The sequence below is a fragment of the Spirillospora sp. NPDC052269 genome, assembly GCF_040679435.1.
Classification (GTDB): Bacteria; Actinomycetota; Actinomycetes; order Streptosporangiales; family Streptosporangiaceae; genus Spirillospora.
This window is the reverse complement of sequence record NZ_JBFAUU010000008.1, coordinates 115,343-172,426: the sequence shown is the minus strand read 5'-3', so window position 1 is coordinate 172,426 and position 57,084 is coordinate 115,343. Positions and strand designations below refer to the sequence as shown.

The 57,084-nt window shown below is 72.7% G+C and carries 52 protein-coding genes (2 of these 52 only partly in view); 27 read left to right on the top strand and 25 right to left on the bottom strand.

Going from position 1 to position 57,084, the window contains the following annotated elements; genetic code table 11:
• Positions 1-531: the 5' portion of a hypothetical protein gene (locus AB0L06_RS19025; RefSeq protein WP_500232336.1), read on the bottom strand. It extends 414 nt beyond the left edge of the window; 531 of the gene's 945 nt are visible here — the first part of the coding sequence; its start codon is at positions 529-531; its stop codon lies off the left edge, out of view.
• A 268-nt stretch (positions 532-799) separates the two neighbouring features.
• Complete coding sequence (locus AB0L06_RS19020) at positions 800-1,834, bottom strand: LacI family DNA-binding transcriptional regulator (protein ID WP_500232335.1); 1,035 nt, start codon at positions 1,832-1,834, stop codon at positions 800-802.
• A 167-nt stretch (positions 1,835-2,001) separates the two neighbouring features.
• Here AB0L06_RS19020 and AB0L06_RS19015 point away from each other — a divergent pair, with 167 nt between their 5' ends.
• Both AB0L06_RS19015 and AB0L06_RS19010 read left to right on the top strand, forming a co-directional pair.
• Positions 2,002-3,252 (top strand): ABC transporter ATP-binding protein, encoded by a 1,251-nt coding sequence (locus AB0L06_RS19015; RefSeq protein WP_500232334.1) that lies wholly within the window; start codon positions 2,002-2,004, stop codon positions 3,250-3,252.
• 181 nt (positions 3,253-3,433) lie between these two features.
• A complete protein-coding gene (locus tag AB0L06_RS19010; RefSeq protein WP_500232333.1) occupies positions 3,434-4,267 on the top strand; it encodes a metallophosphoesterase family protein in 834 nt (277 codons plus the stop codon).
• 61 nt (positions 4,268-4,328) lie between these two features.
• Here the strand turns inward: AB0L06_RS19010 and AB0L06_RS19005 are convergent, their stop codons facing one another.
• Together AB0L06_RS19005 and AB0L06_RS19000 are read right to left on the bottom strand one after the other, a co-directional pair.
• Entirely contained in the window at positions 4,329-5,771 is a 1,443-nt protein-coding gene (locus AB0L06_RS19005) for an FAD-dependent oxidoreductase (RefSeq protein WP_500232332.1), read from the bottom strand.
• 59 nt (positions 5,772-5,830) lie between these two features.
• Complete coding sequence (locus tag AB0L06_RS19000; protein ID WP_500232331.1) at positions 5,831-6,838, bottom strand: AurF N-oxygenase family protein; 1,008 nt, start codon at positions 6,836-6,838, stop codon at positions 5,831-5,833.
• Between the two features lie 248 nt (positions 6,839-7,086).
• On the opposite strand from AB0L06_RS19000, the gene AB0L06_RS18995 reads away from it, so the two are divergent.
• The 3 genes from AB0L06_RS18995 to katG all read left to right on the top strand — a co-directional run bounded on the left by AB0L06_RS18995 (position 7,087) and on the right by katG (position 10,401).
• Positions 7,087-7,650 carry a TetR/AcrR family transcriptional regulator gene (locus AB0L06_RS18995; protein WP_500232330.1) on the top strand — a complete coding sequence of 188 codons (564 nt, stop codon included), beginning with the start codon at positions 7,087-7,089 and terminating at the stop codon, positions 7,648-7,650.
• Positions 7,651-7,733: 83 nt separating this feature from the next.
• Entirely contained in the window at positions 7,734-8,207 is a 474-nt protein-coding gene (locus AB0L06_RS18990; protein ID WP_500232329.1) for a Fur family transcriptional regulator, read from the top strand.
• Positions 8,200-10,401, top strand: a complete 2,202-nt coding sequence (gene katG / locus AB0L06_RS18985) for a catalase/peroxidase HPI (protein WP_500232328.1) — start codon at positions 8,200-8,202, stop codon at positions 10,399-10,401. Before AB0L06_RS18990 ends, katG begins: the two co-directional genes overlap by 8 nt.
• Positions 10,402-10,471: 70 nt before the next feature.
• Here the strand turns inward: katG and AB0L06_RS18980 are convergent, their stop codons facing one another.
• The 7 genes from AB0L06_RS18980 to AB0L06_RS18950 all read right to left on the bottom strand — a co-directional run bounded on the left by AB0L06_RS18980 (position 10,472) and on the right by AB0L06_RS18950 (position 20,142).
• Complete coding sequence (locus tag AB0L06_RS18980) at positions 10,472-10,885, bottom strand: hypothetical protein (protein WP_500232327.1); 414 nt, start codon at positions 10,883-10,885, stop codon at positions 10,472-10,474.
• Between the two features lie 90 nt (positions 10,886-10,975).
• Positions 10,976-13,363, bottom strand: coding sequence for a hypothetical protein (locus AB0L06_RS18975; RefSeq protein WP_500232326.1), 2,388 nt, complete (start codon positions 13,361-13,363; stop codon positions 10,976-10,978).
• A 465-nt stretch (positions 13,364-13,828) separates the two neighbouring features.
• On the bottom strand, positions 13,829-14,761 hold the full coding sequence (locus AB0L06_RS18970) for a carbohydrate ABC transporter permease (RefSeq protein WP_500232325.1): 933 nt from the start codon (positions 14,759-14,761) through the stop codon (positions 13,829-13,831).
• Entirely contained in the window at positions 14,758-16,242 is a 1,485-nt protein-coding gene (locus AB0L06_RS18965; protein WP_500232324.1) for a carbohydrate ABC transporter permease, read from the bottom strand. The genes AB0L06_RS18970 and AB0L06_RS18965 overlap by 4 nt, the downstream gene beginning before the upstream one ends.
• A gap of 12 nt (positions 16,243-16,254) precedes the next feature.
• Positions 16,255-17,580, bottom strand: a complete 1,326-nt coding sequence (locus AB0L06_RS18960) for an ABC transporter substrate-binding protein (protein WP_500232323.1) — start codon at positions 17,578-17,580, stop codon at positions 16,255-16,257.
• Positions 17,577-18,815, bottom strand: a complete 1,239-nt coding sequence (locus tag AB0L06_RS18955; protein ID WP_500232322.1) for an ABC transporter ATP-binding protein — start codon at positions 18,813-18,815, stop codon at positions 17,577-17,579. The genes AB0L06_RS18960 and AB0L06_RS18955 overlap by 4 nt, the downstream gene beginning before the upstream one ends.
• Positions 18,816-19,032: 217 nt before the next feature.
• Positions 19,033-20,142, bottom strand: a complete 1,110-nt coding sequence (locus AB0L06_RS18950) for a M24 family metallopeptidase (RefSeq protein WP_500232321.1) — start codon at positions 20,140-20,142, stop codon at positions 19,033-19,035.
• A gap of 226 nt (positions 20,143-20,368) precedes the next feature.
• Here AB0L06_RS18950 and AB0L06_RS18945 point away from each other — a divergent pair, with 226 nt between their 5' ends.
• From AB0L06_RS18945 to AB0L06_RS18920, 6 genes are all read left to right on the top strand, one after another.
• A complete protein-coding gene (locus AB0L06_RS18945) occupies positions 20,369-22,945 on the top strand; it encodes a SpoIIE family protein phosphatase (protein WP_500232320.1) in 2,577 nt (858 codons plus the stop codon).
• Positions 22,946-22,976: 31 nt separating this feature from the next.
• Positions 22,977-23,909 (top strand): 5'-3' exonuclease, encoded by a 933-nt coding sequence (locus AB0L06_RS18940; RefSeq protein WP_500232319.1) that lies wholly within the window; start codon positions 22,977-22,979, stop codon positions 23,907-23,909.
• Positions 23,910-24,217: 308 nt separating this feature from the next.
• Positions 24,218-24,739 (top strand): helix-turn-helix domain-containing protein, encoded by a 522-nt coding sequence (locus tag AB0L06_RS18935; RefSeq protein WP_500232318.1) that lies wholly within the window; start codon positions 24,218-24,220, stop codon positions 24,737-24,739.
• 117 nt (positions 24,740-24,856) lie between these two features.
• Positions 24,857-25,630: an ABC transporter ATP-binding protein gene (locus AB0L06_RS18930; protein ID WP_500232317.1), complete on the top strand. Its 774-nt coding sequence runs from the start codon at positions 24,857-24,859 to the stop codon at positions 25,628-25,630.
• A gap of 118 nt (positions 25,631-25,748) precedes the next feature.
• Complete coding sequence (locus tag AB0L06_RS18925) at positions 25,749-26,525, top strand: ABC transporter permease (protein ID WP_500232316.1); 777 nt, start codon at positions 25,749-25,751, stop codon at positions 26,523-26,525.
• 36 nt (positions 26,526-26,561) lie between these two features.
• Positions 26,562-27,767, top strand: a complete 1,206-nt coding sequence (locus AB0L06_RS18920) for a nitrate ABC transporter substrate-binding protein (RefSeq protein ID WP_500232315.1) — start codon at positions 26,562-26,564, stop codon at positions 27,765-27,767.
• 156 nt (positions 27,768-27,923) lie between these two features.
• Here AB0L06_RS18920 and AB0L06_RS18915 read toward each other — a convergent pair whose 3' ends face one another.
• A complete protein-coding gene (locus AB0L06_RS18915) occupies positions 27,924-28,745 on the bottom strand; it encodes an SAM-dependent methyltransferase (protein ID WP_500232314.1) in 822 nt (273 codons plus the stop codon).
• Between the two features lie 231 nt (positions 28,746-28,976).
• Here AB0L06_RS18915 and AB0L06_RS18910 point away from each other — a divergent pair, with 231 nt between their 5' ends.
• Positions 28,977-29,609, top strand: a complete 633-nt coding sequence (locus AB0L06_RS18910; RefSeq protein WP_500232313.1) for an RNA polymerase sigma factor — start codon at positions 28,977-28,979, stop codon at positions 29,607-29,609.
• 19 nt (positions 29,610-29,628) lie between these two features.
• Here AB0L06_RS18910 and AB0L06_RS18905 read toward each other — a convergent pair whose 3' ends face one another.
• On the bottom strand, positions 29,629-30,852 hold the full coding sequence (locus tag AB0L06_RS18905; protein WP_500232312.1) for an MFS transporter: 1,224 nt from the start codon (positions 30,850-30,852) through the stop codon (positions 29,629-29,631).
• Positions 30,849-31,493 (bottom strand): HAD family hydrolase, encoded by a 645-nt coding sequence (locus AB0L06_RS18900; protein WP_500232311.1) that lies wholly within the window; start codon positions 31,491-31,493, stop codon positions 30,849-30,851. The genes AB0L06_RS18905 and AB0L06_RS18900 overlap by 4 nt, the downstream gene beginning before the upstream one ends.
• A gap of 70 nt (positions 31,494-31,563) precedes the next feature.
• Between AB0L06_RS18900 and AB0L06_RS18895 the strand changes: the two genes are divergently transcribed.
• Positions 31,564-32,322, top strand: coding sequence for a DeoR/GlpR family DNA-binding transcription regulator (locus AB0L06_RS18895; RefSeq protein WP_500232310.1), 759 nt, complete (start codon positions 31,564-31,566; stop codon positions 32,320-32,322).
• Positions 32,323-32,423: 101 nt separating this feature from the next.
• Here the strand turns inward: AB0L06_RS18895 and AB0L06_RS18890 are convergent, their stop codons facing one another.
• Positions 32,424-33,077 carry a DUF6518 family protein gene (locus tag AB0L06_RS18890; protein ID WP_500232309.1) on the bottom strand — a complete coding sequence of 218 codons (654 nt, stop codon included), beginning with the start codon at positions 33,075-33,077 and terminating at the stop codon, positions 32,424-32,426.
• A gap of 5 nt (positions 33,078-33,082) precedes the next feature.
• Positions 33,083-34,423: an MFS transporter gene (locus tag AB0L06_RS18885; RefSeq protein ID WP_500232308.1), complete on the bottom strand. Its 1,341-nt coding sequence runs from the start codon at positions 34,421-34,423 to the stop codon at positions 33,083-33,085.
• A gap of 129 nt (positions 34,424-34,552) precedes the next feature.
• Here AB0L06_RS18885 and AB0L06_RS18880 point away from each other — a divergent pair, with 129 nt between their 5' ends.
• The 4 genes from AB0L06_RS18880 (at position 34,553) to AB0L06_RS18865 (ending at position 37,177) form a co-directional block, all read left to right on the top strand.
• The gene (locus AB0L06_RS18880; RefSeq protein WP_500232307.1) at positions 34,553-35,224 is read left to right on the top strand and encodes an ArsR/SmtB family transcription factor; all 672 of its coding nucleotides are present in this window, start codon (positions 34,553-34,555) and stop codon (positions 35,222-35,224) included.
• Positions 35,221-36,402 (top strand): cysteine desulfurase family protein, encoded by a 1,182-nt coding sequence (locus AB0L06_RS18875; RefSeq protein WP_500232306.1) that lies wholly within the window; start codon positions 35,221-35,223, stop codon positions 36,400-36,402. Before AB0L06_RS18880 ends, AB0L06_RS18875 begins: the two co-directional genes overlap by 4 nt.
• Positions 36,403-36,458: 56 nt before the next feature.
• Positions 36,459-36,758 (top strand): sulfurtransferase TusA family protein, encoded by a 300-nt coding sequence (locus AB0L06_RS18870; protein ID WP_500232305.1) that lies wholly within the window; start codon positions 36,459-36,461, stop codon positions 36,756-36,758.
• A gap of 74 nt (positions 36,759-36,832) precedes the next feature.
• Positions 36,833-37,177: a PASTA domain-containing protein gene (locus tag AB0L06_RS18865; protein ID WP_500232304.1), complete on the top strand. Its 345-nt coding sequence runs from the start codon at positions 36,833-36,835 to the stop codon at positions 37,175-37,177.
• A 104-nt stretch (positions 37,178-37,281) separates the two neighbouring features.
• On the opposite strand, the gene tatA is transcribed toward AB0L06_RS18865, so the two are convergent.
• Positions 37,282-37,530 (bottom strand): Sec-independent protein translocase subunit TatA, encoded by a 249-nt coding sequence (gene tatA, locus AB0L06_RS18860; protein WP_500232303.1) that lies wholly within the window; start codon positions 37,528-37,530, stop codon positions 37,282-37,284.
• A gap of 225 nt (positions 37,531-37,755) precedes the next feature.
• On the opposite strand from tatA, the gene AB0L06_RS18855 reads away from it, so the two are divergent.
• From AB0L06_RS18855 to AB0L06_RS18840, 4 genes are all read left to right on the top strand, one after another.
• A complete protein-coding gene (locus AB0L06_RS18855; RefSeq protein ID WP_500232302.1) occupies positions 37,756-39,552 on the top strand; it encodes a DUF1003 domain-containing protein in 1,797 nt (598 codons plus the stop codon).
• A gap of 298 nt (positions 39,553-39,850) precedes the next feature.
• On the top strand, positions 39,851-40,456 hold the full coding sequence (locus tag AB0L06_RS18850; protein WP_500232301.1) for a cadmium resistance transporter: 606 nt from the start codon (positions 39,851-39,853) through the stop codon (positions 40,454-40,456).
• Between the two features lie 132 nt (positions 40,457-40,588).
• A complete protein-coding gene (locus tag AB0L06_RS18845; RefSeq protein WP_500232300.1) occupies positions 40,589-41,992 on the top strand; it encodes a hemolysin family protein in 1,404 nt (467 codons plus the stop codon).
• Positions 41,989-43,002, top strand: coding sequence for a hemolysin family protein (locus AB0L06_RS18840; RefSeq protein WP_500232299.1), 1,014 nt, complete (start codon positions 41,989-41,991; stop codon positions 43,000-43,002). Before AB0L06_RS18845 ends, AB0L06_RS18840 begins: the two co-directional genes overlap by 4 nt.
• Positions 43,003-43,174: 172 nt before the next feature.
• Here AB0L06_RS18840 and narI read toward each other — a convergent pair whose 3' ends face one another.
• From narI to AB0L06_RS18815, 5 genes are all read right to left on the bottom strand, one after another.
• Positions 43,175-43,879, bottom strand: coding sequence for a respiratory nitrate reductase subunit gamma (gene narI, locus AB0L06_RS18835; RefSeq protein ID WP_500232298.1), 705 nt, complete (start codon positions 43,877-43,879; stop codon positions 43,175-43,177).
• Positions 43,876-44,493 (bottom strand): nitrate reductase molybdenum cofactor assembly chaperone, encoded by a 618-nt coding sequence (gene narJ / locus AB0L06_RS18830; RefSeq protein WP_500232297.1) that lies wholly within the window; start codon positions 44,491-44,493, stop codon positions 43,876-43,878. Before narJ ends, narI begins: the two co-directional genes overlap by 4 nt.
• Positions 44,490-46,145 (bottom strand): nitrate reductase subunit beta, encoded by a 1,656-nt coding sequence (narH, locus tag AB0L06_RS18825; RefSeq protein ID WP_500232296.1) that lies wholly within the window; start codon positions 46,143-46,145, stop codon positions 44,490-44,492. The genes narJ and narH overlap by 4 nt, the downstream gene beginning before the upstream one ends.
• Positions 46,145-49,855: a nitrate reductase subunit alpha gene (locus AB0L06_RS18820; protein WP_500232295.1), complete on the bottom strand. Its 3,711-nt coding sequence runs from the start codon at positions 49,853-49,855 to the stop codon at positions 46,145-46,147. Before AB0L06_RS18820 ends, narH begins: the two co-directional genes overlap by 1 nt.
• A 197-nt stretch (positions 49,856-50,052) precedes the next feature.
• Complete coding sequence (locus AB0L06_RS18815; RefSeq protein WP_500232294.1) at positions 50,053-50,784, bottom strand: SDR family oxidoreductase; 732 nt, start codon at positions 50,782-50,784, stop codon at positions 50,053-50,055.
• Between the two features lie 98 nt (positions 50,785-50,882).
• Here AB0L06_RS18815 and AB0L06_RS18810 point away from each other — a divergent pair, with 98 nt between their 5' ends.
• The 3 genes from AB0L06_RS18810 to AB0L06_RS18800 all read left to right on the top strand — a co-directional run bounded on the left by AB0L06_RS18810 (position 50,883) and on the right by AB0L06_RS18800 (position 53,300).
• Positions 50,883-51,752, top strand: a complete 870-nt coding sequence (locus AB0L06_RS18810; protein ID WP_500232293.1) for a LysR family transcriptional regulator — start codon at positions 50,883-50,885, stop codon at positions 51,750-51,752.
• Between the two features lie 71 nt (positions 51,753-51,823).
• Complete coding sequence (locus AB0L06_RS18805) at positions 51,824-52,426, top strand: TetR/AcrR family transcriptional regulator (protein WP_500232292.1); 603 nt, start codon at positions 51,824-51,826, stop codon at positions 52,424-52,426.
• Between the two features lie 76 nt (positions 52,427-52,502).
• Complete coding sequence (locus tag AB0L06_RS18800) at positions 52,503-53,300, top strand: endonuclease/exonuclease/phosphatase family protein (protein ID WP_500232291.1); 798 nt, start codon at positions 52,503-52,505, stop codon at positions 53,298-53,300.
• A gap of 19 nt (positions 53,301-53,319) precedes the next feature.
• Here AB0L06_RS18800 and AB0L06_RS18795 read toward each other — a convergent pair whose 3' ends face one another.
• From AB0L06_RS18795 to AB0L06_RS18785, 3 genes are all read right to left on the bottom strand, one after another.
• Complete coding sequence (locus AB0L06_RS18795; RefSeq protein WP_500232290.1) at positions 53,320-53,808, bottom strand: hypothetical protein; 489 nt, start codon at positions 53,806-53,808, stop codon at positions 53,320-53,322.
• 151 nt (positions 53,809-53,959) lie between these two features.
• A complete protein-coding gene (locus tag AB0L06_RS18790; RefSeq protein WP_500232289.1) occupies positions 53,960-55,132 on the bottom strand; it encodes a hypothetical protein in 1,173 nt (390 codons plus the stop codon).
• A 38-nt stretch (positions 55,133-55,170) separates the two neighbouring features.
• A complete protein-coding gene (locus tag AB0L06_RS18785; protein ID WP_500232288.1) occupies positions 55,171-55,506 on the bottom strand; it encodes a MazG nucleotide pyrophosphohydrolase domain-containing protein in 336 nt (111 codons plus the stop codon).
• 121 nt (positions 55,507-55,627) lie between these two features.
• Between AB0L06_RS18785 and AB0L06_RS18780 the strand changes: the two genes are divergently transcribed.
• The 3 genes in view from AB0L06_RS18780 to hemC are tightly spaced (at most 51 nt apart) and all read left to right on the top strand, a layout consistent with a single transcriptional unit that may run on beyond the window.
• Positions 55,628-55,837 (top strand): hypothetical protein, encoded by a 210-nt coding sequence (locus AB0L06_RS18780; protein WP_500232287.1) that lies wholly within the window; start codon positions 55,628-55,630, stop codon positions 55,835-55,837.
• 51 nt (positions 55,838-55,888) lie between these two features.
• On the top strand, positions 55,889-56,392 hold the full coding sequence (locus AB0L06_RS18775; protein ID WP_500232286.1) for an NUDIX domain-containing protein: 504 nt from the start codon (positions 55,889-55,891) through the stop codon (positions 56,390-56,392).
• Positions 56,393-56,408: 16 nt separating this feature from the next.
• On the top strand, positions 56,409-57,084 hold the 5' portion of the coding sequence (gene hemC, locus AB0L06_RS18770; protein ID WP_500232285.1) for a hydroxymethylbilane synthase. The gene runs 233 nt beyond the window's last position; only the first 676 of its 909 coding nucleotides appear in the window; the start codon lies at positions 56,409-56,411; its stop codon lies off the right edge, out of view.

The following is a 57,084-nucleotide window of genomic DNA, read 5'->3' as shown; positions in this document are numbered from 1 at the left end:
GTGGCGTTGCTTAAGCAGCCGCCGACTGCCCCGCACCACCGAGACCCGGCCCGTGTCATGCTCCTCGCGCAAACGCTCATACCGGCCCTGGAGGATGGCCAGGCGACGCGTCTTCTGGAACCACTCCTCCTTGGAACGGTACCCACCAGGCCTGCCCCGGCTCCCTTTCTCCCCGATGGGCAGCGACAGCCGATCCCGGATCACACCGATACCCGCCCCCAACGACATCAGGTGCAGAATTTGAGCACGGCGCGACAGGCCCCACTGGTCGTGAGAGTTGGTCGTGACCGAACCGGCCCAGCGGGACGAGGACAACGCAGTCAAGTCCCGTTTCCGATCCGCCCATGTGTCGGGCGAATGCTCCAGGCCATCACCGACACGTCGGGCAAGATCAACCGACGCGAGGCGGCCCATATGCGCACCCACCATCCGCAGGACGCATTCGTCCTCAATGGTGAGACCCTTTAGCCGGTCCCGGACGCTAACACCGGTGGGACCGTCGACGACGAACGGCCGGGCGATCTCCCGCAAAGGCCTCACGGTCGACTGAGCCACGCCCTGCTGAGCAAGCACCGACAACGCCCCTCCAAAACCACATGCACGTGGTCTGAGGATGATGCACTGTGTGCGAGCCCACCCGGTCAAGCTCACCTGATGGTCCTATCACCTCAACGACCCGCCTCTCACGGAATCAGCTTCGAAAACGAGCAGTTGAGGTCCCCTCCAGAACGGTCCATCCGGAAATGTCCGGTTCATCGGGCCTCAGCGGGGTTCGGCGGCAGGGGTTCGGTGGCGGGGTTCAGTGGCGGGCGCGGTCGCGGCGGGACGGGGCCGGGCCGCAGGAGCCGCGGACGATCAGCTCGGTCGGCAGCAGCACCGGCCCGGACGGGCCGCGCCGAGTGGCGCCCCGCGCGGCGAGCTCGCAGGCGCGGTAGCCGATGTCGCGGGCGGGGCGGTTCACCGCGGTCAGCGGCGGGTCGGCCAGCTCGGCCCAGGCGATGTCGTCCACCATCGCGATCGACAGGTCGGCCGGGACGCGCAGGTCCAGCTCGCGGGCGACGAGCACGGCCGCCTCCCCCGGAAGGTGCCCGGACGCCAGGACGGCGGTCAGGTCGGAACGGCGCTGCAGCAGCCCGGCCGCGGCCGCGTAGGCGCTGTCCCGGGTCGGGCGCGCGCGGGCGACGAGGTCGTCGTCGACCGGGACGCCGAGGGCCGTGAGCGCCGCGCGGAACGCGTCCTCGCGGACGTCCGGCGGGGTGCCGGGCGCGGGCGCGCCGAGGAACCCGACGCGCCGGTGCCCGAGCCCGACCAGGTACTCCACGGCCGAGCGGATCCCGTCCGCGTCGTCGGCGAGCACGGCGGGGACCGTCCCGCCGCCGTCCCGGCAGGACGGCACGCGTCCGACGTACACCAGCGGCACGCCCGTGCGGACGAACGAGGACCACGGGTCGCCGATCCCGGACGGCAGCGCGATCACGCCGTCCACGCGCTGCTCGGCGAACCGGTCGGCGACCTCGGCCTCGCGGGCGGGGTCGCCTAGCGTCGCGTCCAGCAGGACGTGCTGGCCGAGGGTGCGGGCGCAGTCGAGGACGCCCGCGACCACGTCGGCGCAGAAGGGGTCGGTCACGTCCGGGACGGCGAGGCCGAGGCCGCCGGTGCGGCGGGTCTTGAGGCTGCGGCCGACGGCGCTCGGCCGGTAGTCGAGGTCGCGCGCGGCGGCGAGCACGCGCTCGCGGGTCGCGGGGCTGACCGCGCCGGCGCCGGAGAACACGCGCGAGACGGTCGCGATGCCGACCCCGGCCGACGCCGCCACGTCCTTGATCGTCGCCGCCACCGCGTTCCCCTCCCCCGCCGGAGCGGTCCCGTCCGCCCGGCTCGCCCCATGCTGCCACGAACGACCCTTTTCTGGAAACGTTTCCATGATGTTGAATCCGGTTCCAGCCCTGAAAGCCCAGGTGGCGAGGGGTCGGTGGAAACGTTTCCAATTCAAAGGGGGCCGAGATGGCCAGGATCGCACTCGAGGGCGTCGACAAGGTGTACGCCGGCGGCGTCAAGGCCGTCGACGGACTGGACCTGGAGATCGCCGACGGCGAGTTCATGGTGCTGGTCGGGCCGTCCGGATGCGGCAAGTCCACCGCGCTGCGCATGATCGCGGGCCTGGAGGAGATCAGCGGCGGCACCGTGTCGATCGGCGAACGCGTGGTCAACGACCTCGCGCCCAAGGACCGCGACATCGCGATGGTCTTCCAGAACTACGCCCTCTACCCGCACATGACGGTCGAGCAGAACCTCGCCTTCGGCCTGAAGCTGCGCGGCGTCTCCAAGGAGGAGCGGCGCAAGAAGGTGCTCGAGGCCGCCAAGATGCTCGGCCTCGAGCAGTTCCTCGACCGCAAGCCCGCCGCCCTGTCCGGCGGCCAGCGCCAGCGCGTCGCGATGGGCCGCGCGATCGTCCGGCAGCCGCAGGCGTTCCTCATGGACGAGCCGCTGTCGAACCTGGACGCCAAGCTGCGCGTTTCCATGCGCGCCTCGCTGAGCCAGCTGCACGCGAGCCTCGGCGTGACCACCGTGTACGTCACCCACGACCAGGTCGAGGCGATGACCCTCGGCACCCGCGTCTGCGTCCTGCGCGAGGGCAAGCTGCAGCAGGTCGACACCCCGCAGCGGCTGTTCGACCACCCCGTGAACCTGTTCGTGGCCGGGTTCATCGGCTCCCCCGCGATGAACTTCGTGGAGGCCGAGCTCGTCCGCGGCGACGGCGGCGCGCAGGTGAGGTTCGCCGGGGTCACCCTGCCGGTGCCCGCCGAGCTGCTCTCCGCGCGCGAGGGCCTGGACGCCTACTTCGGCAAGAAGGTCATCCTCGGCATCCGCCCGTCCGACTTCGAGGACTCCGGGCACGCCAGCGACGAGTGGGCCCCGATGACCGTCACCAGCACCGTCACCGAGGAGCTGGGCAGCGAGATCAACGTCATCTTCACCATCGACGCCCCGCCGGTCGAGCACAAGGACACCGCCGACCTGGCCGAGGACGCCGCCGAGGGCGAGGGCGACGCGATCCCGCTGACCGACAACAAGGCCCTCTGGACGGCCCGGGTGAACTCCCGCTCGCACGTCCGGCCCGGCCAGACCGTCAAGCTCGCGATCGACACGACCCGCCTGCACTTCTTCGACCCGGCGAGCGGCCTGGCCATCGGCCACGAGTCCGCGAAGCACGTCGCCGCGGCCACCGAGGTCGAGGACGACGTCCCCGCCTGACGCCTCCCGAGGCTCTGAACGGCCGTCCGCCTCCCTTCCTTTCGGGGGGCGGACGGCCGTTCGCCGTTTGCTCCAAGGTGCCGTGACCACGCGGTCCGCAGCACGCCCCCTTGCGCGGGCCGCCGCGACGACCAAGGATGGAGGGGTTTGATCACCCCGAGCCCGGACAGGAAGGCGGCCCGTGCCCGGCACCCTGCTCGCCATCAGTGACCTGCACGTCGGACACGCGACCAATCGCGAGCACCTGGAGTCGCTCGCCCCGGACGACCCGGACGACTGGCTGATCGTCGCGGGCGACGTCGCCGAGCGCGCGGGCGACGTCGCGTGGGCCCTCGCCACGCTGGCCGAGCGGTACGCGACCGTGGTGTGGACGCCCGGCAACCACGAGCTGTGGACGCCCCGCAACGACCCCGACCAGCGCCGCGGCGAGGAGCGCTACCTGCACCTGGTGGACGTCTGCCGCGGGCTCGGCGTCCACACGCCCGAGGACCCGTTCCCGATATGGAACGGGGCGGGCGGGCCGGTGCAGCTGGCGCCGCTGTTCCTGCTGTACGACTACAGCTTCCGGCCGGACGGCGCGTCCACGAAGGACGAGGCGCTCGAGATCGCCTACCAGTCCGGGATCATCTGCACCGACGAGTACCTGCTGCACCCCGACCCGTACCCGACGCGGGACGATTGGTGCCGGGCCCGGCTCGCCTACTCCGAGGACCGCCTCGCCCACCGCGGAAGCGACCTGCCGACCGTCCTGATCAACCACTGGCCGCTCGTCCGGGAGCCCACCCGGGTGCTGCGCTACCCCGAGTTCGCCCAGTGGTGCGGGACCGACCGGACGGCCGACTGGCACCTGAAGTACGAGGCGGCCGCCGTCGTGTACGGCCACCTGCACATCCCCCGGACGACCGTGTACGACGGCGTCCGGTTCGAGGAGGTGTCGGTGGGCTACCCCCGCGAGTGGAAGAGCCGCGGCGGTCCCGCCCGTCCGCGCCCGGTCTTCCCCGCCGCACACTCCTGACCGGCGCGAGCACGACCGACGCGAGCCTGACCGGCGCGAGCCGTGCGCCGGTCGCGCTCGCTCAGGCGGGGCTCGCCATGGCCGCGGCCGCGGGGAGGCGCCCGGCGTTGTGGTCGGCCACGAGCTGCCGGACGGTCTCCCGGGCGCAGGTCTTGTTGGTGCCGATGAAGCCGGTCGGGCCGCGCTTGATCCAGCCCGTCACGTACGTGCCGGGGACCGGTGCGCCGGTGCCGGGGTCGATGACCCGGCCCTTGTCGTTCGGGACGATCGCGCGCCGCTCGTCGAACGGCAGGCCGGGCAGGGGCCGGGCCCGGTAACCGATCGAGGAGAGCACCAGTCCCGCCTCCAGATGCTCGGTCTCGCCGGCCGGGACGGTCTCGTCGCCGCGCGGGGTGTTGCGGGTGAACGTGACGCCCGTGCCGGTGATCTCGGCCGGGGCGAGCAGGTAGCGGAGGACGACGCGCTTCCCGGCCGCCCGCTCGTGGCCGAGCGCGCGGATCGTCCGGTGCTTCAGCGACGCGTCGTCCAGGCCGACGAGATCGCCGGGCGGGACGGCCACGTCCACGGCCGAGGTGAGCCCGACCAGTTCGGCCAGGGTGAAGGCCGAGTGGGCGGGGCCCCGGCGGCCCACGACCACGACCTCCTCGACCGCGCTGCCCCGCAGGACGTCCAGGGCGGCGCGGGAGATGGTCGTCCCGGCCAGGGCTTCGGGCGGCGTGGTGAGGATCCGGGCCACGTCCAGCGCCACGTTGCCGTTGCCGATGACGACGGCCCGGCGGTGCGAGAGGTCGAAGCGGTGGTGGGCGTGGTCGGGGTGGCCGTTGTACCAGGCCACGAACTCGGTGGCCGTCGCGACGCGGGACGCGCCGGGGACGTCCAGGCGCCGGTCGGACGACGCGCCCGTCGCGTAGACGACCGCGTGGTGGTCCCGGAGCAGGTCGGCGTGGGTGACCCGGTCGCCGACCGCCACGCCCAGGTGGAGGTGGAAGCCGTCCTCGCGGGAGATCCGGTCGAAGACCTCGGTGACCTGGCGGGTCTTGGCGTGGTCCGGGGCGACGCCCATGCGGGCGAGGCCGTACGGGGTGGTCAGCCGTTCGTAGACGTCCACGCGCGCGCCCGGAATCGTGAGGATCTCGTCGGCGGCGTACATCGCGGACGGCCCCGACCCCACGATCGCGACGCGCAGCGGCTCGCGGGCGGTCACGCGCAGGGGCTCCTCGTGCGGGGCGAGGATGCTCCGCCGCCGCCGTCCGTCCTTGTAGAAGTCGGCGTTGATCTCCAGGAACGGCAGCTGCGCCTCGTCCAACCCGGTGTGCGGCTTGATCGCCTCGACCGGGCACGCGCTCACGCAGGCCCCGCAGTCCACGCAGGCCACGGGGTCGACGTAGAGCATCTCCGCGGTGTGGAAGTCGGGCTCGTCCGGGGTGGGGTGGATGCAGTTCACCGGGCAGGCGTGGACGCACGAGGCGTCGTTGCAGCAGGACTGCGTGACCACGTGGGGCATGGGGGCGTTCTTTCCGGTCGGACGGCGGAGGTCGGGCGGCAGGGTTCAGGCGGCAGAGGTCAGGCGGCGGAGGTGGTGCGGGCGGGACGGTGCGGTTCGCCGCGGTGCCGGGACGGCCGTCCGTCGATCTTCAGGGCCTTCCACACCCGGGTGGCGACCGGGTTCATCAGCCCGAGATCGGCGGCGAGCATCCGGACGTCGCCGAAGTAACTCCGCATGATCTCGCGCGACGCCGGGCTGTCCCAGAACGCCTCCTTCATGACCGAGCGCGGGATGCCGAACCGCTTCTCCAGGTCGCGCGGCGGCGACATGATCGCCCCGGCCAGCCAGCGCATGATCACCGGGTAGAGCAGGGACGTCGCGCCCTTCCCGATCCGGCCCTGCCGCCGCACCTTGTCGTGCAGGAAGCGGTGCGCGAACGAGATGTGCCGCGCCTCCTCGGCGATGTGGATCTCCATCGTGCGGAGCAGCGCCGGAGGCAGGTTCTCCTCGCCGCGCCGGACGGCCTCCTTCTGGAAGTGGTCGATCGGCTCCTCGCCCGCCAGGATCGCGATGAAGAACAGGACCGGCAGGTAGGCGGCCAGGTGCCAGAAGTGCGAGGTCCTGCGGTAGTCGGCGCGCATCCCGGGCACCTGGAGGCCGGTCCGGTTGACCAGCTCCTGGAACATCTGGATGTGGTTGCACTCCTCGGTCATCTCGTGGAGGCAGTAGCGGAACTCCGGCGTCCCGTTCGGCAGCCGCATCGCGTACTGCATCATCCCGCGGATCAGGACGCTCTCGAACTGCAGCCCGACCTTCTGGATGTTGGCGACCCGCCACATCCCGATCTCGATCCGCCGCTCCTCCGGCAGCGCCTTGTACCAGGGGTGCGCGCCGAGCGGGTCGCAGTCGGGGAGGATCCAGCGCGGGTCGTCCGGGTCGATCCGGAACTCCGGCGAGTCCCAGTCGATGTCGAGGTAGGGGTCGAAGCGGCGCGCGACCGAGCCCTCCGACAGGACGCGCAGCGTGTCCCGGTAGTCCGGGTCGATGTGCTGCTGGTCGACGTGGTCCTGATCGATCGCCGTCACGACCGCCTCCGCCCTCGAGCTCGTTTACAGTTCGCGGGTCGACTGTAAGTACCCGGTCACTTGCAGGTCAAGGTCGAAGATCGTCGGCGGGCGGTGATGTGGGACACTCGGACCGGGCGGACGGAGCGAGGGGAGACGGGGTGCGCGGGCCGCACGGCGGGACGTCCGGGGGGACGGGACAGGCGCCGGCGAAGGCGCGGCGGGCACCGGAACACGGGCCCGCCGGGACGCGGCGGACGGCCGGGGAGATGCGGCAGCTGATCCTCGACGCGGCCGCCGACTGCCTGATCGAGGGCGGGTTCGCGTCCGGGCGCATCCTGTCGGCGATCGCCCGCAAGGCGGGCGTCTCGCGGCCGACGCTCTACAAGTACGGCGGGACGGTCGAGGACATCCGGCACGCCCTGGTGCAGCGCGAGCTGACCCGGTTCCTCGACGCGCTGGCGCCCCGGCTGGAGGCCATGACCTGGTCCGCCGACTACGCCACCGACCTGCTGGCCTTCGTGGTCGGCTACGCCCGCGGGCACACCCTGCTGAACGCCGCCCTGCGCGACGTCCCCGAGGTCGTCCTGCCCGAGTTCACCCTGAACGCGGCCGGCCCGATCCGGAGCATCGCCGAACTGGCCGAGCCGATCGTCGCCAGGCACGTGGAGGCGGGGCGCATCCCGCCCGTGGACGTCACGCTGCTCACCGACGCCCTGTTCCGGATCACCCTGTCGATCGTCCTGATCCAGGGCCCCTACGACTTCGACGACCCGGAGGTCCTGCGCGCCTACCTGCGCAACGCCCTCGGCATGATCGCCGAACTCCACTGAGCGCCCAAAAGAGGGCAAAGCCTGCGTCCTTGTACAACTCGTTCCCTTGAGCTGTTCAGGTTTGTGCGCGTAGGTTGGCCACTATGAGCGCACCGCAGCCTCGGAACACCGCCGAAGAACTGCGCGGTGCCGGCCTCCGGGTGACGGCCGCACGCGTCGCGCTGCTCGAGACCGTCCGCACCGGCGACCACCTCGGAGTGGAGGCCCTCGCCTCCGGCGTCCGGGACCGGGTCGGGCACATCTCCCTCCAAGCCGTCTACGAAGCGCTGCACGCGCTCACCGCCGCCGGGCTCGTCCGGCGGATCGAGCCCGCCGGGCACCCGGCGCGGTTCGAGGGGCGCGTCGGCGACAACCACCACCATGTCGTGTGCCGCTCCTGCGGCGTGGTCGCGGACGTCGACTGCACCGTCGGCCCGGCGCCGTGCCTCACCCCCTCCGACGGCCACGGCTTCGCCATCGACGAGGCCGAGGTCACCTTCTGGGGCGTCTGCCCCACCTGCTCCCCCGCTCAGAGTTCCTCATCGGTCCAGATCCCGAAGGGCGGCCATCATGGCTGAGAACCAGAACACCAGCGGAGAATGCCCCGTCGCGCACACCCGCGCGGCGCACCCCACCCAGGGCGGCGGCAACCGCCAGTGGTGGCCGGAGCGGCTCAACCTGAAGATCCTGGCCAAGGACCCGGCCGTCGCCAACCCGCTCGGCGCGGACTTCGACTACGCCGAGGCGTTCGGGACGCTCGACCTGGCCGAGGTCAAGCGCGACATCGCGGACGTGCTGACCACCTCCCAGGACTGGTGGCCCGCCGACTTCGGCAACTACGGCCCGTTCATGATCCGGATGGCCTGGCACAGCGCCGGCACCTACCGGATCCACGACGGACGCGGCGGCGCCGGCACCGGTCAGCAGCGCTTCGCGCCGATCAACAGCTGGCCCGACAACGCCAGCCTGGACAAGGCCCGGCGGCTGCTGTGGCCGGTGAAGAAGAAGTACGGCCGCTCCCTGTCCTGGGCCGACCTGCTGATCCTCACCGGCAACGTCGCCCTCGAGACGATGGGCTTCAAGACCTTCGGCTTCGGCGGCGGACGCGTCGACGCGTGGGAGGCCGACGAGGACGTCTACTGGGGCCCGGAGAGCACCTGGCTCGGCGACGAGCGCTACACCGGCGACCGCGAGCTCGAGGACCCGCTCGGCGCCGTCCAGATGGGCCTGATCTACGTCAACCCGGAGGGCCCGAACGGCAACCCGGACCCGCTCGCCGCGGCCCGCGACGTCCGCGAGACCTTCCGCCGGATGGCGATGAACGACGAGGAGACCGCCGCGCTGATCGTCGGCGGCCACACCTTCGGCAAGACCCACGGCGCGGGTCCCGCCGACAACGTCGGCCCCGCGCCCGAGGCCGCGCCGATCGAGCAGCAGGGCCTCGGCTGGAAGAGCACGCACGGCACCGGGGTCGGCGCCGACGCCATCACCAGCGGTCTCGAGGGCATCTGGACCAACACCCCGACCCAGTGGGACAACTCCTTCCTGGAGATCCTCTACGGGTACGAGTGGGAGCTGTTCGACAGCCCCGCGGGCGCCCACCAGTGGCGGCCGAAGGACGGCGCCGGCGACGGCACCGTGCCCGACGCGTTCGACCCGGACAAGAGGGTCGCGCCGACGATGCTCACCACCGACCTGTCGATGCGCGTCGACCCGGTGTACGAGCAGATCACCCGCCGGTGGCTGGACCACCCGGAGGAGCTCGCCGACGCGTTCGCGCGCGCCTGGTACAAGCTCACCCACCGCGACATGGGCCCGGTCGTCCGCTACCTCGGCCCGGAGGTCCCGGACGAGGAGCTGATCTGGCAGGACCCGGTCCCGGCCCGCGACCACGAGCTGATCGACGACGCCGACGCGGCGGACCTCAAGGCGCGGGTCCTCGCGGCCGGCCTGACCGTCCCGCAGCTGGTCTCGACGGCGTGGGCGGCGGCCTCGTCCTTCCGCGGCAGCGACAAGCGCGGCGGCGCGAACGGCGCCCGCGTCCGGCTCCAGCCGCAGGCCGGCTGGGAGGTCAACGAGCCCGACAAGCTGGCCCCGGTGCTGCGCGAGCTGGAGGGCGTCCAGGAGTCGTTCAACTCCGGCCGGACGGACGGCAAGAAGGTCTCGCTGGCCGACCTGGTCGTGCTCGCCGGCGCGGCGGGCGTGGAGAAGGCCGCCAAGGACGCCGGGGTCGACGTCCGGGTGCCGTTCACGCCGGGCCGCACGGACGCCTCCCAGGAGCAGACCGACATCGACTCGTTCTCGAACCTGGAGCCGCCCGCGGACGGGTTCCGCAACTACCTCGGCAAGGGCCTGCGGCTCCCCGCCGAGTACCTGCTGCTCGACCGCGCGAACCTGCTGACGCTGAGCGCGCCGGAGATGACCGTCCTGGTCGGCGGCCTGCGGGTGCTGGGCACGAACTTCAAGGACACCCAGACCGGCGTCCTCACCGAGACGCCCGGCGCGCTGACGAACGACTTCTTCGTCAACCTGCTCGACATGGGCACCGAGTGGAGGTCCACCGGCGACGAGAACCTGTTCGAGGGCCGCGACGCGGAGACCGGCAAGGTCCGCTGGACGGGCAGCCGCGTCGACCTGGTGTTCGGCTCGAACTCCGAGCTGCGCGCCGTCGCCGAGGTCTACGCGAGCGACGACGCCAAGGAGAAGTTCGTGGCCGACTTCGTCACGGCGTGGGCCAAGGTCATGGACCTCGACCGCTTCGACGCCCGCTGATCTCTCACTGAGGCGATGACGGCGTCCGGGGCTTGCGGCCCCGGGCGCCGTTCTTTCTTCGGCGGGCCGACTAGTGCCGATGCGGGGCGACCACGTCGATCTGCTGGGCCCAGCGGAACTGGGCCGGGCCGCGAGGGTCGCCGGAGAAGGGCGCGGTGACCGTGGCTATGGTCACCCGGCCGGGGCGTTCGGCGGTGCAGGTCGCGGTGATCGTGCCTCGGGGGCCGGGGCGCGAGACGCAGCTCAGGACTCCCTCGTCCGTGCTGGTCAGGGGTGACCAGGGCTGGCGCGGGGACGACTCGGCGGTGACCCTGAGCACCGTGCCGACCGTCAGGCAGAGCGGCGGAGGCTTCTCGCCCTTGCGCGCGGTGACGGTCACGGCGCCGGAGTCGCAGGCAGCGGGTGTCGACGCGGCGGCCTTCGGCGGATCGTTGCTCGTGCAGGCCGCGCAGAGGATGAGGAGCAGCGCCGTCAGGGACCGCATGGCCGGGTCCTCCTCGCCGGACGGGTCCGGGGCCTCGAGTCTACGTGCGCGTGCCCGCCGTCCGGGGTCGGACGGCGGGCACGACAGGCGTCAGCTCACGGTGACGTCGTCGAAGGCTGTGGCGGTGGGGTCGCCGGTGTAGTCGTCGTCATGGCTGGTGAGGGTGAGGGTGTAGGAGTGCCCGGCGGTGACCGCCGAGGTGACCTGCTTCCAGCCGGAGCTGGCGACGCAGGTCTTGGCGAGGACCGTCGTGGTGGTGTTGGCGGTGTTGTCCTTCAGCGTGGCGGTCGCCCAGTCGTAGGTGACGGTGTCGGGGCAGGTCACGTTGTAGAAGAAGGACACCTTGGTGGTGCCGGTGGGCGCGGTGAAGGTCTGGGCGATGGACGAGTCGCCGTTGGTCGCGGTGCTCGTGCTGCCCATCAGCGCGGCGTAGACGCCGCTGTGGGCGCCGGAGTTGGTGACGCCGGTGAGGGCGCCGCTCGGGGTCCAGCCGGACAGGCCGCCGGTCTCGAAGCCGCCGTTGGTGATCCCGCCTCCGCCGACCGGGTTGACGGTGAGGGTGTAGCCGGTGGAGTGGGTCGCCGACGCCCCCGTTCCGGTGATGGTGACCGTGTAGGTGCCCGCCGGGGTGGACGAGCCGGTGGTGATGGTCGCGGTGCTCGAACCGCCCGCGGTCACCGAGGACGGACTGAAGGCCGCGGTCGCGCCCGTGGGCAGCCCCGAGGCCGCCAGCGAGACGGTCTGCGCCGTCCCGGCCGTGACGGCCGTGGACACCGTGGTGGTGGCCGAGCCGCCCGCGGTCACGCTGCCGGACGCGGGGCTCGCCGAGATCGAGAAGTCGTTGGTCGGAGTGCTCGCGCAGCCCGGGAGGGTGAACGACGCCAGGCGCGTGTGCCAGTTGAAGCTGCCGTTGGCGGGCTCGTACTCGTTGGTGTACCAGAAGGTGCAGTCGTCGCTCGGGTCGACGGCCATCGAGGTGTAATCACCCCACCGGCTGTAGGAGGTCTGCGAGCCCGCGCCGGTGATCGTGGTGGTCTCCGCCTGCGTCATCGTCCCGAGCGGGTCCGAGGGGGCGCGGCCGGTGAACCGGATCGACGGGTGGGTCGACGAGGACGACTGGGAGTAGCCGAGCGCGATGTTGCCGACGTGGTCCATCGCGATCGAGCCCATCCACCGGTACGTGGAGTCGGGCGCGTAGGTGCCCTGCTGGTAGACGGTCGGGTTCCCGCCCGACAGCCGCAGCTCGTACCAGCGCGTCCCGACGCCGCCGGAGACGGTCACGGCGTGGTCGGTCACGAACGCCTCATGGTCGCCGTAGTTCCGGTAGGCGAGCCGGTACATGATGCGGTCCGACAGCGAGTCGAGCTGCTGGGTCGTGCCGCTCTGCGGGACGCAGGTGCCGGTGCTGCCGCAGGCGGTCGTGTAGGACGCCACGGCCAGGCTGGACGGTCCGCTGAACGTGGAGTTGGCCGGGGTCGTCCAGTCGACGTGGAACCTCCAGTAGGCCAGCGAGGTGTTGGTCGCGCCGAGCCCGACCAGCAGCTCGTTCTCCCCGGAGGGCGGCGCGGTGGAGCCGTCGACGTCACCGGCGAGGAGCCCGCCGTAGGACGAGCTGGTGGTGAAGCACTGCTGCGTGGCGGCCGCGCCGGTCAGCATGCTCGAGCGGTCCATGGCGCACGCCTCGGCGCCGACGAAGGTGTTCCCGTTGAACAGGTTGTAGGTCAGGTAGTACGCGTCGGGCCAGACCGAGATCTTCGGGTAGTCCGGGAAGTCGCTGAACTGGTAGCTGTACCGGTTGTACGACCCGGTCGCGTCCGCGCTGGTGGAGACGGCCACGCACTCGTAGTACGGACCGCTCGCGGACGACACGTTGGCGAACTGGGTGACCAGCCAGCGTCCGGCGAGGTTGTCCCAGCGCACCGTCGCGTCGCCGTCGTTGGTGGTCTCGCAGGAGCCGCCGAACCCGGAGAAGAGCGTGCTGGTGTCGACGGGCCCGTAGGTGGCGGCGCCGGTGGACTTGTTGAACACCGCGTAGGCGGTGTTGACGACCTCGACGACCTGGGTCGAGCCGACCGAGGCGTTGGGGTCCGGCGGCACGCCGGTCACCGAGTAGGCGCCCTGCGGGCCGGTGAAGCCCTGGCCGACGCCGTCGAAGTTGCTCGCGGTCGACGCGGTGTGGGTGGTGCCGCCGGAGCGCTGCCGCACCGGGTCGGGGATCTTCGCCGCGGGCGGGTGCGGCAGCCGGACCTCGTCGTCCGGCTCGGTGTGGCGCGTGGCCTTCGGCGGGACGGGACGGATCGACCGCAGCGGCGGCGAGACGTCGTGGCGCACCGCGGGACCCGAGTCGGCCGACTGGCGGGGCGGGCGCGGCGGCTGGGCGGGGGCGGCGTGCGCGGCGGGGGCGGACAGGGCGGTCAGTGCCGCGAGTGCCGCGGTGAGCACGGCCAGGCCGGCCCGGGGGTGGTGGGGACGAGGCACGGCGGGGTCCTTTCGGACGATGAGGGATAACCCATGCCTTATGGGATGAAACAGCCGCCATGCTGAACCCGGTCACATCCGCCGACAAGACCGCCGACCGGCGATGTACGTCCCTTGAACGCAGGGAAAACCCGATGGCTTCGTCCGGCCCGTTGTACGGCCTCGGGCACAGGCGCACAGTCGACGGCTTCCGGCGCCCCGGTCACGTTCTTCGCCACCGACGATGCCCACCGCACCCCTCGCGGCGCGTCCGCCGGACACGCAGGGTCACCGATCTTCCGCCTCCAACCCGGCGCTCACCTTCCCGCGGCCTTGCCACAACCGGTCAGCGACCAGACCACCTTGTGCGGAAGGAGACCTGGTGCCGTTCGCCTCGCGGGGCTCGCCCCGAAACCTGACAGACGAGAAGCGCCCGCCGCGACGCCCCGAGGCACGGGGTCGCGGCGGGCGCTTCTGGTCTCCGGGCTACTTCACCGAGCCGGCGAGGACGCCCTGGACGAAGTAGCGCTGGAAGGCGAAGAAGACCGCCAGCGGGACGATCAGGGACAGGAACGCGCCCGGCGCCAGGATGTCGATGTTGCCGGTGAACTGCCGCATCTGCGACTGGAGCCACTTGGTCATCGGCTGGCTGCCGGTGTCGGCGAACACCAGGGCCACCAGCAGGTCGTTCCAGACCCAGAGGAACTGGAAGATCGCCAGCGACGCGATCGCGGGGCCGCCCAGCGGGAAGATCACCCGCCGGAAGATCGTCCACTCCGAGCCGCCGTCCATCCGCGCCGCCTCCAGCAGGTCCCGGGGGATGCCCGCGAAGAAGTTGCGCAGCAGGAAGATGGCGAACGGCAGCCCGAACGCCACGTGGAACATCACCACGCCCGTGATCGAGCCGAACAGGTGGAAGCTCCCGATCCGCACCGAGCCGTAGAGCTTGGCGACCGGCAGCAGCGCGACCTGGACGGGCACGACCAGCAGCCCGACCACGACGAGGAACAGCCAGTCCCGGCCGGGGAACTCCATCCACGCGAACGCGTACGCGGCCAGCGACGCGATCACCACCACCAGCAGGGTCGCCGGGACGGTGATCAGCACCGTGTTCCAGAACGAGTCGACGAAGTCGCCCTTGCCGAGCAGGTCGGAGTAGGCCGAGAAGGTCAGCTGGCTCGGCTTGGAGAACACCTTCCACCAGCCGGACGCGCCGTTGTCGGACGTCGACCGCAGCGACGCGACCAGCAGCCCGAGCGTCGGGACCAGCCACACCACCGCGATCAGGATCAGCAGGAACTGCGCGGCGCCGCCGCCGACCCGTCCGACGATCCGCGCCGCGATCCCCCGGCGCGGCGCGCCCGACCCGTCGTTTCCGGGGGTCGCGGCCGCGGCCGCCCCGGTTTCGGTCGTGCTCATGCGCGCTCCCGCCGCATCCGCCGGATGTTGAACAGCATGGCCGGGACGACCAGCAGGAACAGCAGCACCGCGATCGCGCTGCCCTTCCCCGGGTCGTTCCCGCCGCCGAACGACTCGGCCCACATCTGATAGGCGAGCACGTTGGCGTGCGGATCGCCGCCGCCGATGATGTAGACCAGGTCGAAGACCTTCAGGACGTTGATGACCATCGTGACCAGCACGACCGTCAGCACCGGCGCGAGCAGCGGGATCGTCACCCGCCGGAACACCTGCCACTCGGTCGCGCCGTCCACCCGGGCCGCCTCCAGCGCGTCCCGCGGGATCGCGGCGAGCCCGGCGGCGATGAGCACCATCGCGAAGCCGGACCACACCCACAGGTACGCCCCGATGATCGCGGGGGTGATGAGGGTGCTGCCGAGCCACTGCGCGCCGCCGTAGGACGCGGTGAAGTTCGACTTCGGCAGCCGCAGCGTGACCGCCCCGTCGCCCTTCACCTTCCTCATGGTGAAGGTGCCGTCGTCGCGGGTGGTGGCCTTGCCGACGACCTTCCCGTCCCGGACGGCCTCGACCTTGATCCGCGACAGTCCGGACTCGCCCGCGTTCGGCTGGTTCGGAACCCCGCCGCCGCCCTTGGTGAAGTCGAACCAGACCGCGCCGGTGAGCTCGCCCGGCTTCGCCGCCGGCGGCTGGACGGCCTGGACCGGCTTCTTCGGCAGGTCCTCCGGCTTGATCCGCAGCAGCGGCAGCAGCGCGCTCTGCCCCGCCTGGTACTGCTGCGTGCTGACGATCGTGCCGTCGCCCTGCTGCGTGGCGCGGGCGTCCTTGCCGGTGCGGGGTCCCGCGCCGGGGTAGCCCGCGCCGGGCTTGAAGGTGTCGTGCACCGCGACCATCGCCGCGTTCGCCACGCCCATGTTCGGGTCCTGCTCGTACACCAGCCGGAAGATCACGCCCGAGGCGAGGAAGGACACCGCCATCGGCATGAACACCACCATCTTGAACGCGGTGGACCAGCGGATCCGCTCGGTGAGCACCGCGAAGATGAGGCCGAGGACGGTGACCAGCGTCGGCGCGACCACCACCCAGATCGCGGTGTTGCCGACGGTCATGAGGTTGTCGTGACCCTGGAAGATGCCGGTGTAGTTGTCCACGCCGGCGAACGAGTGGCCGTTCGCGCCGAAGAAGCTGCGCACGACCGAGAAGACGATCGGGTACAACACGAGGAAGCCGAGCAGCAGCAGCGCGGGCAGCAGGAAGCTCAGGGACAGCCACGACGGCGGCGTCAGCCCCCGCGCGCGCTTCGCCGTCCTGCCCGCCTTCGCCTCGCCGGCCTTGGTCTCGAGAGCGGCGACGGCGACGGCGGGGGCGCCGCCCGGGGCCGCGGTGGTGTCCGCGGCCCCGGGCGACGACTCCCGTCCCTGCGGCGTCCCGTCCCCGGGGGGCGTCCCGTCATCGCCGGGCGCCCGGTCCTTCGGAGCCGTCATGCCGGAACCGTCCTAGCTCTTGAAGGCCTTCGTGGCGTCGGCCTCCAGCTTGTCCTGGGCGCCCTTGACGTCGGACGGCTTCTGCAGGAAGCCGCGCAGGTCCTCCCACTCGCCGGAGCCGGGGGTGCCGCCGAACGCGGCCGGGGCCAGGTCGGACATGTCGTACCGGGCGGAGTCGCCGGCCTTCTGCATGGCCTCGATCAGCTGCTTGGAGATCGGGTCGGAGTAGGCGTCCGGGCCGACGTTCTTGTTCGGCGACAGGTAGCCGCCGAGCTTCGCCCAGGTCCTGCCCGCGTCCGGGGACGCCAGGTACTTCATCAGCGCCATCGCGCCCTTGCTGTCCTTCAGCGCGACGGCGACGTCGCCGCCGAGGACGGCCGGGGCGGTGTTCCCGGCCTTCGGGAAGGGGAAGACCTGCGCGTCGGTGCCGACCTTGGCCTTGGTGGTGGAGATGTTCGCGGCCGCGAAGTCGCCGCCGTAGACCATGGCGGCCTTGTCCTGGCCGAAGACCTGGGTGACCGACTCGTCGAACTTGGTCTTGGTCGCGGTGGCCAGGCCGCCCGCCATCCACTCCGGCTTGCCCCAGATCTTCGCGAGCGTCTGGAGGGCCGTCGTCACGGTCGGATCGGTCCACTTCATCTCATGCTTGGCCAGCTTGTCGTAGTTGTCCGGCCCGGCCTGCGACAGGTAGACGTTCTCGAACCAGTCGGTCAGCGTCCAGGAGTCCGACGACGCGGCGGCGATGGTGAACGGGGTCTGGCCCGCGTCCTGCAGCGTCCCCGCGGCCTTGACCAGGTCGTCGAAGGTCTGCGGCGGGTTCACCCCCGCGTCCTGCAGCACCTTCGGCCGGTACCAGATGATCGACTTGTAGGCGGCCTTGGCGAGCACGCCGTAGGTCTGGCCCTTGGCCGAGGCCAGGTTCTTCCAGTACGGGGAGAAGTTCTTGTCGATCTCGCCGACGACGTCCGGCGTCAGCGGCTTGAGCTGGTCCTTCGCCGCGTACTGCTGGAGCAGGCCGGGCTGCGGCAGGATCGCCACGTCCGGCGGGTTCTTGGCCGCGATGCGCGGGCCGAGGTAGGCGTCGGTGTTCTCACCGGTGGACGCGTAGGACACCGTCGCGCCGGTCTGCTTCTCGAACGCCTTCAGGACCTGCCGGAAGTTCTGCTCCTCCGTGCCCGTCCACTTGGCCGCGACCTCGATCTTGACGCCCTTGAGCTCGCTGCCCTGCGTCGAACCGCCGTCGTCCTTCTTCTTGTCGCCGCCTCCGCACGCGGCCGACGCCGAGAGCGCCAGTCCCACCGCGACGGCCGCGCCGATGACCCGCCTGCCAGTCCTCATTCCTCATCCTCCCTGGACGAACCGGCATCCTCGCCCCAGATCGCGGAGCCGGAGTCGATATCGAAGAAGTGCAGGCGCCCGGTGTCGACGTGGACCGTCACCGGGTCGCCGGCCTTCACCGTGGTGCGCGGGCTGAACCGCGCGACGAGATCGGTGTGCGGGCCCTCGAGCTTGCCGAGCACGTCGGTGCCCGCGTCCCGCGCCAGCTCGCGGGTGTCCTCGGTGACCACCTGGGCCGCCTGGACGGTGAAGTGCACCAGCACGTCCGAGCCCATCGCCTCCACCAGTTCGGCGGTGGAGGTCAGCGTGCCGCCGCCACCCTCTCCAGCGGCGGCGGCGATGAGCTCGTCGTCCTCCATGTCCTCGGGCCGGATCCCGACGACGACGTCCCCGCCGAAGTGGTCGCGCAGCGCGGGACGGGCCTCGAAGACCGACGCGGGCAGCTCGAGGGTCTGCCCGCCGACGGTGAGCCGCGCCGCGGACGCCTCTCCCGACAGCGTGCCCTGGAGCAGGTTCATCGCGGGCGAGCCGATGAACCCGGCGACGAACAGGTTCGCGGGCCGGTCGTACAGCTCCTGCGGCGGCGCGACCTGCTGGAGCACGCCCTTCTTCATCACCGCGACCCGGTCCCCGAGCGTCATCGCCTCGGTCTGGTCGTGGGTGACATAAACGGTGGTGACGCCCAGGTCGCGCTGGATGCGCGCGATCTCGGCGCGCATCTGGACGCGCAGTTTGGCGTCCAGATTGGACAGCGGCTCGTCCATCAGGAACGCCTGCGGCTGCCGGACGATCGCGCGTCCCATCGCGACGCGCTGCCGCTGCCCGCCGGACAGATTCCGCGGCTTCTTGTCGAGGTACTCGGTCAGTCCGAGAATCTGCGCGGCATGGTCGACCTGCCGTCTGATCTCGGCTTTCGGCACCTTCCGCAGTGACAACCCGAAGCCGATGTTGTCGCGCACCGAAAGGTGCGGGTAGAGCGCGTAACTCTGGAACACCATCGCCACGTCGCGGTCCCGCGAGGGGACCCTGTTCACGACGCGCTCGCCGATCGCGATCTCGCCTTCGGAGATCTCCTCCAGCCCCGCCAGCATGCGCAGCGCGGTGGTCTTGCCGCACCCGGACGGCCCGACCAGTACGAGGAACTCGCCGTCGGCGATGCCGAGGTTCAGGTCGGTCACGGCACGGGTTCCGTCGGGGTAGACCTTCCCGACTCCCCGCAGGGCGACCTCTGCCACGGTCCCTCCTCCTCTGCGGGCCGGAACGGCCCGGCGTTTCGTGTCACTCCGCTGTAAAACCCCGCCGGATGCTCCAAGGAGGTACAGGGGGACGCCACGCCCGCGCAACAGTCGGACCGCGTGCGCATCGCTTTGGTATGGAGATCGTTATCTGGCCCGAGACGCGCGAAGGCGGGCCCGCGCAAAGCGGACCCGCCTTCTACCTGGAAAGGCTTTGTCAGCCGATGACGACCAAGCCGTGCCCGGTCTTGTTCATGGCCTCGTAACCATCTTCGGTGCACACGACGATGTCCTCGATGCGTGCACCGTGCTTACCGGGGTAAATGCCCGGTTCGATCGAGAACGCCATGCCCGGCTCGAGCGGTTCGGTGTTGCCCGAGACGATGTACGGCTCCTCGTGCGTCTCGATGCCGATGCCGTGCCCGGTGCGGTGGATGAAGTACTCGCCGTACCCGGCGGCCGCGATCAGGTCGCGTCCGGCGGCGTCGACCGCCTCCGGCGTGACGCCCGGACGGACGGCCTCGCAGGACGCGCGCTGCGCCTCCTCCAGCACCGCGTAGTACTCGCGGTACTCGGCGGGCGCCTCGCCCACGCAGTAGTTGCGCGTCGAGTCGGAGCAGTAGCCGCTCGGCATCTGCCCGCCGATGTCCACCACGACCGGCTCGCCCGGCTGGATGACCCGGTCCGACAGCTCCGCGTGCGGGTTCGCGCCGTTCGGCCCGGACCCGACGATCACGAAGTCGACCGTGGAGTGGCCCTCTTGGAGGATCGCGTCGTGGATGTCGCGGCCGACCTGCCGCTCGGTGCGGCCCGCCCGCAGGAACTCCGGCACCCGGCGGTGCACGCGGTCGATCGCCTCGCCCGCCTCGCGCAGCGCGGCGATCTCGGCGGGGCTCTTGCGCATCCGCAGCTCGCGCAGGACCGTCCCGGCGAGGACCTGCTCGACGCCGGGCATCGCGTCCCGGAACCGCAGCGTCATCATCGCCCACATCCGGTCGGCGAGGCCGACCTTCCCGGCGGACGCGCCGAGCCGCCGCGCGACCAGCGCGTACGGGTCGTCGGTCTCGTCCCACGGCACCAGCTCCAGGCCGAGCGAGCCCGCCGGGGACGCCTGCGCGGCGGGCAGTTCCAGGCGCGGCACCACCAGGAACGGCTCCCCCTCGGCGGGCACCGCCAGGCAGGTGAGCCGTTCCAGCTGATGCGCGTCGTAGCCGCTGACGTACCGCAGGTCCGGGCCCGGCGTCAGCAGCAGCGCGGCGAGGCCCGCCTTCGCGGTCGCCTCCTGCGCCGTGGCCACGCGCTCGCGCGGATACAACGCCCTTGTCACATCCGTGTCCATGCTGGTCGCTGGGTCTCGTGCGCGCGGGGCGCGGCACGGAAGACCCGGCTTCCTCCTCCCCTGAAAACCGGCCCTGTTACATTCTGTACATGCTCCGACACTGGCATGCCATGTCCGGATACCGAACCAGGATCGCAGGCGCCCGGGCGCGTTGTCGCGCCGCCCTGCCCCTGGCATACCCGCACCGCCGGGTCTGACCGCGACGGGAGATCCCGTGACGTCCCAGCCTCAGAGCGCGGACCCGCACGGCCCGGGCCGGTCCGGCGCGCCGCCCGTCCCGCCGTCCCGGGCCGACGCCGCCTTCTCCGGCATTCCCGGCCAATCGTCCGAACCCGGGCCCGTGCCGGGTGCGGAGCTGATCGTGGTCGTCGAGCGGCTGCGCGCCGAGCTGGACGCGCAGCGTCGCGAGCAGCATGCCCGCGCGGTGGTCGAGCAGGCGAAGGGCCTGCTGGCCGAGCGCCTCGGCTGCGACGTGGAGGCCGCGCACGAGCGCCTGCTGGAGCTGGCCGCCGAGAGCGCCGTCGAGCCGCCGGTGGCCGCCGCGCTGCTCCTCGGCACCTACGTGGACGTCCCCGCCGACGGCGTCCAGGGCCGTCCGGGCGGAGCGGTGTTCGACCCGTCCACCTACCTCACCCCGCCGCCGGAGGGCACGTCAGGGGACGCCGTCCAAGACGACGCGACGGCCATGGCGCCCGCCCCACGCGAGCCGGACGCGGCCGCCGCGGACGGTACGGAATTCGCCCTGCGGCCTGTCGCCCGGGTGGCCGTGCCGGATCTGTTGCCCGCGGCTCTGGCGGCGGCCCGGCATCTGGCGGCGGCGGCGTTCACCGAGGCCCGTTCCGGGGACGAGCTGGCGCAGCGGTTGGCCGAGGAGGCGCTCGGGTGGGTGGGCGCGGAGTCGGTTCTGATCACGTCCCTGGAGCCGGACGGCGCGCTGAGCGTGGCGGGCTCGCACGGTCTGCCCGCCCACGCGGTGAGCGCGTGGGCGCGCATCCCACCGCACGCCGACATCGGCCTAGTTCGCGCGGTATGTGGAGGTATGCCGCTGTGGGCGGCGGATCCGTCGGCGCTGGTGCTGGTGGGTGCGGCGGCGCGGCCGCCGGGTCCGTACTCGTGCCTGCCCCTGACGGTCGGCGGACGCGTCGTCGGCGCGGCCGAGGTCGGCTGGACGGCCGGGACCGTCCTGGACGACGGGGCGCGCCGCTACGTCCGGTCGGTGCTGACGGCGTGCGCGCGGCGGCTGGCCGAGCTGGCGCCGGAGGCGGGCGACGCGGCGGGGGCGCCGTGGCTGCGAGCGCTGCTGGACGCGATCCAGACGCCGACCGCGCTGATGTCGCCGGTGCGCGACGCGTCCGGGCGGGTGGTGGACTTCCAGGTCGACGCGGTGAACTCGGAGGCGACCGACCTGTCCGGCCGCCGTCCCACGGAGATCGTCGGGGCGCGGTTGCTGGAGACCTATCCGGGGCTGGCGGTCGCGGGGCTGTTCGCCGACTTCATCGGGGTGCTGGAGAGCGGGGCGCCGCTGCGCGCCGGGCCGCGCCCCTACACGAGCCTGAACGGCAACGGGCGCCGGGTGCCGACGACGCTGACCGTGCGGGCCTGCCGGGTCGGCGGCGGGGTCCTGGTGTCGTGGCAGTTCGACGGCGAGTCCGCCGACCTGGCCGCGCAGCTCGCGCAGGCGCAGCGGCTCGGGAACCTCGGCTGGTCGCGGTGGGACCTGACGACCGGCGAGGTGCGCTGGTCGGACCAGCTGTACACGATCTTCGGACGGTCCCGGGCGGCCGGCCCGCTGCCGCCCTCACGGCTCGAGGAGCACGTCGTCCGGGAGGACCTGCCGCGCGCCGAGCACCTGATGCGGACGCTGCTCGGCCACCGCGAGCCCGCCGACGTGGAGCTGCGGGTGCGCGTCGGGGCGGACGTCCGGCACCTGCGGGTGATGGCCGAGCCGATCCTGGACCCGCTCGGCGGGCCGGTCGCGCTCCACACGGTGTTCCAGGACGTGTCGCACCGGCGCCGCTCGGACGAGATGCTCGCGGTGGCCCGCCAGCAGTTGCAGCGTGAGCGGCAGCGGATCGCCGAGGAACGGCACATCGCGATCGAGCTGCAGCGCGCGATCCTGCCGCTGCCGCGCGGCCCGCGGACGCTGCCAGGGCTGCGGGTCGCCGTCCGGTACCTGCCCGCGCAGTCCCAGACCCGCGTCGGCGGCGACTGGTACGAGGCGACGGCGCTGTCGGACGACGAGGTGTTCCTCGCCGTCGGGGACGTGTCGGGGCACGGGCTGGCCGCCGCGGCGGCGATGGCGCGGTTCCGGAACGCGCTGTCCGGCCTGGCCTGCACGGGAGCTCCGCCGGACGAGCTGCTGACCTGGCTGAACCGGCTGGTGATGCACCGCCGGCGGTCGCTGACGGCGAGCGTGATCGCGGCCCGCTTCCGGCCGGACACGCGCACGCTGGAATGGGCGCGGGCCGGGCATCCGCCGCCGGTGCTGCTGCGCGACGGGCGGGCGCGGCTGCTGGACGGCCCGGACGGCGTGCTGCTCGGCGCGCTCGACGACCCGCCGCTGGAGCTGGCGACGCTGGAGCTGGAGCCCGGCGACGTCCTGCTCCTCTACACCGACGGCCTGGTGGAGCGCCGCGACCGCGACCTGACCGAGGGGTTCGGGCTGCTGCGGGACGCCGTCCAGCAGCGTCCGGAGGCGGGCCCGGACGAGCTGATCGAGCACGTGCTGACCGCGCTCGGCGCGGCCAATCCGAACGACGACACCTGCCTGCTGGCGATGCGGGTCACCTGAACCGTCCGAGGGGCGTGGCACGATGGCGGGCATGAGCGGGCTGATGCTTCTGGACACGCCGTCGTTGTACTTCCGCGCCTTCTTCGGGGTGCCGGAGAGCGTCAAGGCCCCCGACGGGACGCCCGTGAACGCCGTGCGCGGCCTGATCGACATGATCGCCACGCTCGTCCGCGACCGGTCCCCCGAGCGGCTCGTGTGCACCTTCGACGCCGACTGGCGGCCCGAGTTCCGGGTGCGGGCGCTGCCGTCCTACAAGGCGCACCGGGTGGCCGACGACGGCGGCGACCAGGTGCCGGACGCCCTGTCCGCGCAGCTCCCGCTGATCGACGCGGTGCTCGACGCCGTCGGGCTGGCCCGCACCGGGGTGCCCGGCTACGAGGCGGACGACGTGATCGGCACGCTCGCCGTGCGCGGCGCGGCCAAGGGCCCGGTCGACATCGTCACCGGCGACCGCGACCTGTTCCAGCTGGTGGACGACCGTCCCCCGGTCGCGGTGCTGTACACCGCGCGCGGCATCCGCAACCTCCAGGTGATGGACGAGGCGGCGGTGGCGGCGAAGTACGGCATCCCGGGCCGGGGCTACGGCGAGTACGCGACGCTGCGCGGCGACCCCAGCGACGGCCTGCCGGGCGTCCCCGGCGTCGGCGACAAGACCGCCGCGGCGCTGGTCACCCGGTTCGGCTCGGTGGAGGGCATCCTCGCGGCGCTCGACTCCGGTTCGGACGAGGGGTTCCCGGCGGGGTCCCGGCGGCGGCTGGAGGCCGCCCGCGAGTACCTGGCCGCCGCGCCTTCGGTGGTCCAGGTCGTCACCGACATCGACGCGCCGGACCTGACCGGGCTGGACGACCGGCTGCCCTCGGCGCCGCACGACCCGGAGGCGCTGCTCGCGCTGGCCGACACGTGGAACCTGGCGAGCCCGGTGAACCGCCTCCTCAACGCCCTCGGCGCCTCCAGCACGCCCTGACACCTCCGGCGCGTCTCGGGGGGTTCGTTCTTTGGTGGGACGCGCCGCTGAAAGGGCGGCGCGACGCGGGTGGGCCGGTTGACAGGATCGTCAAGACGGCGTCCCGGCCATGTCATGGGCACGTGATCCACATCACATCTCGCCGCGCCTTGCGGGCTACTCGATCTTGGGTTTCCATACGTCTGGTCGCTGTGGTCGCCGTTCAGTGAGGAGGTCGGCGCGGACCGGTGCACCCCCCGCCACGCATGACACGAGACGAGCTCCGCTCCTTACTCCCCGATCGCCCGCTCCCCCCGGCGACGGTGGAGATGCAGCGGCTCTCACTCCGGCGCGACGTCAACATCCTGCGCTGGCCCGCCGAGTCCGAGCGGCGGGAGCTGTGCCGGGAGCACGGGCTCCTGCGGCTGCTGGTCGTCGAGCGCGACCACGAACCGCCGATCTGCGCGGACGCCCGCGAGGACTGGATCCGGATGCCCGCCACCAACCGGGACTTCCAGGCCCGGATCACGGCGCTGCGCGCCCGCGGCGGCACCGGGGCCCGCCCGCACCTCGACCAGGACGGCATCCTGAGCAACGGCCGCCGCAGCGTCGCGGTCTCGCCCAGCGAGGCACGGCTGCTGGACCTGCTGATCAAGCGGTTCGGCGGGATCGCGGCGCGCGAGGAGCTGCGCGCGCACCTGTCGGAGGACGGCCGCCAGGCCAGCCGCAACGCGCTGGACCTGCACATCAAGCGGATCCGGCGGCGGGTGCGCCCGCTGGGGCTCACCATCCGCACCGCGTGGGGGCGCGGCTACGTCCTCGAGGCGGACGACCACTCCCCCGCCCGCTGACGCCCCGCCCGCCGACCTCACGCGGTGTGGCCGGAACGGGTGCGCCCGGTGAGGGGGACGGGACCGACGAGGAGGTACGCTCCCACGTGTGCACCGCCTTCTCCCGTTCGTCCAGATATGACCGAACTGAACGCGTCCGCCGGCCGGGGCGGGCCGCGCCTTGACCTGACCGGCGTGTCCAAGGTCTACGAGGACGGCACCGAGGCGCTCGCGGAGGTCGGCTTCGGCGTCGGCGACGGGGAACTGGTCGGGATCGTCGGGCCGTCCGGGTGCGGCAAGAGCACGCTGCTGCGGATCGCCGCCGGGCTGGACGCGCCGACCTCCGGGACCGTCCGCGGCACGGCGGGCCGGATCGGCTACGTCTTCCAGGACGCCGCGCTACTGCCGTGGCGGAGCGTCCGGGCGAACGCCGAACTGCTCATGGAGCTGCGCGGGACACCGCGCGCCGAGCGGCGGGAGCGGGCCGGGCGGGCCCTCGAGCTGGTCGGGCTGACGGCGTTCGCGCGGCACCGGCCCGGCGCGCTGTCGGGCGGGATGCGGATGCGGGTGTCGCTCGCCCGCACGCTCGCCGACGAGCCTGACGCGCTGCTGCTGGACGAGCCGTTCGGCGCGCTCGACGAGATCACCCGGGCCGGGCTCGGGGACGAGCTGGCCGCGCTGCTCGCGGCACGGCCCCGTCCGGCCGTGCTGGTGACGCACTCGGTCGCCGAGGCGGTGTTCCTGTCGTCCACGGTGCTGGTGATGTCGGCGCGTCCGGGCCGGATCGTCGCGCGGGTCGAGATCCCGTTCCCGCAGCCGCGCGAGAGGGCACTGCGCTCGACACCGGAGTTCGCCGAGGTCGTCGCGGACGTGACCGGCCGGTTGTACCGGGGCATGGCGGAGGCCGCCTGACATGCCGCTCGACCAGGGCGGGACGTCCGCCCGCGACACTGCCGCCGCGCCCTCCCGGGATCTTTCCGACGCAGGCCTTCGCGACCGTTCCGCCGCACGCCGCCGAGGCCGTCTTCATATGCGTGGGTGGCTTCCGCCGCTGGTCGTGCTGGTGCTGGCCATCGGCGCCTGGTACGGGGTGAGCGACCGGCTGCTCAGCCCCGAGCGCCGCTTCCTGCTGCCGCCGCCGGACGCGGTCGTCCGCGTCGGTTTCCTCAACCGCGAGAACCGCGCCGAGCTGCTCGCGGCGCTCGGCCGAACCGCCGAGGTCGCCGGGATCGGACTGCTGCTGGCGACGGTGATCGGCGTCGCGCTGGCCGTCCTGATGAGCCAGGCGCGCTGGATCGAGCGGTCCCTGTACCCGTACGCGGTGGTGCTGCAGACCGTCCCGGTGCTGGCGCTGGTGCCGCTGCTCGGGTTCTGGTTCGGGTTCGGCATGGCCAGCCGCGTCCTGGTGTGCGTGCTGGTCGCGATCTTCCCGGTGATCGCGAACACGCTGTTCGGGCTGCGCTCCACGGACGGGACGCTGGAGGACGTGTTCCGGCTGGCCCGCGCCGGGCGGATCCGGCGGCTGCTGAAGCTGCGGCTGCCCGCGGCCGTCCCGGCGATGGTGACGGGCCTGCGCATCTCGGCCGGGCTGAGCGTGGTCGGCGCGGTCGTCGGCGACTACTTCTACCAGCAGGGGCAGCCGGGGCTCGGCATCCTCATCAACGTCTACCGGGCGCGGCTGGAGTCGGAGCGGATGTTCGCGGCGGTGCTGCTCGCGAGCCTGCTCGGCCTCGCCGTGTTCTGGTTCTTCGGCCTCCTCGCCCACTGGGCGGCGCGGTGGCACGGCACGGACGGCGACCGCCGCTGAAAGCGGCGCCAACCGGAACGAACGAGGTAGGGGAACATGCGAACCAAGCGAAGCACGCGCCGAAGGCGGCCCGCCGCGCCGATCGCGGCCGGACTGGCGGCCGTGATGCTGGCCGCGCTCGCGGCGTGCTCGGACGGCGGCGGGAACGGCGACGGGGGCGGCGGCGGGAAGGCCGCCGCGGCACTGCCCGCGGCGACCGGCAAGGACGATCTGCGCGGTGTGTGCCCGGCGACGGTCACCCTCCAGATGAACTGGTACCCGCAGGCCGAGCACGGCGGGCTGTACCACCTGCTGGGGTCGTCCCCGAAGGTGGACGCGAACCGCAAGACGCTCACCGCGCCGCTGACGGTCGACGGGCACGACGCGGGTGTGACGTTCCAGATCCGCTCGGGCGGGCCGGTCACCGGGTTCCAGCCGGTGTCGACGCTGATGGCGTCCGACTCGTCCATCACGCTGGGCGTGGTCGCCACCGACGAGCAGGTCGCGCAGGCCGGGACGCACCGGCTGCAGGCCGTGTTCTCGCCGATGGACGTGAACCCGCAGATCATCATGTGGTCGCCGCAGGCGCATCCGGAGTGGAGGACCATCGCCGACGTCGGACGCGGCGGCGCGACGGTCCTGTACGCGAACGGCGTCCCCTTCATGGACTACCTGACGAGCTCGGGCCTGCTCAGGAAGTCCCAGCTGGACGGCTCGTACGACGGCTCCCCGGCGCGGTTCGCGGCGTCCGGCGGCAAGGTCGCGCAGCAGGGCTACGTCACCAACGAGCCGTACGCCTACGAGCACGAGGTGACCGCCTGGCACAAGCCGGTGGCGTTCCAGCTCGTCCATGACACGGGCTACGCGATCTATCCCGAGTCGGTGGCGATCCGGCCCGCCGACAAGGCGAGGCTCGCGCCGTGCCTGAAGCGGCTCGTGCCGATCTTCCAGCGCGCCACCGCCGAGTACATGCGGGACCCGGCGTCCACGAACACGATGGTCGTGGACGCGGTCAAGCGGTTCAACACCACCGCGGCCTACACCCCCGAGCACGCGGCGTTCGCGCACGACGCGCTCGCCAAGTACGGCATCGTCCGGAACGGGGCGAACGGGGTGCTCGGCTCGTTCGACGCGTCCCGGGTGGCGAAGGTGATCGGGCTGCTGCGGCCGCTTTCGGCGCGGAACGGCAAGGCCGTCCCGGCCGGGCTGGCGGCGGACGACCTGGTCACCAACGAGTTCCTGGACCCGTCCGTCCATCTCTGACGAGCGCGTCCGGGCGCTCCTCACGGGCGCCCGGCGGTGACCCCGTCGGACGGGGCGGTCCCCTCCTGAGCGATCGCACCGCCCCGTCCCGATGCCCCCGAATCTCCTCCGGCGGGCCGCCGCGCGGACGGCCCCGGAAAGATCTTGGACAGACGGTCAGCCGAGCCGCGCGACGCCGCCGAGGAGGGAGTCGGTGCGCGGCGAGCCGTCCTCCGACGGACGCCACCGCCAGGGGCGGATCAGCCCCGGCTCGACCAGCTCGTATCCGTCGAACAGCCGCCGGACCTCGGGCTCGGTGCGCAGCACCATCGGGACGGTCGCCCCGGAGAACCCGGAGTACCAGCCCTGCCGCTCGGGCTCGGACATGCCGTCGGCGCACAGGTGCGAGATCGTCACGTAGGAGCCGGGCGCCTGGCGCTCGCGGAACGCGCCGACGATCCGGGCCGGGTCGTCCTGGTCGGTGATGAAGTGGAAGACGGCCACGAACAGCACCGCCACCGGCTCGCTGAAGTCGAGGAAGTCGTTCAGCTCCGGATCGTCGACGATGGTCTCCGGACGGCGCATGTCGGCGGTCAGGATCCGGGTGGTGTCGTCGGCGAGCAGGGCGCGCCCGTGCACCGCCACGATCGGGTCGATGTCGACGTAGACCACGCGGGAACCCGGGTCGGCCTCCTTGGCGATCTGGTGGGTGTTGCGCACCGTCGGCAGGCCGGACCCGACGTCCAGGAACTGGCGGACGCCGCACTCCCGGGCCAGGTACTCCACCGCGCGGCCGAGGAACCGGCGGTTCTCCATCGCGGTGCTCCGCACGCGGTCCTCACCGATCGCGGTGTACAGCCGGGAGTTGGCCTCGCGGTCGATGGCGTAGTGGTCCTTGCCGCCGAGGGCCTCGTCGTACATCCGGGCGGCGGTGGGCCGGCCCAGCGGCACCTGGATGGGAACGGCGGGCCCACCGTCCGGTCGCGGCCTGCGTTCCATCGTGCCCCTCTTCCCTCATGAACCTCAGATGATCACGTTACCGAACCACCTTCGATCACGCGGTAAATGATCATAATTCCCCCCGCCCGCGCATCGCCGTCCACCCGCCCGGAGCACGGCCCGGAGCACGGGCCCCGGACGTGCGGGTCTGACGGAACGGAGGGCCTCGGATGCTCAGGGTGGCATAGGTGATGTACGGTGCCCATCGGTCGAAAACGGAAGGAAAAACCGGTGGACCTCGTATCCGACCGTCCCTCGGACGACGTCGTGCTGGAGCAGGCCCGCGCCGGCGACGAGGCGTCGTTCCTGCTGCTGGTGGACTCCTACGGCGGGCGGCTGGCCCGGCTCGCCCGCGAGATCGTCGGTCCCGCGCCGGGACGCGCCGAGACGCTGGCGCGGGAGGCGCTGCTCACCGTCACGCGCGGCGCTCCCCCGCCGGGATGCCCGTCCGCCCGCCTGTGGCTGCTGCGCGCGGTGATCGAGGCGGCCCGGACGCGCTGGCCGCTCGAGGTGGCCGTCCAGCCCGAGGACGCGGCGGGGGGCGGCCGGGACGTCGCGGGCGTTCCGCTCGGCGCGGCCGCGATCGAGGCGTTGCAGCCGGCGCTCGAGGCGATGCCGCTGCGGTTCCGGCTTCCGCTGCTGCTCGCCGACGCGGAGGGCTGCGGCGAGGACGAGGCCGCGTGGCTGCTCGACATCACCCCGTCCGACCAGCTCGTCCTCCTGAACGCGGGACGCGTCGCCCTGCGGCAGGCGGTCCCGGACCTTCAGCAGGTCGCCGCCACGCCGAACGCCGGCGGCCCGGACGGCCTGTCCGACCGCGGACGCAGCCGTCTGCTGGTCGCGTTCCGCGGCCCCCGCCGCTGACGTCCGCCGGGTCGGGCCGTCATGACCGCGGGGCGCGGGCGGGCTCGGGTGGCGCGGCCGCCGTGCGGGTCGCGGGGATGGCCCTGATCGCCAGGGCGATCGCGAGCGCCGCGGCGGCCACGGCCGCCAGCACGGTGGGGATCACTCCGGATCCCCACCGTCCGGCCGCGCCGCCGATGGCGCTCGGCAGCACGCCGCCGAGCATCGACCCCGCGATCACGTAGGACGTGACGCCGCGGGCGCCCGGCTGCTTCTCGGTCAGCCACACCAGGCCGGTCGGGAAGAGCGGTCCGACGCCGAGCCCGGCCAGGAGGTATCCAGCCGGTGCGGCGGGGCCGAGGTGCGCGAGCAGCAGGCCGAGCAGCATCACCGCGAGGGACGCCAGCAGGATCCGCTGCGCGGTGACGTAGCGGGCGATCGGGCTGATGGCGAACCGCACGCCGGTCATGGCGAGCCAGAACGTGGACGTGGCCATCGCGGCCGGTCCGGCCGTCCAGCCGAGGCCGACCAGGTGCGTGGTCTCCCAGCCGCCGATCCCGGACTCGACGCCGACGTGCAGCGCGAAGAAGACCGTGAACAGCGCGGTCACGCGTCCGGCCGCCGCCCAGGGCACGTCCCGGGACGCCGACGCCTGCCGCGGGCCGCCGCCGACGCCCTTGACGGTGCCGAGCACCGCGAGCGAGAGCAGCGCGCACAGGCCGAAGGCCCACGGGTACATGCGGCTCGGCAGCGCGCCCACCAGCAGCGGCGCGAGGACGGCCCCGACACCGAAGTTGCCGTGCAGGAGGTTCAGCATGCCCGTGCTGTTCCGGCCGTCCGTCGCGTGATACTCGATGAACAGCTCGTTCACGCCGACGTCGATCCAGCCGAACCCGACCCCGGCGACGAACGCCGCGGCCAGCGCGGCCGGCCAGGCGGGCGCCAGGGCGAAGCCCGCGCAGCCCGCCGCGATCGCCGTCAGGGCCGCGGCGAGGAACGGCCGGTTGCCGATCCGGCGAAGCCGCGGGGTGCACAGCACGCCGAGCAGCGCGCCGACGAAGTGCACCGACAGCGCGAGCCCGACCGCCCCGGACGAGAGGCCGAAGCGCTCGCGCATTGCGGGCGCCGCCGGGCCGTACAGCGCCTGGAGCACGCCGATCACGACGAACGACACGCACATCCCCGCCATCGCCGTCCGGTCGAACGACGTCGGCCCCCGGTCGCGGGCCGGCGCGGCCCGCGACACGGACGACGACGCGCTCATCGGGGCCGGGCCAGGGACGCGGGCAGCAGGAAGGACAGGTCGCTCCAGAGCTTCGCGGCGTCCTGGAACAGCAGCGCCCGCATGCCGGTGCCCTCGGCCGCCTCCACGTTCTCGACCCGGTCGTCGACGAACAGGACGTGCTCGGGCCGGGCGCCGAGAATCGCACACATCCGGTGGTAGATCTGTGCGTTCGGCTTCGCCATGCGCAGGTCGGCGCTGTACAGGCGGTGCCGGAACGCCGCAGACCAGCCCTCGCCGTCGATGACCCGCGCCAGCTCCAGCGGGGCGTTGGACAGCAGGGCGAGCCGGGCGCCGCGCGCGGCCAGCATGTCGACGACCTCCAGCGTCCCGGCGTCCAGGTCCAGCCAGGCGCTGAGGTCGAGGGCGACGAGCCGCTCCACCTCGGCCTCGGCGGCGGGACGGCCGAGCTGGAGGAACACGTTGCGCCAGTAGGCGGCGGCGTCGACGGCGCCGAGGTCGTAGTCGGCGCGGTGGTGCCAGAAGGCGGCCCAGAACGCGGCGGGATCGACGCCCGCCGCGTCCGCCAGCCGCCGCCCGGCGGCGGAGGACGGCGGGCGGCAGATCACGCCGCCGTAGTCGAAGACGATCCAGTCCACGCCCTGGTCCACGCTCCGGTCCACGGTGGTGCCTCGCTCTCGAATCGCGAGTGGGAACTTGACTTATAAACACGTATCACGTGTGATTGCACATATGGAAGGTTTGAACCGGCATCGTGAGATCATCGAACGGTTGCGGACGAGCGAGCGGGTGACCGTGGCGGAGCTGGCCGCGGCGACCGACTGCTCGGAGATGACGATCCGCCGCGACCTGGACCAACTCGCCGAGCAGGGGGTGCTCCGGCGCGTCCGGGGCGGGGCGGTGAGCCTGCTCCTGCGCGGGGAGAACCCTCCCTTCGCGCTGCGCGAGCACGAGGCCGTCGACGCCAAGCAGGCCATCGCCGCGAAGGTGGACGCGATGATCAGCGACGGCGAGTCGGTCATCCTCGACAGCGGCACGACCACGCTCGCGGTCGCCCGGCTGCTCGCCGAGCGCCGCGTCACCGCGATCCCCCTCGACCTCTACTCGCTCAACGCGCTCAGCACCGCCCCGGACGTCCGGCTGCTCGTCCCCGGCGGGCAGATGATCCCCGGCACCTGGCTTCTGGCGGGGCACCTGACCGAGGCGTCGCTCGGCGCGCTGCGCGTCGACACGGCCGTCGTCGCGGTGTGCGGCCTGTCGGCCGAGCACGGCCTGACCGCGCACGACCTGGCCGAGGTGCCGGTGAAGCGGGCGGCGATCGCGGCCGCGCAGCGCAGGATCGCGGTGTGCGACGGGTCGAAGTTCGGGCGCACCGGCCTCGGCTTCGTCTGCCCCGTCACCGACCTGGACACCGTCGTCACCGACGCGTCCGCGCCGCGCGACGAGCTGGAGAGGCTGGAGGCGGCGGGCGTCACGGTCGTCCAGGTCTGACGCCGCGCCGGGATCACCCCGGGCAGCACCCGGGGCGATCCGATGAGAGCCAGGTGGTCGTGCAGGCCGAAGCGTTCTCAGCGCTGGAGCGTCCGGGCGGGTCAGCCGAGGGGGAGCTCCTGGACAGCCAGGATCAGCGCGGCGACCAGCGCGGCCGTCCCGAGGGCGCCGAATCCCGCGCGCACCGAGCGGTTCAGCAGCAGCGGCAGGACCGCGCCCGCCACCAGGACACCCACACCGACCGCCAGCACGGACGCCGCGCCCGTGTCACTGACGTCGTCGAGGAGCCTTCGGCAGCCGTCCGCCAGCCAGGGCGCCGCCAGCACTCCGGACGCGACGGTCCGGGCGCGTCCCCGCGGCCCGCGCAGCAGCGCCCCGGACGCGCCGAAGAACGGCCCGGCCGCCACTCCGACCGCCATGTAGACGGCGAGATGCGTGGAGACCGTCCCCACGGAGACCGCCTCGAGCGTGTAGTAGCCGGCGACGAGGCCGACCTGCGCGAGCGCCCCGGCGACGGCCGCAGCACGCCACCGCCCGTGGAAGCCCGCCCCCGCCGCCGCGGCGACCAGGCCCCACGGGCCGAGGCCGTGCCAGAAGCCGAACCAGGCCGGGGAGTCGTTCAGCCGTTCCAGCCCGAACGTGAGCGCGCCCGCCCCCGCGCCCGCCAGCGCGGCGGCCAGGAACGCGAGGGCGGTCACCCGGCGGGCGGGAGAAGGGCGGGGTTCGGCGTCGACGGCCTGGTCGGCGGGGAGCATGGCCGTCAGCGTACGGAAGCGCGGCGGCCGGGCCGTCCCTCCTGGGAATGATCGGCTGTGACCGGCTCCCCACCCGCGGGGACTACTCCGCGTCCCCGGACGGGGTGGGACTCGTACATGCGGACGGCGACGACCAGGCCCGACACCGCGGTCAGGGCGGCCACGGCCCAGATCGCGGCGGTCAGGCCGCAGGTGTCGGCGACCACCCCGGCGAGGACGGCCCCGACGGCGAAGCCGCCGTCCCGCCAGAGGCGGTAGACGCCGACGGCGCGGGCCCGCCAGGCCGGGTGGGCGATGTCGCCGATGACCGCGAGCAGCGTCGGGTACACCAGCGCGGTGCCGACGCCGAGCAGGATCTGCGCGACGGCCCAGACCGGCACGGTCGTCCCGAGGGCGACCAGCCCGATCGCGGCGGCCTGGACGAGCATGCCCGCGGTGATGAGGTGCTTGCGTCCGACGCGGTCGGACCACCAGCCGGTGACGAGCTGCCCGAAGCCCCACACCGCCGGGTACAGCGCGGCCAGCAGGCCGATCTGCGCGAGCGGGACGTGGTGCGCGGCGAACAGGATCGGGAAGACGCCCCAGGCGAGCGCGTCGTTCAGGTTGTTGACCATCCCGGCCTGGCTCGCCGCCGACAGCGCCCGGTCGCCGGCGCTCGTCCGGCGGACGATCTGCCCGGTGGTCAGCGCGGCGTGCGGATCGTGGCCGGACGAGGCGTGCCGTTCGGCCTCGAGCCGCGCGTGCCCGCGGGTCTCCCGGACGGCCAGCGTGGACAGGCCGAGCGCGAGGGCCGCGTACGCCGCTCCGAGCAGGAACGGCCCGGGGCGCAGCCCGGTGTGCGCGGCGATCGCGCCGGTCGCCAGCGCGGTGACGGCGACGGCCAGGTACCCGGCGGCCTCGTTGAAGCCCATGGCCAGGCCGCGGCTGGCGGGCCCGACCAGGTCGATCTTCATGATCACGGTGGTGGACCAGGTGAGGCCCTGGCTGACGCCGAGCAGGACGTTGGCGAACACGATCCAGCCCCAGGACGGGGCCCAGATCAGCAGCAGCGGCACCGGCACGGCGATCAGCCATCCGGCGACCAGGACGGGCTTGCGGCCGTACCGGTCCGACAGCGTCCCGGCGAAGAAGTTCGCGATCGCCTTGGTGGCGCCGAACGCGACGATGTAGGTGAGCGCGGCCGTGTACGCCGACAGGTGGAAGGTGTCGCGGGCGAGCAGCGGCAGGACGGTGCGCTCCTGGCCGAGCATGCCGCCGACGAGCGCGTTGACCGCGACGAGCAGCAGGAACTGGGCCAGGTTCGCCCGCAGTCCGAGGGCGAGGGGACGGGGAGTGGTACGGGTCACGTCCCCTCCAGGCGGTTTCGGGCGAAGCCCACGGAATCCTCCACAAGCGGTGAAACAGAGGGAACGGGCCGGGTTCGCGCCCCTCGCCGTTCCGTACTACAATATTCCAAAAGAGATTGGAATGTACTGGTGGACGAGCATACCCGGAAGACGAACCTGTACGGGCAGTTCGCCCGGGTGGGCAAGGCGCTGTCCAATCCCGCCCGGCTCGAGCTGCTGGACCTGCTGGCCCAGGGCGAGCGGAGCGTGGAGGAGCTGGCCGAGGCGGCCCGGATGAAGGTGTCCAACACCTCGGCCCAGCTGCGCACGCTGGCCCAGGCGGGGCTGGTCGACAGCCGCCGCGACGGCGTGCGGATCTTCTACCGGCTCGCGGACGACCAGGTCGAGGAGTTCGTCGGGCGGGTACAGGCGTTCGCCGCCGCCCGGCTCGCCGAGGTCGAGCGCGCCGCCCGCGACTACCTCGGCGACGTGGACGCCCTGCACCCGGTCGCGCACGACGAGCTGGCCCGCCGGCTGCGCGACGGCCGGGTGCTGGTGCTGGACGTCCGGCCCGAGACCGAGTACGCCGCCGGGCACATCCCGGGCGCGGTCAACATCCCGCACGACCTGCTGGCCGCGCGGCTGGCCGACCTGCCCACCGGCACCGAGATCGTGGCCTACTGCCGCGGCCGGTACTGCGTGTTCGCCCCGGACGCCGTCCGACTCCTGCGCGACCATGGGCACACCGCCCACGTGCTGGACGGCGGCCTGCCCGACTGGCGCCGCTCCGGCCTGCCGATCACCACGGGAGCCGAAGCGTGACCGACGTCCGCCCCACCGCCCAGCCCGCCGCTCACCCTGCCCTTGATGGCGAACCCGTCTATCTCGACTACAACGCGACCACGCCGGTCGACCCCCGTGTCGCGGACGCGATGCTCCCCCACCTCATCCACGGCTTCGGCAACCCCGCGAGCGCCCACGCCTACGGAGCGGCCCCGAGGGCAGCCCTGGCGCGGGCCCGCGCGGACGTCGCCGCCCTGGTCGGCGCGCGGCCGTCCGAGATCGTGTTCACCGCGTCGGGGTCGGAGGCCGACCTGCTCGCGCTGCGCGGCGCGGTCCTGGCGTCCGGGCGTCCGCGTCCGCACGTGATCACCCAGGCCACCGAGCACCCCGCCGTCCTGGAGACCTGCCTCGCCCTGGAACGCCTGCACGGGGCACGCGTGACGGTGCTGCCGGTCGACGGGGACGGCCTGCTCGACCCGGCCGTCCTCGCCGCCGCCCTCGACGACTCGACCGTCCTGGTGTCGGTGATGGCGGCGAACAACGAGACCGGCGCGATCCAGCCGATCGCCGAACTCGCCGCGCTGGCCCGCCGCCACGGCGCCCTGTTCCACTGCGATGCGGCGCAGGCCGCCGGGAAGATCCCGCTGGACGCGTCCGGCGTCGACCTGCTCACGCTCGTCGGGCACAAGATGTACGCGCCCAAGGGGGCCGCGGCCCTCTTCGTCCGCGAGGGCGTCCGTCTCGAGCCCGTCGTCTACGGCGGAGGGCAGGAGCGCGGCCTGCGCGCCGGGACGGAGAACGTCTCCCTGGCCGTCGCGCTCGGCACCGCCGCCCGGCTCGCCGCCGAAGACCTCGCGGACGGCGTCCCCGGCAGGATCGCCGCGCTCCGCGACGACCTGCACCGGCGACTGTCCGAGGCGCTGCCGGGACGCGTCCGCCTCAACGGCCCGTCCGAGGCCCGCCTGCCGAACACGCTGAACGTCAGCGTCGACGGCGTCCTCGGCCACGAGGTCCTCGCCAGGGCCGGCGGGATCGCGGCCTCGACCGGCTCGGCCTGCCACAGCGGCACGCACACGCCCTCGCCCGTCCTGACCGCGATGGGCCTGGACCACGACCGCGCGATGGGCGCGCTCCGCCTCACCCTCGGCCGCTGGAGCACGCCCGAGGACGTCCATATCGCCGCGGCGGCTCTGGCCAAAGCGGCCGCGGCACGGTAGTAAGGAGCGTCCCAGCGAGGACCACCCCCGCACCTCCACGCCGTGAAAGCAGCCCAGTGACAAGCCGTCCGGAAGAACCGATCGTCATCGACGGTGGCGACAAGGCCTGCGTGCGCCTCCTCCTCGAACTCCGCGCCCACCTCGCCGGGCTCGCGCCGGGCACGCTCGTCCACCTGCTGGCGTCCGACCCGGCCGCCCCGATCGACCTGCCCGCGTGGTGCCACCTCACCGGCCACCACTACCTGGGCCCGCTCCCGGAGGCTCCCGGCACGCCCGGCTACGCGCTCCGGGTCGCCGCCGACGCGCGTCCGACCAGGGCGGATTCGCCCTGGCGTCCGGCCGTCCAAGAAAACTGAGAACGAGGGGAACCCGGGGACGCCCCGCTACGTCCAACCCGTCTCATTTTCCCCTCAGTTCCCTGGAGAAAGCGTTGTCTGCTCGTCGTCTGCTCGTCGCCCCGGTCGTCCTCGCCACGGCGGCGACCGTCACGGTCGCGGGATGTGGAACCCATACCCGGCACCGGCACCACACCACGTACCGGCGGGTCTCCGGGTCGGTCACGGTGCCGAGCGTCGTCGGCATGAACCACCAGAAGGCGCAGAACCTCATGCAGTCCCGGGGACTGCGCAACCTCGCCGAGCGCGACGCCACCGGCCGCGGGCGCAAGCTGCTCATCGACCGCAACTGGGTCGTCGTCCGCCAGTCCCCGCCCGCCGGCGTCCGCGTCTCGTCCAGCACGCAGGTCACGCTCTACAGCAAGAAGTACACGGACTGACGTTCACCACCGAAGGGTGAACGACGCGGCGCCGAGGCGCCGCGCGACCAGGCCGCCGGGCTGCACGAGCCGGCAGACCGCCCCCACTGCATCCCGGCGCCTCGTCACCCTCGAACCGCGCGACCGCCCGCCGATGAGCGGTGCTCGTGCGATGTGGTCGCGTGCCGGATCTCCGAGGCGGCCTCCGGGGGCTCCGCCCCGTCCGCGCCGGCCAGGCCGTCGACCTCGGACTTGAGGATCCGAAGCGAGCGCCCGAGCGAGCGCGCCGCGTCCGGCATCCTCTTCGCGCCGAACAGCAGCATCGCCGCCACGATGACGACCAGCCAGTGGCTGACCGAGAACCCTCCGGGCATCCCGCTCCTTCCGCTCCAGCAACATTTAAACAGTAGCGCAAGTGAGCAATAATGAGCGGGCCCTGCTTCGCCGCGGCCGGGAGTCGGGGTGCACATCCGGCCACCGGGCGCCGTGGCGAACGGCCGGGCGACGCAAACACTTGCGCAATGGGGCAAACTTTCCGGCATGCCCGGTCGTCGCATCACCAAGGGCGACCCACTGCACGCAGCGAAGAAGGAGTCAGGGTGAGCGCCACCACGACGGCGACCGAGACCGCGGCCGATCTGCCGCGACCCGCCGAGACACCGGAGCCGGCGGCGCCCGCCCCCTCCCGGGGGGTCGGGGTGAACGGGGCCATCGCCGCCGCGTTGACCCGGGGCGTGGGCTCGATGCCCGCCCTGTACGTCGTCCTCGTCATCATCACGGCGTGGATGGCGCTGGCACTGTGGGGACCGCTCAAGCCGGTCGACCCGTACCCGTTCGGGTTCCTGCTGTTCCTGAACAACGTGTTGCAGCTGGTGTTGTGCTCGGTGATCCTGGTCGGGCAGCGGGTGCTCGGGGTGAACGCCGACCGCCGCGCGGTGCTGACGTACGAGAACACCGGCGCGATCTTCACGCGGATCGCCGACCTGCAGGCGCACCTGGACCGGCAGGACCGCGCCCTCAGCCGCGGCGTGAGCCTTCTGGAGTCGCGTCCGCACCCGTGGATCGAGCGGCACCGGGTGCAGTCTCCCCCGCAGGCCATCGACCACGTGGTGGGGCTCAACGGCCGGATCGCGGCCTGGCTGACCGAGCGCCTGGGCAGCATGTGGGCGTTCTACGTCTCCGCCGGGACGCAGGTGCTGTGGATCGGCGGGGCCGAGCTGGGCCTCCAGCACTTCGACCCGTACCCGTTCGCGTTCATGACCTTCCTGTCCACGTTCGCACAGCTCCTCTTCATGATCATCATCATGGTCGGGCAGGACGTGCTGGGACGGGCCGCCGACCGCCGCTCCGAGCAGACCTTCCTGGACGCCGAGGCGGTCCTGCACGAGTGCCGCCGGATGAAGGCGCGCCTGGTCGCCCAGGACCGCGTCATCGACAGCCTCGCCGAGTACACCTCGTCCCACCTCACCGACCACCTGGCCCAGGCCCTCCACGACCAGCGCCTGGACCCCCGCCTTCCCGACGACGCGTCACGTGGGGAGGCGTCCGCGACGGTGCCCTGGGACCGGCTGCCCGAGCGGCACCGCGAGGCACGGCAGCGGCAGGCGCAGCTGCTCGGCGAGCACCTGGCCGTGATCGGCTACCTGATGGTCCCGGCGACCAGGACCGTCGTGGTCGTCACGCTCGACGAACAGCAGGCGCAGGAACTCGCCCGGCTCCAGCACCAGCACCACCTGACCGGGGAGGACACCGAACCGGACGAGACGGTTCCGTGGGAGCGCCTGCCGGACGTGGCGCGCACCCGCGCGGTGGAGGCCGTCCACCAGATCCCGGCCCTGCTCGCCGAGATCGGCTTCCAGGTCCTGCCGACCGGGGACGGCAACACCGTCGGACCGGGCGAGCTGGACTTCGACCCGCGGGACTGGGAGGTCCTTCACCGCGCCCTGATGGCCGCCGGCGTGATGGTCGCGCTGGCCGAGGGCGTCGCCGACCCCGAGGAGCTCTTCGCGCTGGTCACCCTGCTGCGCGAGACCGGCATCAGCCACCCCCGCCGGTTCATCCGCGAACTGGCCGCCACCACTCCGTTCGAAACGGGCCTGCGGGCCGACACCAAGTACGCCGACTACAAGGGACCCGCGCTGGAGGCGATCCGGTCGGCCACCGCCATCGTCGCCCGCACCGCCCCCACCGAACTGGACGCCTTCCGCGACCTCCTCGCCGAGATCACCGGCACCGTGGCCGACGCGAACGACGAAGGCGGCTTCTTCGGGCTGGGCGCCCGCCCCCGCGTCTCGGCCGAAGCCGCCGCCATCGACGCCGTCCACCGGGCCGCCCGCCACGACGACTCATCCCCGGTTCACGCCGCCGACGCGCCCTCTCGGCAGCGCCGCCGGTAGAGCGGTCCGGCTCGCCGCGGTGGGGACGCTCTGGCGTCCCCACCGTTCGAGTCTGCCGAGTGGACGGGAAGGGGCGGTCCAGGCCGCGAGTCGCGACGTCGCCCGCCTGTCCGAGGCGTCCACCGGCGCGGGCGGCGCGGAACCGGTTACGATCCGGACATCGTCGCACCAAGCCGGATCGCATGCAGTTGCGGCAACGTCTAAGCGCCGTCCTTGACCCGCGTTGACATCCCGCGCCCGGAGAACACGCCTTGCAGCAGCATCACTCCACACCCGGCCACCGCCAGGCCCGGTCGGCATGACCGGCATCGCCACGACCATCGCCACAGCGGCGGGACTGTTCGCCGGAACCAACATCGACGACATCCTCGTGCTGGCCATGCTGTTCCTGACCAGCCGCGCCTCCGGGGCGCCCAGGCCCTGGCAGATCTGGGCCGGGCAGATCGCGGGCTTCGCCGTCCTGGTCGCCGTCTCGGGCGTCGCCGCGCTCGGCCTGAGCATCATCCCCGACCCGTGGGTCGGGCTGCTCGGGATCATCCCGCTGGCCATGGGCGTCCACGGCCTGGTCCAGGCCGCACGCGCCCACCGGGACGGCGAGCCACCCGCCACCGCCCTGGCCACCGGGCTCCTCTCCGTCGCCGCCCTCACCATCGTGAACGGCGCTGACAACCTCGCCGTCTACACCCCGGTCTTCCGGACCGTCGGAACCGGCGACTCGGTGGTCATCATCATCGTGTTCTTCGCCGGGGTCGCCGCCTACTGCCTGCTCGGCGCCTGGCTGGGCTCCCACAAGAGGATCATCGAGATCGTCGAACGCTGGGGCCACTGGATCGTCCCCGCCGTCTTCGCCGCCCTCGGAGCCACCATCCTGCTCACCTCCGGCGTCCTCACCCGGATCCTCTGACCCCGGACCCCGCGACATCTGCGACACATGTCGTAGATTGTCGGATCGAACGACCGGAGAGTCCCACGTGAGGAGCGTAGTGTCAGCCGCGCCAGTTGCCGAGAGCCGTCCCGCCACCGATGAGGCGGGCCGGTGAGCATCGCACTGGGCCTCTTGGCGGTCCTGTTGTTGACCGCCGCGACCGGATACTTCGTCGCCCAGGAGTTCGCGTTCGTCACCGCCGACCGGCTCGCGCTTCAGGAGCGCGCCGAGCAGGGCGACCGGAAGGCGGAGCGGGCCGTCCAGGTGCTGGAGCGGCTGTCGTTCATGCTGTCGGGCGCGCAGCTCGGCATCACCGTGACCGCCCTGGTCGTCGGCTTCATCGCCAAGCCCGCGCTGGCCGGGCTGGTCCAGCCGGCGCTCGGCGCGCTCGGCCTCCCGGACGCGGCGGCCGGGGGGATCGCGCTGGTCGCCGGGTTCGTCATCGCGACCGTGACCCAGATGGTGCTGGGCGAACTGCTCCCCAAGAACCTGGCGCTCACCAGGCCCGAGTCGCTCGCCCGCGCGCTGGCCGCGTCCACGCTGGCCTACCTGGCGGTCGCCGGGCCGCTGGTCCGGCTGTTCGACGCGGCCGCCAACCGGCTGCTGCGGCTCGTCGGCGTCGAGCCGGTCGAGGAGCTGCACCACGGCGCGACGCTGGAGGAGCTCGGCCACATCATCGGCGAGTCCCAGGAGAACCTCGCCGACGACCACGCGGACCTGCTGGAACGCGCGCTCGGCTTCTCCGAGCGGACGGCCGACGAGGTGATGGTCCCGCGCGTGGACGTCGCGGCGGCCCGCGCGGCCGACTCCGCCGCGGACCTCGCCGCGGCCATCGCCGAGCACGGGTTCACGCGCTTCCCCGTCCTCGGCGAGAAGGTGGACGACCTGGTCGGCGTCGTCGGCCTCAGCGACCTGTTCGAGGTGGATCCGGCCGACGCCGCGTCCGTGCGGATCGGGGACCTGGCCCGGCCCGCCCTGGTCCTGCCCGGCTCGGTGCCGCTGCCCGCGGTCGTGGCGCGGCTCCGGGCGGGCGGTCAGCGGATGGCCTGCGTGGTGGACGAGTACGGCGGCTTCGCCGGCCTGCTCACCATCGAGGACGTGGCGGAGGAACTGGTCGGCGAGATCGCCGACGAGAACGACGCCGACGAGCCCCTGGCCCGTCCGGCCGGGGACGGATGGTGGACCACCGACGCCGGGCTCCGCGTCGACGAGGTCGCCCAGGCCACGGCCGTGCGGCTCCCGGAGGGCGACTACGACACCGTCGCGGGCCTGCTCCTCGAACGGCTCGGACGGATGCCCGAGCCCGGCGACCGGGTCGTCGTCGACCTGTCCCCCGCCCTGCCCGACCGCTCCCACCGCGTCGCGGAGATCGAGATCATCGACATCGACCACCACGTCCCCCGCCGCATCCGGCTGCGCGTCGCTCCCCTGGAGGCCGCGCCGGCCGGGCCCGTGGCGAACGGTTCGGCACCGGTCGAACCGGAAGGCCTCACCGGGACGGGGGCGGCGAAGTGAACCTGCCCACCGGGATCGTCCTGACCGTCCTGCTGCTGATCGGGAACGGGTTCTTCGTCGCGGCCGAATTCGCGCTGGTCGCCGCCAAGCGGCCGCGGCTGGAACGGGCCGCCGCGCGGGGCAGCCGCGGCGCGGCGTCCGCCGTCGCGGGCATCCGTGAGCTGTCGCTGATGCTGGCCGGGGCGCAGCTCGGCATCACCATGTGCTCGCTGGGCCTCGGCGTGGTGTCCGAGCCGGTCTTCGCCGGAACCCTCGCTCCGCTCTTCCACGACGTGGGCCTGCCCGAGACCGCCGCGCACGTCGTCGCGTTCGCCCTCGCCCTCGCCCTGGTCACCTTCCTGCACATGGTCGCCGGCGAGATGGCGCCGAAGTCCTGGGCCATCGCCGACGCCGAGCGCTCCGCGACCGCGCTGGCTATCCCGTTCCGCGCGTTCACCAAGGCCGTCCGGCCGCTGCTGACCGCGCTCAACGGCGTCACCAACGCGCTGCTGCGGCTCATCGGCGTCGACCCGCGCGACGAGGCGACCCTCGCCCGCACTCCCGGCCAGCTCCGCCACCTGGTCGCCGAGTCCCGCCGCCTCGGCCTCATCGAGGAGACCGACCGCAGCCTCCTGGACACCGCGCTGGCCGCTCCCGAGGCCCCGCTCACCCAGGTGATCGTCCCTGCCGCCGACATCGCCTCGACACCCGCCGACGCGGCCCCTCAGGCCGTCGTCGACGCGGCGCGCGCCACCGGCCACACCCGCCTGCTGGTGCGGGAACCGTCCGGCCGTCTCACCGGACTCGTCCACGCACGGGACGCCTACCTGGCCCGTGCGAACGGCGAGACCCCGCGCGCCTCCGACCTGGCCTACCCCGTCCCGGCCGTCCGGGTGACCGACTCCCTCGCCGCCGCCGTCACGACACTGCGCGCCGACCGCAGCCAACTCGGCCTGGTCCACGACGCCGACGACACCCTCGTCGGACTGGTCTCCCTCGACGACCTGCTGGAACAACTGGTGCGGATCTGACCGGAACCGCCGGACGGGCACCCGCAGATGCGGCGGGTCGCCGATTCCATCGTCCTCGGCCAGAGCGCCACCACCCGGTTGGAGGAGCGCGGACTGCTCGCGCGCGGCCGGGCTCCGCCCCGAGCGGCGACCGATCGTGGTGGCGTCCCGGGCCCGGCGGTCCGGCGCTTCGTCAGAGGGTTTCGCGGCGGGCGGGCGCGGAGCCGCGTGAGCGGTAGACGACGTAGGGGCGGGCCAGGTAGCCGACGGGGGCGGCGAAGGCGTGGACGAGTCGGCTGAAGGGCCAGAGCGCGAACAGGGCCAGGCCGAGCAGGGTGTGCAGCTGGAAGACGACCGGGGCGCGGGAGATCGCGGGAACGTCCGGGTCGAGGGTGAAGAGGCTGCGGAACCAGAGGGAGACGCCTTCGCGGTAGTCGTAGTGCCCGGTGATCGGCGTGATGAGGGTGGCGGTGAGGCCCGCCAGCAGGACGGTCGCGAGGATCGGGTAGAGGACGCGGTCCGAGCGCGAGGTGGTGACGCGGACGGCGCGGACGCGGAGGCGGCGGGCCGTCAGGATGCCGAGGCCGCCGACCGTGGCGAGGCCCGCGGCCCCTCCGACGAGCAGCGCGTTGGCGCGGTAGAGGGGTTCGGTGACGTCCAGGTCCAGGGTCAGCCACTCGGGGACGACGAGGCCGACGACGTGCCCGGCCAGGACGAACAGCAGGCCGTAGTGGAACATCGGGGCGCCGACGGCGAGCAGGCGGCTCTCGTGGAGCTGGCTGGAGCGCGTGGTGAGGCCGAACCGGTCGTAGCGGTAGCGCCAGGCGGACCCGGCGACGAACAGGACCAGCACGAGGTAGGGCAGGACGCCCCACAGGGTGATCTGGACGTGGGTCACCGGCGTGTTCCTTCCTCGGTGTGCGTGGCTGGGCCGAACGGGACGAGGCCCACGGTCTCGGCGGGCGGTCCCGTGCGGGCCAGGGCGAGCGCGGCGGCGCGGTCGGCGGGCGACGGGCCGGGCAGGGTCGCGCAGACCGCGTCGAGGACGTCCGCGTAGGGGCCGCCGTGGTCGCGGAGCGCGATCCGCAGCAGTTCGAGGCCGGCGCGGTGGTCGAGGAGGAGGCGCTCGCCGGGTCCGGGGCTCCGGGCCGCGAACTCCAGCAGGAGCGGCAGGTGGTCGGGCAGCTGGTCGTCGGGCGGGCGGTGGCCGTGCTCGCGGAAGCGGGCCTTGAGCGCGGCCAGGGACGCCCCGCGCCGCCGCGTGTCGCCGTCGGTGTAGTAGGTGAGGTGCAGGGTTCGGCGGCCCGTCCGGTCGAAGGTCTGGACGTAGCGGACGGCCGCCTCGGTCAGCGGGACGTCCAGGGCCGTTTCGCAGAACGCCAGGAGCGGCGCGCAGCGGTCGTCGGCCAGTGGGCCGAGGGTGTCGCGGACGAGCCGGACGGTGTCGTGCCAGTGGTCGTCCGGGTACTCCAGCAACAGCGCGGCGGCCTGCCGGATCGCGGTCTCGATCACCGGCCCTCCCCCGGACGCGGCGGGAACAACCCGTCCGGACGGTCCGTCCCGTCCCAGCCCAACAGGTTGACGCGTCCGCTCAGCCCGTCCTGGCGCGGCTCGGGCGCCGGGCCGCACCCGCACCCCCCGGAGGACGCGCCGCACGCCGCGCCGGGGGCGGCCGCCGGGCTCGGGACCAGGGGCTCGTGGAAGGCGTCCGCCGGGAGGCCGTCGAGCGAGCAGCCGCCGCGTTCACCGGGTTCGGCGCGTCCGGCGCCGGCGACGTAGGTGGTGGGGATGACGTACCGCTCGTCGTACTTGGCGAGGGCGAGCAGCCGGAACATCGACTCGATCTCCGCGACGTCCATCCCGGCGCTCGCGGCGATGGACGGGTCGGGCGGGTCGCCGAGGTTGGCGCGGCGCATGTGCGAGCGCATCGCGGCGAGGCGGCGCAGGGACGCCTCGACCGGTGCGGTGTCCCCGGCGGTGAAGAGCTCGGCGAGGTACTCGACCGGGATGCGCAGCGAGTCGATCGCGCCGAAGAGGTTCTCCTGGTCCTCGCCGTCGTGGCCGGTGCCCGCGAGCGCGTCCACGATCGGCGACAGCGGCGGGACGTACCAGACCATCGGCATCGTCCGGTACTCCGGGTGCAGCGGCAGCGCGACCCGGTACCTGCTGATCAGCGCGTGGACGGGGGAACGGCGCGCGGCCTCCACCCAGTCGTGCGGGATCCCGGACGCCTCGGCCGCCGCCGCGACCTCCGGATCGTCCGGGTCGAGGAAGCAGCGCAGCTGCGCCTCGTAGAGGTCCTTCTCGTCGCGGACGGCGGCGGCCGCGCCGACCCGTTCGGGGTCGTACAGCATGACGCCGAGGTAGCGGAGGCGGCCGACGCAGGTCTCCGAGCAGACGGTCGGCTCGCCCGCCTCGACGCGCGGGTAGCAGAACGTGCACTTCTCGGCCTTGCCGGTCTGGTGGTTGAAGTAGATCTTCTTGTACGGGCAGCCGGTGACGCACATCCGCCAGCCGCGGCAGCGGTCCTGGTCGACCAGGACGATGCCGTCCTCGACGCGCTTGTACAGCGCGCCGGACGGGCAGGCGGCGACGCAGGACGGGTTGAGGCAGTGCTCGCAGATCCGCGGCAGGTAGAACATGAACGCCTGCTCGTACTCCAGGCGGACCTTGCCGCCGAGGCGGCGCAGCAGCGGGTCGTCCGCGAGGGCCTCGGGGCCGCCGCCGAGGTCGTCGTCCCAGTTCGGGCCCCAGGTGACGGCCATCGGGCGGCCGTCCACGAGCGAGCGCGGCGGCGCGGTCGGCAGGTCGTCGCCGAGCGGCGCGTCGATGAGGTTCGCGTAGTCGTAGGTCCAGGGCTGGTAGTAGTCGTCCAGTCCGGGCAGCTCGGGGTTGGCGAACAGGCGGGTCAGGCGGCGGACGCGCCCGCCCGCGCGCGGGACGAGCCGTCCGGTCGCGGTGCGGCGCCATCCGCCGCGCCACCTGTCCTGGTCCTCGTGCCCGCGCGGGTAGCCCTGCCCCGGACGGGTCTCGACGTTGTTGAACCAGGCGTACTCGGTGCCGGCCCGGTTCGTCCACGTCTGCTTGCACGTCACCGAGCAGGTGTGGCAGCCGATGCACTTGTCGAGGTTCATCACCATCGCGACCTGCGCCATCACGCGCATCAGTAGGTCACCTCCTGGGCGCGGCGGCGGATGACGGTGACCGCGTCGCGCTGGTTCCCGGTGGGTCCGTAGTAGTTGGGCGCGAACGTCAGCTGCGCGTACCCGCCGACCAGGTGGGACGGCTTGATCAGCAGCTTGGTCAGCGCGTTGTGCACGCCGCCGCGGCGTCCGGTGGCCTGCGACCGCGGGACGTTCACCAGGCGTTCCTGCACGTGGTACATGAACACGGTGCCGGACGGCATCCGGTGCGACACGACCGCGCGGGCGACCACGACGCCGTTGGCGTTGACGGCCTCGACCCAGTCGTTGTCGGCGACGCCGATCGCCGCGGCGTCGGCGACGCTCATCCAGATCACCGGGCCGCCGCGGGCGAGGGTCTGCATGAGCAGGTTCTCCTGGTACTCCGAATGGATCGACCATTTGGAGTGCGGCGTGACGTACCGGACGGTCACGCCGAGCCCCCCGCCGCCCTCGTCCGGACCGGACGGGCGCGGCAGGGACTCGCCGAGCGCGGCCATGTCCAGCGGCGGCCGGTAGACCGGGAGCTGCTCGCCGAGTTCGGCGAGCCAGTCGTGGTCGAGGTAGAAGTGCTGGCGTCCGGTGAGGGTGTGCCAGGGCTTGGCGTGCTCGGTGTTGATGGTGAACGGCGCGTACCGGCGGTCCGGTCCCTCCTTGCCGGACCATTCGAAGCTCGCGCCGACCTGCGTGGGCCGCTGCTGGGTGTCGGAGAACACCACGCGGCGTTCGCGGGCGGACGCGGCGAGCTCGTCCAGGTGGGAGGCGGGGCCGCAGCGTTCGCCGAGGCGGGTGAAGCCCTCGGCGGCGATCCGCCCGTTGGTGGTGCCGGACAGCGCGAGGATCGCCTCGCAGAACTTGACGTCGGTGTCGAGCAGGGGGCGTCCGGACGCGTCGGTGCCGCAGCGGGCGGCGAGCCAGCGCGCCTCGGGCCCGGCGCCGACGGTGACGCCCTTGACGGTCAGGCCGTCGCGTTCGGGCAGCGGGCCGAGCGCTGCGAGCCGTTCGGCGAGCGCGGTGTAGTCGCGTTCGACCAGGGTCAGGACGGGCAGGTCGCGTCCGCCGCCGTCGATCTCGTCCGGGGTGTCGTGCTGCAGGGCGGTCGCGACGAGGTCGTGCCGGACGCCCAGCCGTCCGCGCGCCAGCTCCGAGACGCGCCGGGCCAGCCCGTGGAAGATCTCGAAGTCGGTGCGGGCCTGCCAGGGCGGGTCGATCGCGGGGTTGAACGCGTGCACGAACGGGTGCATGTCGGTGGACGACAGGTCGTGCTTCTCGTACCAGGTCGCGGCGGGCAGGACGAGGTCGGCGTGCAGCGTGGTCGAGGTCATCCGGAAGTCGAGCGCGACGAGCAGGTCGAGCTTCCCGGTGGGCGCGTCCTCGCGCCAGGCGACGTCGCGGGGGCGGTCGGCGGGCCCGGCCTCCGCGGCGGACGCGTTGTCGTTCGCGCCGAGCAGGTGCCGCAGGAAGTACTCGTTGCCCTTGGCGGACGACCCGATGAGGTTGGCGCGCCAGACGGTGAGGACGCGGGGCCAGTTCTCCGGGGCGTCCGGATCCTCGCAGGCGAAGCCGAGGCGTCCGGCCTCCACCTCGCCCGCCACCCAGCGCGCGGGATCGGTCCCGGACGCCCGGACCGCGTCGCCGAGGTCGAGCGGGTTGCGGTCGAAGGTCGGGTAGGACGGCATCCAGCCGCGCCGCGCGGACTGCGCGACCAGGTCGACGGTGTGCCGTCCCTCGAACAGCCCGCGCCCGGTGGCGGCCGACAGCGCGTCGGCCGGGTAGCTCTCGTACCGCCACTGGTCGGTGTGCAGGTACCAGTAGGGCGTGCCCGCCATCTGCCGGGACGGCCGCACCCAGTCGGACGCGGTCGACAGCTGCTGCCAGCCCGCCAGCGGACGGACCTTCTCCTGTCCGACGTAGTGCGCCCAGCCGCCGCCGTTGACGCCCTGGCAGCCGGTGAGCAGCGGCAGCGTGAGGAACGACCGGTAGATCGTGTCGGAGTGGAACCAGTGGTTGGCGCCCGCGCCCATCACGATCATCGACCGGCCGCGGGTCCGCGCGGCGGTCGCGGCGAACTCGCGCGCCACCCGGGCCGCGCGGGCCGCCGGGACGGAGGTGATCCGCTCCTGCCAGGCGGGCGTCGCGGGCGTCGTGGGGTCGTCGTACCCGGACGGCCACTCCCCCGGCAGCCCGTCGCGCGCGACGCCGTAGCGGGCGAGCAGCAGGTCGTACACGGTGGTGACCAGGCGCCCGCCGATCCGCCGGGCGGGGACGCCCCTGCGGACCGTCCCGTTCGGTTCGTCGAAGCGCGGCAGCGTCACCTCGACGGGCTCGCCGCCCTCGAGGGTGAGCAGCGGGTCGAGGTCGCCGAGGTCGAGGTTCCAGCGTCCGGACGCGTCGTCGTCCCAGCGGTCGCCGAGGGTACCGGGAGGCGCGACGGGCGCGCCCGTGCCCGCGTCGATCAGCACCGGCCGCCACCGGTCGCTGCCACCGCTGCCAGCACCGCCGTCACCTCCGTCCGCCGTGGCGTCGAGGTCGGCGGCGCGGACGAACCCGCCGGGCACGTGGCCGCCGTCGCGTTCCTCCAGCTCGACCAGGAACGGCAGGTCGGTGAACCGCTTGACGTAGTCGACGAAGTAGGGCACCTGGCGCCGGACGAAGAACTCGGTGAGCACGACGTGGCCCATCGCCATGGCGAGGGCGCCGTCCGTGCCGGGGTGCGGGTGCAGCCACTCGTCGGCGAACTTGGTGGCGTCGGAGTAGTCGGGCGACACGACCACGACCTTCTGGCCGCGGTACCGCGCCTCGGCCATCCAGTGCGCGTCGGGCGTGCGCGTCACCGGGACGTTCGAGCCCCACAGCACCAGGTACGCCGCGTCCCACCAGTCGCCGGACTCCGGGACGTCGGTCTGGTCGCCGAACACCTGCGGCGACGCGATCGGCAGGTCGGCGTACCAGTCGTAGAACGACACCATCGGCGCGCCGAGCAGGCCCATGAAGCGGGCGCCGACCGCGTGCGAGGCCATCGACATCGCCGGGATCGGCGAGAACCCGGCGATCCGGTCGGGGCCGTGCGCGCGGAGCGTGTGGACGTGCGCGGCGGCGGCGATCTCCAGCGCCTCGTCCCAGCCGATCCGGACCAGCCCGCCCTTGCCGCGGGCCCGCTGGTAGCGCCGCCGTTTCGCGGGATCGCCGGTCACCTCCGCCCACGCCTGGACGGGGTCGCCGTGTTCTTCGCGCGCTTCCCGATACATTTCCAGCAGGACGCCGCGCACATAGGGATAACGCACCCGCGTCGGCGAATAGGTGTACCAGGAGAAGGACGCGCCGCGCGGACATCCGCGGGGTTCGTACTCCGGACGGTCCGGCCCCGCGGACGGATAATCGGTCTGCTGGGTCTCCCAGGTGATCAGCCCGTCCTTGACGTAGACCTTCCAGGAGCAGGACCCCGTGCAGTTCACGCCATGGGTGGAGCGGACGGCCCGGTCGTGGGCCCAGCGCTCGCGGTAGGGGGTGTCGTTGACCTTCTGGCCGGGATGGAAGACCGCGCGCCGATCGGCCGTGGCCTCGGCCTTCCGCAGCCTCCCCCCGGCTTTCAGCAGTCGTTCGGCGGCCGCTTCGGCGGCGGCCTCGGCCGCCTGCCGGGCACTCGTCGCGGCGTCCCCTCTCCAGCCCTTCACGGAATCCCTCCTCCACATCGCCTCTGTCGGAAGATTCGTCCCGCGCAACCTCATCAGTCAAGGGAATTAACTTTGAGATAACCATTAAAAACCCGGCAATGTGACCTGCCTCTCCTTCGAGGACCGAATACTTCGTGAATTTCTCCAGAAAAGGGGCGTCGCACCGCATGTCATTCCCATGCGGTGCGACGCCCCTCACCTTTTCGCCCGTCCGGTCAGGCCAGGATCGCGCCCCCGTCCAGGACCGTGACGGTCCCGGTCGCGTGGCGCTGGGTCATGGTGAACAGGTACGCCTCGGCGATGTCGTCCACCTCGCCGACGCGCTTCAGCGGGGTCGCGTCGGCAGTGCCCGCGTACAGCCCCTCGCGGACGTCGTCGGGCAGCGGCGCCCACAGGTTCGACCGGACGACGCCGGGCATCACGGCGTTCACGCGGATCGGCGCGAGCTCGACGGCGAGCGCGCGCGTCAGCCCCTCCATCGCCGCGCAGATGCTGGAGGTGACCGCCGTGCCCGGCATCGGGCGCAGCCCGGCGGTGCCGGACGTCAGCGTGATCGAGCCGCCCTCGCGCAGCTTCGGCACGGCCGCCTGGACGGCGGCGAGCACCCCGAAGTAGCGCAGGGAGAAGAAGTCGCGGGCGGCGTCGAGGTCGAGTTCGGTCACCGGCGCGAGCAGGAGCGGGTCACCCGCCGTGTAGACGAGGTGGTCGATCTCGCCGAGCCGGTCGAACAGCTCCCGCACGTGCGCGGGGTCGGTGAGGTCGGCGACCTCCCCGGAGGCGCCCGCCGGAAGCCGGTCGAGCGCGCGCTCGACGTTCTCCTTCCGGCTGGACGCCACGGTCACGACCGCGCCCGCGGCGGCCGCCGCCTCCGCGACCGCGAGCCCGATCCCGGACGTTCCGCCGAGCACCACCACGCGCTGACCCGCGAGCTTGTCGAAGGGGGACATCTCAATTCCTTTCGGTCTTCCGTACCCCTCCACGATGCGGCCGGGACCGCCGCCGCGTCCAAGACCTTCGTCCGGCGCTGTAATACCCTGAGGGCATCATGACCGACGTCGACCTGCGCAAACTGCGGTACTTCGTGGCGGTCGCCGAGCACCTCCACTTCGGCCGCGCCGCCACGTCCCTGCACATCGCCCAGCCGGTGCTGTCCCGGCAGATCCGGGCGCTGGAGAACGAGCTGAAGGCGACGCTGTTCGAGCGGGACCGGCGCTCGACCGCGCTCACCCCCGCCGGACGGCAGCTGCTCGCCGACGCGCCGTCCCTGCTGGCGGGCGCCGAGGCGCTGCGCCGCCGCGTCCGGCGCGCCGCGCGCGGCCCCCGCACCTTCACCGTCGGCTTCATGCCGGGCCTGATCGTCACCGCCGCCGTGCGCGAACTCGGCGCGCGGCATCCCGGGCTGTCGGTCGACCTCGTCCGGACGACCTGGGACGACCAGGTCGACGTCGTCCGCGACGGACGCGTCGACGTCAGCTACCTCCGCCCGCCGGTCGACCGGGCGGGCCTGACGGTCCGCCCGCTGTTCACCGAGCCGCGCGTCGCCGTCGTCCCGGCCGACCATCCGCTGGCGGGCAAGGGCGCGATCGCCGCGGCCGACCTCGCCGACGAGCACCTGCTCCAGAACCTGGACGCCGTCCCCGAGTGGCGTGACATCGGCGTCGAGATGCGCGCGCGGAACCGTCCGGCGGTGCCGGCCTTCCGCAGCGTCGAGGAGAAGCTCGAGCACGTCGCCGCCGGTCGCGGCCTGGCGATCCTGCCGCTCTCGGTCGCGACGTTCTACACCCGTCCCGACCTCACCTACGTCGTCGTCGAGGACCTGGCCCCCACGCCCGTCAGCCTCGCCTGGGACGCCACGCGCCGCAATCCCCTCCTGACCGAGTTCGCCGAGATCGCCCAGTCGGCCGCGTCCCGCTGAAACACCAGGTCACGCGGGGTGTGCGGCGCGGCGCATTCCGCCGCCCGGCGCCACGCCCTTAACTTAGGGTCATGGTTGAGTCGCCCCAGGTGAACAAGAGTGTCGAGCGGGTTTATGAGACGGCCGGCCGGTTGTTCTCCGACCTCGGCTACGACGCGGTGGACCTGAAGTTGATCGCGGACGCGACGGGCCTCTCGACCTCCGAGCTCACCGAGATCGCCGGGGACAAGCCCACCCTCTACCTCGGCGTCTTCACCTGGCTCCACCAGGAGGAGGCGGCGGCGCTCGCGGTGGCGATCGAGGCGTTCACCCCGGACGCCGCGGGGATCCAGGGGATCGGCGACGCCTTCCTGGACTTCTGCCTCGCCCACCGCGCGTTCGTCGGGATGTGGATGCACCGCTGGGCCGGGGACGCCGCCGACCTCGACGTCGAGACGCCGTTCGCCAAGCCCGTCCTGTCCACGATGTACAAGGTCATGTCGCCCGCCGTGCTGCCGGACGTCGACCTGGAACTGGCGATCTGGAACATCATCTGGTGCGTCCACGGGTTCGTCCAGTTCGGCTTCATCGGCAAGGACGGGCAGGGCCACGGCAGCGACGAGCCCACCGGCGTCGGCCGCTTCCGCGGCTACCTCCACGACATGATCGCGCGCTTCACCAAGCCCACCCCGTAGGACGGGCCGGAACGCGCGTCCCGAGGGCGACCCGGTGCGCGCGGCGTCGCCGGGCAGGCCCTAGGATCATGGTCCCGTGCGGATCATCTCTCTGAACGCCTGGGGCGGCGCGATGTTCGACGAACTCGCCCCCTGGCTCGGCGCCAACGGCGCCGACGTCCTCTGCCTCCAGGAAATGACTCACACCGCCGCGCTCGGCGGGTGGACACGCTTCGACGACGCGGAGCGGTCGCTGCCGCAGCGCGCGGACCTGCTGGACGACGTCCGGACCCTGCTCCCCGACCACCACGCCGTGTTCACCGTCAGCGACGCCGGCCCCGTCAGCGACGACGCCGGTGTCGTGCACCGGCAGGACTTCGGGGTGGCGACCTTCGTCGCCGAGACGCTGCCGCTCGTCGGGACGCGGACGGCGTTCGTTCACGGCGAGTACGCCGAGCACCCGGACGAGTGGCCGGCGGGGGACCGTCCCCGGGCGGCGCAGGCCGTGCGGGTCTTCGACCGCGCGTCCGGGCGGTTCGTCACGGTCGTCCAGCTGCACGGCCTGCGCGACCCGGCCGGCAAGGGCGACACCCCGGCCCGGCTCGCCCAGGCCAAGCGGCTCGCCGACCTGGTCACCGACGCGCGCGAGGACGGCGACCTGACCGTCGTCTGCGGCGACCTCAACCTGCTGCCCGGCAGCGAGACCTTCGAGGTGCTCGCCGGGATCGGGCTGGTCGACCTCGTCCGCGAGGCCGACACCCGGACGTCCCGCTACCTCAAGCCGCTGCGGCACGCCGGCTACCTGCTGGTCTCCGACCCGTCGGCCGTCCGGCGGTTCGAGGTGCTCGCCGAGCCGGAGGTGTCCGACCACCGGGCGCTGCTGCTCGAGCTCTGACGCCCGGGCCGCGCGACGGTCAGTCGGCGCCGTCGAGCAGCGTCCGGCGGAGGGTGGAGCCGGGCGCGGTCGCGGTGCTGGTGAGCGGCGCGGTGAAGATCTCGGGGTCGTGGTAGACGGGCTGGCCGTTGGGACGGCGCGTGTAGGCGACGATGCCGTAGTCGATGCCGTCGCCGCGGTCGAAGGCCGTCCAGACGATGGCCTCCTGCTCGCCGTCGCGCAGCGCCCGGTTCGACACGGGACGTCCGTTCAGCACGGCGCCGGGCCCCATGGCGATGATCATGGGGACGGCGATGACCCAGCGGCTCGCGCGGATCCTCCGGGCCTGGGCGGCGGCACGCCGTTCGAAGGCGTCGGCGGTGTCGTCGTCGCGCAGGTACTCGTAGTCGGACAGCGTGAGGTGGCGCTCCCCGACCAGGCCGCAGATCGCCGGGCACTGGCGCGCGGTGATGTTGCGTTCGAGGCGCGCGACCACGTCGAGCAGCAGGTCGAGCGTCGCCTCGTTCATCGTCGGGCCTTCCGTGCGCCGTCGGGATCGTCCCTGGTGATCCTGCCGCGTGACGCCGACCCCGGCCAGTTTCACCACGGCACTCGGTGCCGTGTCGGAAGGGGCGTCCGACCTGGGCCGGGGCGGCCGTTCCCCGTCGGCGCGCCCGGGTTCAGGTGGTGGCGACGCCCCAGGAGACGGTCTCCAGGTCGCCCAGATCGTCCACGGCCACGCGGTCGTCGCGGGCCAGGATCCGGATCATGGACGCGGCCTCGTCGCGCGTGACGTGGCGGCCCCGTGAGTGGTGGTGAGCGGGCTCGGGCGTCTCCAGCCAGAGCCTCGGCTCGCCGGGCCCCTCCCACATCATCTGGACGACGTCGCCGTGCCGTCCGGTGAAGACCAGGTGGTTGCCGTCGGTGGGGGTGAGCGCGTCCAGCCGGCGCAGGCACTCGTCCAGGGAGGCCGGGCGGTCCTCGTCGTCGTGACGGCGGCGTTCGCGGTCGTTCTCCCGCACCATCAGCATGTGCTCGGGCGGCGGCGCCGTCTCCAGCGCGGCGGGGTCGAAGGCGGCGCCGCCGAACAGCGGACCGAAGACGTCCCAGGCCGCGACCCGCGGGATGTCCACATCCACGAGCTCGGCTTGCCCCGGAACATCGAGTGTGCCGCGCAGGCGATCCCACTCACGCTCCAGACGCAGGTCATGCCCGCGCGTGTCCTTCAGCGACACCTGGACGCCGTCCGGCAGGACGGGCAGGTACTGCTCGATCACCATCTGCGCGCGCATGAGCCCGGGCTTCGAGCTCCTGCGGCTGTTGCCGCTGCGCCGGAACGGGCCGCCCTTACCGCCGTCCAGGCGCAGGACATCGGCTCTCGGCGACGGCTCGCGCGTCCAGTCGGAATGCCCGATGCTCAGGTTCCTGCCGAGGATCCCGGGCCAGAAGACCTCGTACTCCTCACCGTCGACGACCTCCGAGCGATGCACCGGAATGACCTGCATCCCGCGGTCCTCCAAGGGCCCGTCCCTGAAGAAGGACGTGTGCCCCGGCCCGAGCAGCGCGGCCCGGTCCAGCGGAAACCCGGGGACCTCGATCGGACGCAGCCGGACGATCGACCCGAGGTCGGCGTCGACGAGGTCGTCCACGGCGTCCAGCAGCGCGGCGAGGACATCGTCCCGGAACCCCTTGTTCGCATGGACGACCAGGACCCGGTCTCCGCGGATCAGGTAGACGAAGACCCCGACGAATCCTCTCTCCACGAGCACGTCGTGGCGTCCGATCCGCTCGGGCATCGCCGGGTCGAGACGGTCTTTCCGGATCAGGTCAACAAGGAGCGCACGGTCGGACATGCGAGACAACCTAGCTCTTTCCGAAAGCCCCTGAGGTGTCAGTCCGCACCCTGACCGTCCGTGGTCAGCCCGGGGCCGTCGTTCTTCACGGCGAAGCCGTTCGGGAGGAAGCGGTAGGTCCGGGCGGCGTTGATGTCGAGTTTCTCGCGGACGGCCCGGTCGAGGTCGACGCCGGTCATCTGGGCGAGGCAGGCCAGGTAGATCAGCACGTCGGCGAGTTCGTGGCCCAGGTCGTCGGAGCCCTTGCGGTAGGCGTCGCACACCTCGGCGACCTCGCCGTACAGCAGGTTGATCTCCAGGTGGACGTTGTCGGTGCTGAGGCCCTTGTCGAGCTTGTTGCGCCAGGCGGCCTGCTGAACCTCGCTGATGTGCATCCGGACTCCCCTCGGGGGCGCTGTGCGGGTCGGCGGACGGGCACTCCATGCGTGCGGAGCGTTGCGTAGGGCAATGAGACCGATGATGCACCGCCCGGTGTGCCAGAGAGGAGCGCATCCGATGCGCATCATCGCAGCGGTCCTGCTCGGGCTCACGGTCCTGCTCGGTCTGGTGGACGTTCCGGCTCACGCGTCCGCCTATCCCTGCTCCTACTTCGACCGGTTCTCGGGGCAATGGCGGCCTTCGGGCTGTTCTCCCTGGCAGGCGCGAGGTCACCCGGCGCGCGAGTCGGGTTTCGTGGGGGTGCGGGGCTCGGGGCCGCATGAGTGAGTAGCGTTGCCGTGGTGGTGCCGCTGGTCTTCGTTCCGCCGGGAGGCTGCATTGCACGAATCCTTGTCAGGCGACCTGGCCGGGCAGTTCACGGACGGGGTGTCGCACGGGTGGTGGGGCGCCTGGGTGGCGTGCCACGCGCTCGTCCGGAACGCGCGGGGCGAGGTGCTGCTGCTGCAGAGGTCCGGCACCGGATACCGGGACGGGTGGTGGCATCCGCCCGCGGGCAAGCTCGCTCCCGGGGAGGACGTCGCCTCGTGCGTGGTGCGGGAGCTGGCCGAGGAGACGGGGCTTCGCGCGGATCCGGAGAAGGTGGTGTCGGCCCACGTGATGCATCGCAGCAACGACCGGCCGCCGGGGCCGTTCGGCGCCCTGCTCGACTTCTACTTCTGGTGCGACGCCGAGGGCGTGCCGGAGGTGAAGGAGCCGGACCGGTGCTCGGGGCTGATGTGGGCGTTGCCGTCACGGCTGCCGGACCGGACGATCCCGCATGTCGTGCGGGTCTTCGAAGAGCTGCGCGACGGCGCGGCGTTCAGTCGTTTCGGATGGGAGTGAGCGCGTCGTGGCGCGGATGAGATTGGGGACGCGGCCGTCCGCGCTCGCCATGACACAGGCTCGGACGATCGCGCGGGAGCTGGAGCGGCTGGACGGCACGCGGGTCGAGATCGTGCCGATCACCACCAGCGGCGACCGGCATCAGGGGATCGGTGACCTGGTCGCGCTCGGCGGCAAGGGCGCGTTCGCGAAGGAGATCGACCGCGCCCTGATGGACGGGGAGATCGACGCGGCCGTCCACTGCGCCAAGGACCTTCCGGGTGACGTGCCCCGTCCGGCGGGGTCGGTCCTAGGGGCCTGCCTGGAGCGGGAGGAGGCCGGCGACATCGCGGTGTTCGGCGCGGACGTCGACGTGCGGCGGCTGGCCGAGCTGCCGCCGGGAGCCCGTGTGGGGACGTCGGCGGTGCGGCGGCACGCGCAGCTCGTCCAGCGGTATCCGCGGCTCAGGATCGAGCCCGTGCGCGGCAACGTGGACACCCGGCTCGCGAAGCTCGACCGCGGCGAGTACGCGGCGATCGTGGTGGCGCGGGTCGGGCTGCGGCGGCTCGGGATCGAGCGCCGGCACGAGCGGCTGGACATCGTCCCGGCCGTCGGCGCCGGGGTGCTGGTCGTGGAGTGCCGCGCGGAGGACGCCGCGACGGTCGAGGTGGCGCGGTCGCTCGACCACGCGCCGACCCGGTGGCGCCTGACCG

What these genes read in the sequence shown, in the direction of transcription:
- tatA (WP_500232303.1), bottom strand. Translation starts at nt 37,530, where the DNA reads ATGCCCGGAGGGTTCTCGGTCAGCCACTGGCTGGTCGTCATCGTGGCG.
- AB0L06_RS18795 (WP_500232290.1), bottom strand. Translation starts at nt 53,808, where the DNA reads ATGAACGAGGCGACGCTCGACCTGCTGCTCGACGTGGTCGCGCGCCTC.
- AB0L06_RS18965 (WP_500232324.1), bottom strand. Translation starts at nt 16,242, where the DNA reads ATGACGGCTCCGAAGGACCGGGCGCCCGGCGATGACGGGACGCCCCCC.
- AB0L06_RS18980 (WP_500232327.1), bottom strand. Translation starts at nt 10,885, where the DNA reads ATGCGGTCCCTGACGGCGCTGCTCCTCATCCTCTGCGCGGCCTGCACG.
- katG (WP_500232328.1), top strand. Translation starts at nt 8,200, where the DNA reads ATGGCTGAGAACCAGAACACCAGCGGAGAATGCCCCGTCGCGCACACC.
- AB0L06_RS18925 (WP_500232316.1), top strand. Translation starts at nt 25,749, where the DNA reads ATGCGTGGGTGGCTTCCGCCGCTGGTCGTGCTGGTGCTGGCCATCGGC.
- AB0L06_RS19005 (WP_500232332.1), bottom strand. Translation starts at nt 5,771, where the DNA reads ATGCCCCACGTGGTCACGCAGTCCTGCTGCAACGACGCCTCGTGCGTC.
- AB0L06_RS18810 (WP_500232293.1), top strand. Translation starts at nt 50,883, where the DNA reads ATGACCGACGTCGACCTGCGCAAACTGCGGTACTTCGTGGCGGTCGCC.
- AB0L06_RS18970 (WP_500232325.1), bottom strand. Translation starts at nt 14,761, where the DNA reads ATGAGCACGACCGAAACCGGGGCGGCCGCGGCCGCGACCCCCGGAAAC.
- AB0L06_RS18780 (WP_500232287.1), top strand. Translation starts at nt 55,628, where the DNA reads ATGCGCATCATCGCAGCGGTCCTGCTCGGGCTCACGGTCCTGCTCGGT.
- AB0L06_RS18935 (WP_500232318.1), top strand. Translation starts at nt 24,218, where the DNA reads ATGCAGCGGCTCTCACTCCGGCGCGACGTCAACATCCTGCGCTGGCCC.
- AB0L06_RS18995 (WP_500232330.1), top strand. Translation starts at nt 7,087, where the DNA reads ATGCGGCAGCTGATCCTCGACGCGGCCGCCGACTGCCTGATCGAGGGC.
- narH (WP_500232296.1), bottom strand. Translation starts at nt 46,145, where the DNA reads ATGCGCGTGATGGCGCAGGTCGCGATGGTGATGAACCTCGACAAGTGC.
- AB0L06_RS18990 (WP_500232329.1), top strand. Translation starts at nt 7,734, where the DNA reads ATGAGCGCACCGCAGCCTCGGAACACCGCCGAAGAACTGCGCGGTGCC.
- AB0L06_RS18790 (WP_500232289.1), bottom strand. Translation starts at nt 55,132, where the DNA reads ATGTCCGACCGTGCGCTCCTTGTTGACCTGATCCGGAAAGACCGTCTC.
- AB0L06_RS18920 (WP_500232315.1), top strand. Translation starts at nt 26,562, where the DNA reads ATGCGAACCAAGCGAAGCACGCGCCGAAGGCGGCCCGCCGCGCCGATC.
- AB0L06_RS18905 (WP_500232312.1), bottom strand. Translation starts at nt 30,852, where the DNA reads ATGAGCGCGTCGTCGTCCGTGTCGCGGGCCGCGCCGGCCCGCGACCGG.
- AB0L06_RS19015 (WP_500232334.1), top strand. Translation starts at nt 2,002, where the DNA reads ATGGCCAGGATCGCACTCGAGGGCGTCGACAAGGTGTACGCCGGCGGC.
- AB0L06_RS18895 (WP_500232310.1), top strand. Translation starts at nt 31,564, where the DNA reads ATGGAAGGTTTGAACCGGCATCGTGAGATCATCGAACGGTTGCGGACG.
- AB0L06_RS18805 (WP_500232292.1), top strand. Translation starts at nt 51,824, where the DNA reads ATGGTTGAGTCGCCCCAGGTGAACAAGAGTGTCGAGCGGGTTTATGAG.
- AB0L06_RS18785 (WP_500232288.1), bottom strand. Translation starts at nt 55,506, where the DNA reads ATGCACATCAGCGAGGTTCAGCAGGCCGCCTGGCGCAACAAGCTCGAC.
- AB0L06_RS18815 (WP_500232294.1), bottom strand. Translation starts at nt 50,784, where the DNA reads ATGTCCCCCTTCGACAAGCTCGCGGGTCAGCGCGTGGTGGTGCTCGGC.
- AB0L06_RS18940 (WP_500232319.1), top strand. Translation starts at nt 22,977, where the DNA reads ATGAGCGGGCTGATGCTTCTGGACACGCCGTCGTTGTACTTCCGCGCC.
- AB0L06_RS18960 (WP_500232323.1), bottom strand. Translation starts at nt 17,580, where the DNA reads ATGAGGACTGGCAGGCGGGTCATCGGCGCGGCCGTCGCGGTGGGACTG.
- AB0L06_RS18915 (WP_500232314.1), bottom strand. Translation starts at nt 28,745, where the DNA reads ATGGAACGCAGGCCGCGACCGGACGGTGGGCCCGCCGTTCCCATCCAG.
- AB0L06_RS18820 (WP_500232295.1), bottom strand. Translation starts at nt 49,855, where the DNA reads ATGTGGAGGAGGGATTCCGTGAAGGGCTGGAGAGGGGACGCCGCGACG.
- AB0L06_RS18850 (WP_500232301.1), top strand. Translation starts at nt 39,851, where the DNA reads ATGACCGGCATCGCCACGACCATCGCCACAGCGGCGGGACTGTTCGCC.
- AB0L06_RS18890 (WP_500232309.1), bottom strand. Translation starts at nt 33,077, where the DNA reads ATGCTCCCCGCCGACCAGGCCGTCGACGCCGAACCCCGCCCTTCTCCC.
- AB0L06_RS18930 (WP_500232317.1), top strand. Translation starts at nt 24,857, where the DNA reads ATGACCGAACTGAACGCGTCCGCCGGCCGGGGCGGGCCGCGCCTTGAC.